We start from the raw sequence: 57,431 nt of genomic DNA, 5'->3' as shown, positions 1-57,431 counted from the left end.
CAGCAGAGATATAGGCCATGGCTTCCGGGTAATTCAGCTTTACTCCGCGCGCCAGGCGGCGCTCGGCCACCAGGCCGGCGGTGAAGATCAGCAGCTTGTCTTTCTCGCGTGGACTCAGATCCATCGTGTTACTCCATTGGGGCGTATGCCTGGCATCGCCGGAATGCGTCGTGGGGTAGGGCGGATGTCGCTTTTTACATCCGCCGTCATGTGCTCCAGATACGGGGTGGGCGTGCTTCACGCCCCAGCAGCGCCGGGCGCAGCAGGCGCCACAACTCGATCAGCCAGGCGCGTGCCTTGAGTGCTTCACTGGCCAGGCAGCGCGCTACAAGCAGGCCTGAAATCTGGCTGAGGTCACCGCGTACACCGTCGATCTTCAGCTCCCGGCAGCGTTCCAGTAAATCACTGTCTACATCGGCGCTGATCAGCAGGGTGGCGAATACCGGCTGGCCGTCGAGGCCGATGGGCGAGTCGAGCAGGCCGTCGTCGCCGCTCACGCGCTGGCGCTCGTGCCAGAGCAGCTTGCCATCGCGGCGGATGTCCAGAGCGGCCTGGAAGTGGCCGCTGGCAAAGCGCTCGGCGGCAGCGGGGCGGCCGAGGGCGACGATGTCCCAGTAGAACAGGCGAGCATCGCCGTGCAGGTCGATCTGCGTGTGCAGTTCGGCCTGGGCACCGGCATAGATGATGGTTTCCTGCGGCAGCCATTCAAGGGTCGCGCCGGGGTCGACGCGCAGGTGCAGATTCTGATGGGCGACGCCCGCGGCGCGATACCACTTGGCTGCGCCTGGACTGGTGAGTTGCACCCAGGTGTTTTCGCCAGCGTGGGCCGAGATATCCAGAACGTCACCACCGGCAATGCCGCCGGGCGGGTGAACGATGATGTGCTGGCACACCTCCGGGCCTTCGGCATACAGGTGCTTCTGCACTCTTAGTGGGCCTAGGTGGCGTCTCTGCACTGGTGTGGTGCGTTCGCCGTGGCGCGCGTAGGCCAGCTCCAGCTCGGCAGGCCAGCTTGGCGTGAACAGGGCGGCGGGCAGATTCATGTTGAGGCAGCGATTCCGCAAGATAGTTGACCGAGTGGGCAAGCAAGAGGCGTGCCCTGAACCAATTCGGTGCGCATTGCGCTGTCTGCGGCGGTGGCCAGTCGCACTGCCGTATCTGGCTCTGCCTTCTCGTACCTGGCCGGCTCTAGAGTGGGGCGTCGATTCGTGCGGAGCGCTCATGTTCACTTTTATCGCCTTTGCCGCCGGGTTGGTGCGCGGCTATAGCGGCTTTGGTTTCGCCATGTTGATGGCGCTCGGACTGATGCTGCGACTGCCGCCTGCGGAAGCGGTGCCGGTGGCGCTGATTCTCGATGTGGCCTGCAGCGTGACGCTGTGGCCGGCGGCGTTGCGCGCCGTGCATGGGCGTGTGCTGGGGCGGCTATTGGTCGGCATGCTGCTGGCGGTGCCGCTGGGCGCCTTGCTGTTACTGTGGCTGTCGGCCCGCATCATGGCGCCGCTGGTGGCGGTGCTTTGTCTGTGCGGGGGCATGCTGGTGTTATGGCGGCCCTCCGTGGCCACGCCGGTGAGCCAGGGCATGGCCTGGTTGGCAGGGCTGGCATCCGGCCTGGCGACCACCGTGGCTTCGGCTGGCGGCCCGCCCTTGATGATCTACCTGTTGCGCAGTGGCCTCGATACACGCCAGTTACGCGGCACGGCGGTGCTGTTCTTCCTCGCCAGCAGTAGCGCTGCGCTGATCGGGTTGGGGCTTGCGGGTGTGCTGAACGGCGCGCTGTGGCGGCTAGCGCTGGAGCTGGCATTGCCGGCGCTGGCCGGTAACCTGCTCGGCCAGTGGCTGCATCCGCGCTGGCAGCCGTTGTCGTTGCGGGTGCTGATCGGAGGGTTGCTGGTGCTGTTGTCGCTGGGCAGCCTGCTGAAGGCGATCCTGTAGGGTGCGCTGCGCGCACCGAGAAGAACCGTAGTTGCGGGATCGCAGCGGTGCGCACGGCGCACCCTACGGGCGGGTTCGGCGTCGATGACCCGCCCTGCGAGGCGCGTCCTTCAATCGCGGTCGATGGCGAAGGGCGACCAGGCCTGGCGGCTCGGCATGATTTCCAGGCGGTTGATGTTGATGTGGTCCGGCAGGGTGGCGACGTAGAAGATCTGCTCGGCGATATCTTCGGCGGTCAGCGGAGTGGTGGTGCCGTACAGCGCGTCGGAGGCAGCCTGATTGCCCTTGGTACGTACCAGGGTGAACTCGGTTTCGGCCATGCCGGGGGCGATGTCGGTGACGCGCACGCCGGTGGATACTAGGTCGCAACGCAGGTTGAAGCTGAACTGTTTGACGAACGCCTTGGTGGCGCCGTACACGTGGCCGCCCGGGTAGGGCCATTCGCCGGCCACCGAGCCGATGTTGATGATGCTGGTGCCCTTGCCGATTTCCAGCAGCTTCGGCAGCACGGCGTGGGTGACGTTGACCAGGCCGGTGACGTTGGTGTCGATCATGGTGTGCCAGTCTTGCAGGGCAACCTTCTGCGCGGCCTCTGGGGCCAGCGCCAGACCTGCGTTGTTGACCAGCACGTCGATACGGTCGAAGGGGGCTTGCAGGCCGTCGACCAGCGCTTTCACCGCGGCGGCATCACGTACGTCGAGCGCAGCGATGTGCACCGGCACCTTGTCCTGCAGTTCGGTCTTCAGCTCTTCCAGGCGCTCCAGGCGTCGGCCGCTGAGTACCAGGGCCCAGCCGGCCTCGGCGAAACGTCGTGCCGTGGCGCGGCCGAAACCGGATGTCGCGCCTGTGATGAATGCCACCTTGCTCATGGATAACCTCGTTTTGCTATCAGGGTTCATGGCCTGCTCCTGCATCCTCTATCGGGCGCAGCTCGAGCAGTCCTTTTGGTGCGGTGCGCCAGTGTAAAACCTTGGCCTAAAGGCCGTGCTCCACAGTTGGCTGCGGATTCATGCGGACAGTTCGAGGAACTTGCGCACGCGTTCGGTTTCCGGGTTGGTGAAGAACTTCTCCGGGGCGGATTTCTCGATCAGCAGGCCCTTTTCCAGGAACACCACCTGATCCGACACCGCACGGGCGAATTCCATTTCGTGGGTGACCACGATCATGGTGTAGCCCTCGCTGGAGAGGTTCTTCATCACCGTCAGCACTTCACCGACCCGCTCCGGGTCGAGTGCCGAGGTCGGCTCGTCGAACAGGATCACTTCCGGGCTCATGGCCAGCGCGCGGGCTATCGCCACGCGCTGCTTCTGCCCACCGGAGAGGGTGTAGGGAAAGGCCTCTGCCTTCTGTTCCATGCCGACTTTTTCCAGCAGCGTCTGGGCGATGGCGCGGGCCTCGTCCTTGCGCATCTTCTTCACCTGCATCGGTGCCTCCATGACGTTCTGCAACACGTTCAGGTGCGGCCACAGGTTGAAGCTCTGGAACACCATGCCGGTACGCGCGCGAATCGCCGCCAGGTCGCGGTTGTTCATGCGCTTGCCCAGGGCGTCGACGCCGATGCGCTGGCCGGCGATATGAATGCTGCCGCGATCCGGCTCTTCGAGCCAGTTGATACAGCGCAGCAGGGTGGATTTGCCCGAGCCGGAGGAGCCCAGCACGCTGACCACCTCGCCCTTGTTTACGGTCAGCGAGATATCGCGTAGCACCTCGACACCGTCGAAGCTCTTGGACAGATTGTCGATCTGTACCGCGGGTACGTCAGGCATGTTCGAAACCTCGTTTGGCGCCGAACCGGCTCGCCCATTTGAGCGCCAGTTCCAGGCAGATGCTGATGAGCCAGTACAGGGCGATGACCACGATGAACGCCTCGCTGGGAATGAAGTAGGTGGCTTGCACCGAATTGGCCGCAGCGGTCAGTTCCTGCACGGTGATGATGGTGAGAAAGGCGGTGTCCTTCAGTGCATAGATCAACTGGTTGCCGAGCAGCGGACGGGTGCGGATCACCAGTTGCGGCAGGATGATCCGCCAGTACAGGCGAGCGGGGCGGAAGCCATGGGCCTTGGCCGCCTCGACCTGGCCGAGCGGCAGCACCAGGCGCGCGCCGCGCAGGATCTCGGCGAAGTAGGCCGCGTGATAGATGGCCAGGGCCACCAGGCCCGCGCCCCAGGCGCTGGGCTTGATGCCAAGCGCCGGCAGCCCGTAGTAGAGCAGGTAGGCCAGTACCAGAAAGGGCAGCATGCGCATCAGGTTGATCGCCCCGCGCAGCAGGGTCGACAGCCAGGTGCGGCCCTCCAGCAGGTAGACGCTGAAACAGCCGATGACGAAGGCTGCCAGCACCGACAGGACGAACAGGATCAGCGTATTGAGTGCGCCGTTGAGGAAGGCGTCGCGCGCCTCCCAGATGATGCTCCATTCGGTCATGGTCGCGTCCTCACATGGCCAGTCGGTTGGCTTTTTTCTCGGCGATGGCCTGCACCTTGAGCAGCACGCCGATGATCAGCATGTACAGCAGGGCAGCGGCGAGAATCGGTGGCAGCGGCTCGTAGGTCACGGCGCTGATGCGATTGGTCACGCGGGTCAGATCGACGATGCCGATTACCGCGATGGCCGGGCTGCTCTTGATCAGGAAGGACATCTCGTTGACCAGGCCGGGCAGGCTGCTGGTGATCATCTGCGGCAGCATGATGCGGCGGAAGAACACGCCGTTGGTCATGCCGCAGGCCAGTGCGGCTTCCTTCTGCTCGCGGGAAAAACTGATGAAGGCTGTGCGCCACACTTCGGCGTTGAAGGCCGCGGTATTCATGGTGAGGGCAAGGATCGCTGCCGTGTTGCGATCCATGGCCAGGCCGAAGGTTGGCGCCGAGAGAAAGATGAACAGCACCAGGGTGACCAGCGGTGTGGCGCGCGCAAGGCTGACGTAGAGCACCAGCGCCTGTTCCACAAAGGGAATGCGCGCCATGCGCAGCAGGGCGATACCCAGACCGATGACGACGCCCAGGGCGATGGCGATCGAGGAGATCCACAGAGTCGTCCAGGCGCCTTCGAGCAGCAATAACCAGGCTTGTCCGTTCATGTCGGGCTCCAGGGAAGGGAATGGGGTGTTGCAAGCAAGGTCAGGGCCAGAGCTGGCCCTGATAGACGGCAGTGCGTTGGCGATGAGCATGTAGGGTGCGCCGTGCGCACCGAGGCGCTGGCACCATTTACGCTGGTGCGCGGCGCACCCTACGTGGTCATGTCAGAGACCTGGCCGCAGCCCGCTGTCACATGCCGGCCAGTTCGTGGAACTGTTCGACCGTGGTGATCGGCTCCTTGGGCATGGCCGGGAAGGCTTCGCCGAACCACTTGGTCTGCAGCTCGGCCAAGCGGCCGCTGTCGCGAACTTCGGTCATGAAGCCGGTGAGGAATTCCAGCAGCTCGGGGCTGTTCTTCGGTACTGGCCAGGCGGCGAAACCGTCGCCGGATACGGCGATGCCCTTGGCGAAGGTGTCGCCACGGGTCTTGACCAGGTCGTTGACCGAAATCAGCGCGTTGATCACGTAGTCCAGGCGGCCGTTGGCCAGGTCAGCGTAGGCCTCCGGGTAGGACGGGTATTCGGTGACCTTGCCGATCTTGCAACCCTCGGCCTCCATCATCTTCTTCAGTTCCGGCAGGCGCGCGAGCAGGGCGCTGCCGGCCTGCAGGCCGACGGTCTTGCCACACAGGCTGGCGATATCGCTGAGACTGTCATCGCCTGCGCGCTTGACGTAGAAGTGCTGCGCCGAGGCGAAGGGCGGGGCGAAGTTGAACACGCGCAGGCGGTCGTCGGTGACCAGGGCGCCGGTGAAGGCCATGTCGTACTGGCCGGACGAAACCGAGGCGAGCAGGCCGGTCCAGGGCAGGATTTCCTGCTTCACGTCGAAGCCCTGAGCCTTGGCGTAGGTTTTCAGGTCTTCGAGCAGCTCCTTGTGGAACCCTTCCGGCTTGCCGTCGACGATAAAGTTGAACGGCGCGTAGTCGTCCTCGGTGGCAACAGTCATCACGCCCTTGGACTTGATGTCGTCAAGGTCGGCGTGGGCGCTCAGCGAGGCGCCGACCAGGCAACTGGCCAGGGCCAGCGTGCGCAGCAGGCCGAAGGGTTTGGAATCGGTTTTCGATGGCTTCATGGGCGTGCTCCAGAGGTGTCGACAAGGGTTGTCCAGGCCGCTCGGCGGCGGTTTGGTTTTCACCTTAGAGACGCCTGACGAGCCGGCGATAGGGGCAGTTCCGGCCTTTGTTCTGGCCAGCGACAGTGGCGCGCTACTTGCTACATCACAGGGTTGTTTGGCTGTTGGAGGGCGCCATGATCGATCACTTTTACCATCTTGATTTCGACCGTCAGCGCGGCCTTCAGGAGCAGCTTCGCGAGTCGCTGGTGTCGGCCATTCTTGGCGGCGGTTTCCCGGCTGACGAGCCACTGCCGTCGTGCCGCAAGCTGTCCCAGCAACTGTCGGTCTCGCGCAACACCGTGGCGCTGGTGTATGAGAGCCTGCTCGACAACGGCTACCTGGTCAGCCGCCCGCGCAGCGGCTATTACCTGCACCCCGATTACTGCGGGCAGACCGATGCCGTATTGCGCATGACGCCGCTGCGAAAACCGGAACCGTCCGATGACAGCAGCGCCGCCACTGCCCCGGATTGGGCCGCGCGCTTTCGCATGCAGCCCAGTTTGAAGCACGGCGTATTGCGCCCGAGCAACTGGAGCCGTTTCACCTACCCCTTCATTTACGGTCAGCCGATCAGCGAACTGTTCCCACTGGAGCGCTGGCGAGAGGTGTCGCGCAAGAACCTCAGCGGTGAGCGCGACCAGCTGTGGCTGGGCGACCGTTTCGACCGTGACGATGAGCAGCTGATCGCGCAGCTACGCACCCGCGTGCTGCCCAAGCGCGGTATCTGGGCGCGTGCCGACGAGATTCTGGTGACCCTCGGTTCGCAGAACGCGCTCTATCTGCTGGCCAGCCTGCTGATGGCGCGCGGTGTGCGCGTTGGCGTGGAGAACCCTGGCTTTCGCGATGCGGCGAGCATCTTCGACATTCACGGCGCCAAGGTGCACCTGCAGGATGTCGACGATCAGGGCCTGGTGGTGGACCGGCGGTTGGATGACTGTCAGTACCTCTACGTGACGCCGGGGCACCAGGTACCCACGGGCGTGGCGATGAGCACGGCGCGGCGCGAACAACTGCTGAGGCAGATTCGTGAGCACGACCAGGTGCTGATCGAGGACGACTACGACGCCGAATTCAACCTCGACAACCACCCGCTGCCGGCGCTGAAGGCCAGCGACAGCAGCGGCCGGGTGATCTATCTGAGCAGCCTGTCCAAGGCCTTCTCGCCGGGGCTGCGGATCGGCTACATGGTGGCCGACGCCGAACTGATCGACGAGCTCCGCGCCCTGCGCCGGCTGATGTATCGCCACCCGCCGTTGAACAACCAGCGCATGCTCGCCGACTTCCTCGCCCAGGGGCATTACGACGCGCACCTGCGGCGCTTTCGCGAAGAACATTGCCGCCGCCGCGAGCTGCTCTACCAGGCGCTGCGCAGTGACCTGAGCGATTGCCAGCCCATGGGCAGCCCAGGTGCCAGCGCCTGCTGGCTGGCCGCGCCGGCGGGCGTCGATACCCAGCACCTGGCCTGGGCGGCGGCGCAGCAGAGCGTGTTGATCGAGTCCGGGGCGCAGTTCTTCCTCGGTGATGGCGAGGCGCCGAAGAATTTCATGCGCCTGGGTTTTCACGCCATCGATGCCGAACGCATTCGGCCGGGCGTGCAGAAACTGGGTGAGGTGTTGGCGGGGTTGTGAAAGACGTTCGCGGCTAAAGCCCCTCCCACAGAGCCATTGGGCATTTGTGGGAGGGGCTTTAGCCGCGACGGTTATCAGCCAAAGCGCGGCGCGAACAGGGCGAACACTTCATCAAAGATCGCCAGCGCCTCGTTTACCTGGGCGGCGCTGACGATGCACGGTGGCACCACATGGATGCGGTTCTCCACCACGAAGCTGAGCAGCCCGCGCGCGGTCAGCGCCGCCTTCATTTCCTGCATCACTGGCGCCGGCATCGGCGTTTTCTTCTGTACGTCGCTGACGAATTCCAGCGCCCAGAACAGGCCGACACCACGCGCTTCACCGATCATCGGGTAGCGCTCGGCCAGTTTCTTCAGGCCCGGGCCGAGCACTTGTGCGCCGATATCGCGGGCATTTTCCACCATGCCTTCCTCGGTCATCGCATCCAGCGTGGCGACGATGGCGGCCATGGCCAGCGGGTGGCCGGAGTAGGTCAGGCCGCCGGGGAAGAAGTGGTTGTCGAAGTGCTCGCAGATCGGCTTGGAAATCATCACTCCACCGGCCGGCACATAGCCGGAGTTGACGCCCTTGGCGAAGACGATCAGGTCCGGCACCACGTCGAAGTGCTCCAGCGCCAGCCAGCTGCCGGTGCGGCCGAAACCGGCCATGACTTCATCGAGGATGAGCATGATGCCGAACTCGTCGGCCAGCTTGCGCACGCCCTGCATGTAGCCTTTCGGCGGTACCAGAATGCCTGCGGTGCCGGGAATGCTCTCCAGCAGGATGGCGGCGATGGCGCCCGGCCCCTCGCACTCGATGACCCGGCGCAGGTGCTGCAGGGCACGCGCGCATTCTTCTTCTTCGTTCGCCGCATTGAACTCGGTGCGGTACAGGTAGGGATTGAAAAAGTGCACATGGCCACGGGCGTATTCGTTGGGCACACGGCGCGGGTCACCGGTGGCGACGATGGCCGCGCCAGTGCTGCCATGGTAGGAGCGGTAGGCGGAGAGGATCTTGTCGCGACCGGTGTACAGGCGCGCCATGCGCATGGCGTTCTCGTTGGCATCGGCCCCGGCGTTGGTGAAGAACACCTTGGAGAAACCGGCCGGCGCGCGGGCGAGGATGCGCTTGGCCGCTTCGCCACGCATCAGGTTGGCGGTGGCCGGGGCGATGGTCACCAGGCTGCCGGCCTGTTCCTGGATGGCGGCAATCACCTTCGGGTGCTGGTGGCCGATGTTGGTGTTGACCAGTTGGCTGCTGAAGTCGAGGTAGCGTTTGCCGTCGTAGTCCCACAGCGTGCAGCCCTCGCCGCCGGCGATCACCAGCGGGTTGAGGGCGCCCTGGGTCGACCAGGAATGGAAGACGTGCTGGCGATCCAGATCGTGGACGTACTGGTTGCTGATCGGTGTGCTCATGATGACCTCGGGCTGGCCGTTGCGGATGGCTGCACCTTAGAAACAAAGCGGTCGTTGGCCGTAGGGCCAGATGCCGGAAGTGGCCGGGTCAGCGCGTCTGGCTCGCTGACGTCGGACAACTGTCCCTAGGCGGCCTGTGTGCACAGGCTAGGCTGGAGGCATACGTTTTCAGGAGTGAAACCATGGCCCACGCATTCGAAATCAACACTGCCCCGGTGGCGTCCACTGAAGGCCTGAACAGCCCCGCGATCGCCCAGGCGCGTATCGACCTGGCCGCCTGCTTTCGCATGGCGGCACGGCTCGGCATGGGCGAAGGCATCTGCAATCATTTTTCCGTGGTGGTGCCGGGGCGGCCGGAGCTGTTTCTGGTCAACCCTTATGGCCTGGCCTTCGCCGAGATCACGGCCTCGTCGCTGTTGATCTGCGATTTCGACGGACGCGTGGTGCTGGGCGAGGGCCGCCCCGAGGCCACGGCGTTCTTTATCCACGCCCAGTTGCATCGTCTCAACCCACGCGCTACGGCAGCCTTCCACACGCACATGCCCAATGCCACGGCACTGTGCATGCTGGAGGGCGAGCCCTTCGTCTGGGCCGGGCAGACGGCGTTGAAGTTCTATGAGCGTCTGGCGGTGGATGAGGATTACCAGGGTCTGGCCCTGAACTACGCCGAGGGCGAGCGCATCGCCCGTGCGGCAGGTGATGCCGATGTGCTGATGCTGAAGAACCATGGCCCGTTGGTGTTGGGACCGAGCATTGCCGAAGCCTGGGACGACCTCTACTACCTGGAGCGCGCCGCCGAGGTGCAGCTCAAGGCCATGGCCAGCGGTCGGCCGTTGAAGGCTGTGGCACCGGCGATTGCCAGTGCCGCCTGCCGGCAGATGTTGCAGGGCAACGCCGAAAGCGCGCACCTGCATCTGGAGAGCGTGAAGCGCCAGTTGCTGCGCGAGGGGGCGGATTTCGCCGAGTAGGACGGCGAAGTCCTGTGGGAGGCGCTTTAGCGGTGACTGAGGCGGTTACCGAATCGCGGCTAAAGCCCCTCCCACAACGAGGATCAGGACGTAGGGTGGATGACGTTTTTTTCATCCACCATTGCGTCGCAGAGTGGTGGACGGATGAAGCGTCGTCCACCCTACGAGGCTGGTCAGATCGCCACCAACCCGCGCACGCCGTCGGCTTCCATGGTTTCACCACGGCCTTGCTGGACGATTTCACCGCGGCTCATCACCAGGTACTGATCGGCCAGCTCGGCGGCAAAGTCGTAGAACTGCTCGACCAGCAGAATGGCCATGTCGCCGCGCTCGGCGAGCTTTTTGATCACCGCGCCAATCTCCTTGATCACCGAGGGTTGGATGCCTTCGGTGGGTTCGTCGAGGATCAGCAGGCGTGGCTTGCTGGCCAGGGCGCGGCCGATGGCCAGCTGTTGCTGCTGACCGCCGGAGAGGTCCCCGCCACGACGGTGTTTCATCTGCAGCAGCACGGGGAACAGCTCGTAGATAAACGCAGGGACTTCCTTGGCTTCTGAGCCGGGGAAGCGAGACAGGCCCATCAGCAGGTTCTCTTCGACGGTCAAACGGCCGAAGATCTCGCGGCCCTGGGGCACGTAGGCGATACCAGCGTGTACGCGTTGGTGCGGTTTGAAAGCGGTGATGGGCTTGCCTTCCCATTGCACGCTACCGTCCTTGGCCGGAATCAGGCCCATCAGGCATTTGAGCAAGGTGGTCTTGCCCACGCCGTTGCGGCCGAGCAGGCAGGTGACCTCGCCGACCTTCACGTCGAACGACAAGCCACGAAGGATGTGGCTGCCGCCGTAATACTGGTGGAGTTGTTGGACTTGCAGCATGGCGTACCTCTCGTGCCCACGCTCTGCGTGGACATGTAGCTGACGACGCTCCGCGTCGCTGGAACGCAGAGCGTTCCTGGAGGGGTTCCCACGCGGAGCGTGGGAACCATCGAATGCGGTGCGCACGGTTGTCAGCGCCCCAGATAAACCTCGATCACCCGCTCGTCGTTCTGTACCTGCTCCAGCGAGCCTTCGGCCAGCACGCTGCCCTGGTGCAGCACGGTGACGTGGTCGGCGATGGAGCCGACGAAGCCCATGTCGTGCTCGACCACCATCAGTGAGTGCTTGCGCGCCAACGACTTGAACAGTTCGGCGGTGAACTCGGTCTCGGCATCGGTCATGCCCGCTACCGGTTCGTCGAGCAGCAGTAGATGCGGCTCCTGCATCAGCAGCATGCCGATTTCGAGGAACTGCTTCTGGCCGTGGGAGAGCAGGCCCGCCGGACGGTTGCGCGAGGCTTCCAGGCGGATGGTGGTCAGCACCTCCTCGATGCGATCCTTCTGCTCGCCACTGAGCCGGGCGCGCAGGCTGGCCCATACCGACTTGTTGGTCTTCTGCGCCAGTTCCAGGTTTTCGAACACCGTCAGTGCTTCGAACACCGTGGGCTTCTGGAACTTGCGGCCGATGCCGGCCTGGGCGATCTGTACTTCGCTCATGCTGGTCAGGTCGTACTGCTCGCCGAAGTAGGCCACGCCGTTGTCCGGGCGGGTCTTGCCGGTGATCACGTCCATCATGGTGGTCTTGCCGGCGCCGTTGGGGCCGATGATGCAGCGCAGCTCACCGACGCCGATGTACAGCGTCAGGTTGGTCAGCGCCTTGAAGCCATCGAAGCTGACGTTGATGTCTTCCAGGGTGAGGATGGTGCCGTGGCGGACGTTGACGCCCTTGCCGACGTTCTTGCCGGTGTCCAGCGCCAGGCCGGTGGGGTCGAAAGCGGCTTCGAGCATGGTTTCAGGTACCGGAGTGGCTTTCATTGATCCTTCTCCTTGCGCAGCAAGCCCACCACGCCACGCGGTAGATACAGGGTGACGACGATGAATAGCGCACCCAGGGCGAACAGCCAGTATTCCGGGAAGGCCACGGTGAACCAGCTCTTCATGCCGTTGACCAGCCCGGCGCCCAGCAGCGGGCCGATTAGCGTGCCGCGACCGCCCAGGGCGACCCATACGGCGGCCTCGATGGACTGCGTCGGCGCCATTTCGCTGGGGTTGATGATGCCCACCTGCGGTACGTACAGCGCGCCGGCCAGGCCGCATAGCACTGCGCTCAAGACCCAGATGAACAGCTTGTAGCCGCGCGGATCGTAGCCGCAGAACATCAGGCGGTTCTCGGCGTCACGCAGGGCGGTGAGCACCCGGCCGAACTTGCTGCGTGCCAGGCGAAAGCCCAGGTACAGGCTGCCCACCAGCAGCACCACGGTGGCGAAGAACAGAGCCGCGCGAGTGCTCTGCGCGGTGATGTCGAAGCCGAGGATGCGGGTGAAGCCGGTAAAGCCGTTGTTGCCGCCGAAGCCGGTTTCGTTGCGGAAGAACAGGAGCATGCCGGCGAAGGTCAGCGCCTGGGTCATGATCGAGAAGTACACACCCTTGATCCGCGAGCGGAAGGCGAAGAAGCCAAACACCAGCGCCAACAGGCCGGGCGCCAGCACCACCAGGCACATGGCCCAGAGGAAGCTGGAGGTGCCGTACCAGTACCAGGGCAGCTCGTTCCAGGCCAGGAAGCTCATAAAGGCCGGCAGCCCGTCACCCGCCGACTGGCGCATCAGATACATGCCCATGGCGTAGCCGCCGAGGGCGAAGAACAGGCCGTGGCCCAGCGACAGCATGCCGGCGTAGCCCCAGACCAGATCCAGCGCCAGGGCAACGATGGCGTAGCAGAGGATCTTGCCCACCAGGGTCAGCGAATAGGCCGAGACGTGCAGGGCATGGTCGGCCGGCAGCAGGTGCAGCAGCGGCATGGCCAGCAGCACGGTCAGCACCAGCAGGCCGATGGCCAGCGAAACCTGCGGGCCGAGCTTGGCGCTGGCGCGGGCCAGCAACGTTTGATTGAGTGGCATGGTCATCAGTCGATCACCCGTCCTTTGAGAGCGAAGAGGCCTTGCGGGCGTTTCTGGATGAACAGAATGATCAGCGCGAGGATGAGGATCTTGCCGAGCACGGCACCGATCTGCGGTTCGAGAAACTTGTTCACCACGCCCAGGCCGAAGGCTGCCAGGACGCTACCGGCCAGTTGGCCGACGCCGCCGAGCACCACCACCAGGAAGGAATCGATGATGTAGCTCTGGCCCAGGTCCGGGCCGACGTTGCCGATCTGGCTGCGGGCCGCGCCGCCGAGGCCGGCGATGCCCGAGCCGAGACCGAAGGCCATCATGTCCACGCGCCCGGTGGGCACGCCGCAGCAGGCGGCCATGTTGCGGTTCTGGGTTACCGCACGCACGTTCAGGCCCAGGCGCGTCTTGTTCAGCAACAACCATGTAAGGGCTACAACAAACAGCGCGAAGCCGATGATGACGATGCGGTTATAGGGCAGCACCAGGTTGGGCAGCACCTGCACGCCGCCGGACAGCCAGGCCGGGTTGGCCACTTCGACGTTCTGCGCACCGAAGGTGACGCGCACCAGCTGAATCAGGATCAGGCTGATGCCCCAGGTGGCCAGCAGGGTTTCCAGCGGGCGGCCGTAGAGGTGGCGGATCACCGTGCGTTCCAGTGCCATGCCGATGCAGGCAGTGACCAGAAAGGCGATGGGCAGCGCGGCCAACGGGTAGAGCGTGAGGTATTCGGGGGCCAGGCGCTGGAAGCTCAGCTGCACCACGTAGGTGGTGTAGGCGCCAAGCATCAGCATTTCGCCGTGGGCCATGTTGATCACCCCGAGCAGGCCGAAGGTGATGGCCAAGCCCAGCGCTGCGAGCAGCAGTATCGAGCCCAGCGACAGGCCGCTGAATGCCTGGCCTAGCAGTTCGCCGATCAGCAGTTTGTTCTTCACCTGGGCCAGGCTCTGCTCGGCAGCGGCGCGCACGGCGGTATCGCTTTCCTCGCCATCGAGCAGGCTTTGCAGGCGGGTGCGCGCCAGCGGGTCGCCGGTCCTGCCCAGACGCTCCACGGCAGCGAGGCGCACGGCAGGGTCGCTGGCCTCCAGATGCAGGTTGGCCAGGGCCAGGGTGATGGCGTCACGCACGTTCTCGTCGGCTTCCATGCTCAGGCGGTTTTCCAGCAGCGGCAGCAGTGTCGGCGGCGTGTTGCGTTGCAGTTGCTTGGCGGCAGCGAGGCGCACGGCGGCATCGTCATCGAGCAACTGATGGCTGGCCACGGCGAAGGTGACCAAGCCGCGCAGGCGGTTGTTCAGGCGCAGTTTGCGTGGCGTGCCATTGGCTTCGGCGTCGCCATCAGCGGCTTGCCAGGTGCCGTCCTGTTCGATGAAGGCACGTTTGTCGGCATCGCTGCCGACGCGGCCCTGCTGCAGGGCTTGCAGCAGTGGCATGCGTTCGGTGCTGGGCGTGGCGGCCCAGTCCTGCAGCAGTTTGGCCTGTTTGCTGGCGTTGGCAGCGACGAAATCGTCGGCCTCGCCAGCCTGCGCCGCCAGCGGCAGCAACAGCAGCAGGCTCAGGAGAATTCGGGTAAGGGCAGTGGGCATAAGGGTGTCCTTGGCATAGCCCGGATGACGTCCGGGGCGAGCTTCCCGGATTGCATCCGGGCTACGGCGACCCTCTCCCCCACCCCTCTCCCGCAAGCGGGAGAGGGGAGACAAGCGGCACTGCAACTCATTGACGAGCTGTGGTTACCGCATGCGGGAGAGGGGCTTTTGCCTTAGTTCGACTTCACCGGGGTATCGGCTTTCTTGTCGTTGCCTTCGATGTACGGGCTCCACGGCTGGGCGCGGATCGGGCCTTCGGTTTCCCAGACCACGGAGAACTGACCGTCATCCTGGATCTCGCCGATCATTACCGGCTTGTGCAGGTGGTGGTTCTTCTCGTCCATCTTCAGGGTGAAGCCGCTCGGCGCCGCGAACTCCTGGCCAGCCATGGCTTCACGCACTTTGTCGACATCAGTGGTGCCGGCTTTCTCGACCGCCTGCGCCCACATGTGGATGCCCACGTAGGTGGCTTCCATCGGGTCGTTGGTCACCACGGTGTCGGCGTTCGGCAGCTTCTTGGCTTTGGCGTAGGCTTTCCAGTCGGCGACGAACTTCTCGTTGACCGGGTTCTCTACGGACTGGAAGTAGTTCCAGGCCGCCAGGTGGCCGACCAGCGGTTTGGTATCGATGCCGCGCAGTTCTTCTTCACCCACGGAGAAGGCCACCACCGGCACTTCGGTGGCTTCCAGGCCCTGGTTGGCCAGTTCTTTGTAGAACGGTACGTTGGAGTCGCCGTTCACAGTGGAAACCACGGCAGTCTTGCCGCCAGCGGAGAACTTCTTGATGTTGGCGACGATGGTTTGATAGTCGCTATGACCGAAGGGGGTGTAGACCTCTTCGATGTCCTTGTCAGCGATGCCCTTGCTGTTGAGGAAGGCACGCAGGATCTTGTTGGTGGTGCGCGGGTAGACGTAGTCGGTGCCGAGCAGGAAGAAACGCTTGGCGGCGCCGCCGTCTTCGCTGAGCAAGTATTCCACCGCCGGGATGGCCTGCTGGTTTGGCGCTGCACCGGTGTAGAACACGTTCGGCGACATCTCTTCGCCTTCGTACTGCACCGGGTAGAACAGCAGGCCGTTGAGCTCTTCATAGACCGGCAGCACGGATTTGCGCGATACCGAGGTCCAGCAGCCGAAGGTCACCGCGACCTTGTCCTGGGTCAGCAGTTGGCGGCCACGCTCGGCGAACAGCGGCCAGTTCGATGCCGGGTCGACCACTACGGCTTCGAGTTGCTTGCCGAGTACACCGCCTTTGGCGTTGATCTCGTCGATGGTCATCAGCGCCATGTCTTTCAGCGAGGTTTCGGAAATGGCCATGGTGCCGGACAGCGAGTGCAGGACGCCGACCTTGATTGTCTCGGCGGCCTGGATGGACCAGGACAGGCCCATGGCGGCGATGGAAGCGGAAAGGGTAAAGGCCTTGATCAGGCTGCGACGTTGCATGGTGCGATCTCCATTCACAAGTGTGAGTAAGTGGACAGCGTTGTTATGGTCATGCGTGAAGGTCATGGCCCGGTTGCTCCGGCATCTGCTCTACGCGCTGACGAGCGCCGTACAGCTTGTGCAAGGTGATCGAATGCACCTCTGCCTTGCTGACCTCTATATGGCCCTTGAGCAATTGCTGTGCCTCTTCTGAGCGACGAGTCAGGATTGCCTCGAGAATTCGCTGATGTTCGGCATAGGTCAGGTCGATGCGTCGGGCCTGAGTGAAATCCAGCCGCCTTAGAATGCGGATCTTCTCGCTGACATCGCGGTGCACGCGGGCCATCTCCTGGTTGCCGGCCGCGTCCAGCAACTGGCAATGGAAGGCTTCATCGAGTCGCGATACAGCGCTGCCGTCTTGCAGTTGCTCGTCCTTTCGCACCATCCAGGTGCGCGCAAGATCCTGCAGTGCAGGCGGATGTTCGTCCGTGGGGCGCTGGCAAAGTCGACGTACGGCGTCGAGTTCAAGGACGATGCGCAGCTCGTACAATTCGTCGAATTGCACGAAGTCCAGCGGGCGAACCTGCCAGCCGCTGCGAAAGTGCACATCGAGAAAACCCTCGCGTTGCAGACGGTGTAGCGCCTGGCGTACCGGCGTGCGGCTGGCCGCCATGCGCGCGGCGACCTCGCCTTCGGAGAAGCGGTCGCCGGGCATTAGGCGGAACTCGAAGATGTCGTCCTTGAGCCTTGCGTAGATACGCTCAGCCAGGCTCTGCGGGCGCTCAGCGGCATGTGGCATGAGTGGGTTCAGGCCTTGGTGCTGGCGATATAGGCGCGCCAGCCACCAAAGCTGGTGATGTCACGCGCGCCATTCAGTGCGTAGGGCTCGCAGATAAAGCCCTTGACCCAGCGTCCGTCGGCCAACTCCAGGTTGCCGATACCGAGCGGTGGCGGGATCTCGGCGACGAACTCGCCGAAGCGCGCCTGCGGTACGTCCCACAGCTCGACGATGATCGCCGCGCCGTCCTCGGTGACCCGTGCCAGGCCCGGCTTGGGCGGCACGGTGCCGGGCAGGGCGTAAAGGCGATAGCTGGAAGTGCTGGTGGTCTGCTCCACCAACACGGCATCGCGACTGGTGAGCTGGAAGTTCAGCGGCATACCGGTGAGGTGTGCGCCGACCACGGCGACACGGATGCAGCCGGGTGCCGGTTTGTCGCTCGTTGCTTGAGCCGGGAGCGGCTTGCCGGTGGCGCCCAGCGGCAGATCGACAGCCTGCTGCCAACGCTGGCCGAAAGCGGCCAGTGCCTGGTCATGCCAGGCCGGGGCGAGCAGGGTGATGCCGGCCGGTAGACCGTCGGCACGCAGCCCTGCCGGCACGGCCAGGGCAGACAGGTCGGCAAGGTTGGTGAAGTTGGTGTAGGTGCCGAACTGGCTGTTGAACAGCACCGGTTCGGCCTCCATCTCGGCCAGGGTGCGGATGGTTGGCGAAGTCGGCACCACCATGGCGTCGAAGCCGGCCAGGGCGTCGTTGATCACGCGGCTCAGCTCGGCGCGAATGTACTCGGCCTTGTAGGCGTCGCAGGCGCTGTACTTGTGGCCGTTTTCGACGATGCCGCGCACCACCGGGTTGATGTGTTCGGGGTTCACGCCTTCCACCGCGACGGTGCGTTCGGCGACCCAGGGGCCGTAGTAAAGCTGCTCGGCCAGTTGCTGGAAGGGCGCGAAATCAATCTCCACCAGCTCGGCGCCCAGTTCGCGCAGTTTGCCCAGTGCCGCCTCATAGACGGCCTGGTTCTGGCTGTCGCCGAAGAACTCGGGGTTGGCCGGCACGGCCAGGCGCGGCTTGGCCGGCATGCCGACCTTGGCGCTGTTCGGGTTATTGCGGCTGTAGGCGTCGGCGGCGTCATAGCCACCGGCGATATTGGCCACGGTCAGGGCGTCGCTGACGGTCAGGGCGAACACCGAGATGCAGTCGATGGTGCGGCAGGCCGGCACCAGGCCGGTATTGGGCAGCCAGCCCTTGGTCGGCTTGAGCCCGACGATATTGTTGAAACCAGCCGGCACTCGGCCCGAACCCGCGGTGTCGGTACCCAGCGAGAAGGGCACCAGACCGCGCGCGACCACGCTGGCCGAACCGGAGCTGGAGCCGCCGCTGACATAAGCCGGGTTGAAGCTGTTAGGCACCGCGCCGTGAGGCGAACGGGTGCCGACCAGGCCGGTGGCGAACTGGTCGAGGTTGGTCTTGCCGATCAGGATGGCGCCGGCGGCGCGCAGGCGCGCGACCACGGTGGCGTCGACTTCGGCGCTGTAGGCGAACTCGGGGCAGGCGGCCGTGGTGGGCCAGCCGGCGGCGTCGATATTGTCCTTGATGGCGAAGGGTACGCCGTACAGCGGCAGCTTGCTCATATCGCCGTCTACACCTTGCAGTGCAGTAGTCAGTGCATCGAGTTGAGCGTCTAGCTGGGCTTCGCTGGTCAGGGCGATCCAGGCGCTGTCATCAGTGCGCAGTTCCAGGCGCAGGGCGTGCAGCAGCTCGGCAGGGGATTGGCCGTCACGGTAGGCCTGTTGCCATTGCGCGAGGGTGAAAGCGATAGGTGCGTTGGACATGCTTCGAGATTCCATCTTGTATCCAAGTTGGAATCGCTAGAGCAATGACGGTGCCAGTTTTGCGCAGGCCTTTATTTTCGGGGATTTCAGGACAGCGGCAGGGGCTTTGGCGAGAGGCGTTGCACCGAGGTGGGGCTGACCTGCAAGCGAATGGTGCAGGCTCTTTGGCGCTGGCGGTGCGCACAGCGCACCCTACGGTATCGAGAGGGGTAGGGTGCGCCGTGCGCACCGAGGGCTCGAAGCTCGGTGTCTTACGGCACCAGGTAGTTCTTCACCCCGGTGAAGATGATCTGCGCGGCCAGGGCGCAGACGAACAGGCCCATCAACCGGCTGACGATCTGCAGGCCCTGGTCGCCGAGCAGGCGCTCGAACTGGTTGGAAAGGTACAGCACCACGCCCACGGTGAGGCTGGCGAGGAAGATCGCCGCCACGGCCACCAGCTTATCGTCCCAGTGTGGCTGGCTGGCGCCCATCAGCAGCAGGGCGCCGATGGTGCCGGGGCCGACGGTCAGGGGGATGGTCAGCGGCACGATGGTTACGTCCTGCTGCACGTTGTCTGTCTGCACCGCCGACTTGCCCTGCGCCATGCCGAGGGCGGAGATGAACAACACCGATCCCGCGCCGATACGGAAGGCGTCGATGGTGATGCCGAACAGGGTGAAGATGTGTTTGCCGAACAGGTACAGCAGCACGCTGGCGATCAGCGTCGCCAGCGCCACTTTCCAGGCCAGGCGCTTGCGCTCCTTGAGGGTGTAGCCGCGGCTGAGGCCGATGAAGCAGGAGAGGACGAAGAAGGGGCTGTAGAGCACCAGCATCTTCAGGTACAGGCTGAACAACTCGGACGCCATGGCGGCAGGCTCGCAGAAAGGCAGTGAAGGTAAAGAAGACTATCAGTGTGGCAGCGCATCACGCTGGCGACGCAGCTCGCGCTCGGCAATCCAGTGCTCGATCAGCTCGCGCAGTTGTGACAGCTCCACTGGCTTGGACATGTGGCCGTCCATGCCGACGGCACGCGCGCGTTCCTTGTGTTCGCTGAGGATATGCGCGGTCAGTGCTACCACCGGTGTACGCGGGCGTTTCTCGCTCTTTTCCCAGGCGCGCAGCTGTTCGGTGGCGGAGAAACCATCGAGCACCGGCATTTCACAGTCCATCAGCACCAGGTCGTAGGGCTGCGCTTTCATCGCGCTGAGGGCTTCCTCGCCGTTGCTGGCAGTGTCCGGCTTGAGGTTGAGCTTACCGAGCATGCCGCGAATCACCTTGGTGGAGATGCTGTTGTCTTCGGCCACCAGAATGCGGAAGTCGGCCGGCACGTTCAGCGGCGTACTGACCGGAGTTGGCGCTGCTTGGGCGGGAGTGTCGTTGGGGCGCTGGGCCAGTTCATCGGCCAGGGTGGTCTTGAGCGTGTAGCCGGCCACCGGCTTGGCCAGGATGCGCTTGATCCCGGCGTTGCGTGCAATCACCTTGCTCGGCGCGTTGCTGATGCCGGTGAGCATGATGATCAGGATGTCGTGGTTGAGGCTCGGATCTTCCTTGATCTTGGCGGCCAGCTGCATGCCGGTCATGCCGGGCATGTCCTGGTCGAGCAGCACCGCATCGAAGTACTCGCGCATGTGCGCCTTGGTGCGCAGCAGGGCCAGAGCCTCCTTGCCGGAGGGCACGGCGCTGACCTGCATGCCCCAGGCGTTGCATTGCTGCATCAGCACCTTGCGGCAGGTGTCGTTGTCGTCCACTACCAGCAGGCGCGCGCCCTGTAGCGGGCTGTCGAGGTCGGCTTCCGGTTGTTCCAGACGGGCGGCGTCCAGCGGCAGGGTCAGCCACAGGGTCGTGCCCTGGTTGCCGCTGCCCTGTATACCGAACTCGCCGCCCATCAGACGCACCAACTGGCGCGCGATGATCAGGCCGAGGCGCCCGCCCAGGCGGGTGGCGGATAGGAAGTCGCGGCTCTGCAGTTCGGCGTTGAGCAGGGCGTCGCGTTCCTCTGGCAGCAGTGGACGACCGCTGTCCTGTACGGCGACGCGCAGACGATGTTGGCCGTCGCTGCTGTCGAGGGCGGCAACCAGCAGGATCTCGCCCTCGTCGGTCTGCTTGAAGGCGTTGTCCAGCAGGCTCAACAGGGCCTGGCGCAGGCGTGTCGGGTCACCGCTGATCACCCGTGGCACCTGTGGCTGGATGAAACTGATCAGCTCCACGCGCTGTTGTTCGGCCTTGGCGCGGAAGATGTCGAGGCAGTCTTCGATCAGCGCGCCGAGGTCGAACTGCACATCGTCCAGTTCGATCTGTCCGGACTCGAGCTTGGAAATGTCGAGGATTTCGTTGATCAGGGTGAGCAGTTCGTTGCCCGAGCTGTGGATGGTCTGCACGTAGTCGCGCTGCTTGGCCGACAACGGTGTGCCCAACAGCAGCTCGGTCATACCCAGCACGCCGTTCATTGGCGTGCGGATTTCATGGCTGATCTTGGCCAGGAACTCGGCCTTGGCTTTCAGCTCGGCACTGCTGGCAGCGAGGGCGGTGCTTTCCTGGAGCGTGTCGCGCTGGATCTGCCGCTGCCGCTCGGTCAGCGACACGCTGAGGATCAGACCGGCCAGGGTGGCAACGCTGAATACGCCCAGCACCAGCCAGCCCGGATTGAGCTGATCGAAGCCGAGCAGCACCGGCACGAAGAAACCAAAGCCCATGTTGAACACCAGCATGCCTAAGGCGATCAGGCGTGCCGGCTGGTAACCGGCGCGCCAGTGCAGGCCGCTCACCAGCAGCAGGTTGATCGCGCTCAGAGCCACCAGCAGGTAGACCAGCGAGCTGTACCAGAACAGACCGGTGACGACGATGCACAGCGCATAGCCCAGGAGCAGTAGAGCATTACCCCGCAGCAGGCGGTTCAGGGGACTGTGCTGTACTGGCGTGCCGTGCATGAAGCTCAGGCCAAAGGCCAGGGCGCTGAAGGCAGCGAACAGGGCAGAGAGGTCGGCGATCAGGGACTGGTTGTAGCCCAGGCTGGGCAGCCATTGGGCGAAGATGCCGAGGTTGGCCGAGGAGCACACGGCGAGGCCGATGTTAACCCCGGCCAGCCAAAGGCCACTGGCGCTGCGGCTGTAGATGAAGCGGATGAGGTTGTACAGGGTCAGCAGCAGCAGGGCGCCGAACAGCATGCCATAGAGGTAGGCGGGCTTTTCCAGGCTGACCAGCTCGGCTTGATCCATGACCTTGAACCAGGTCATCAGCGGGTGGTTGGAGGTCAGGCGGACATAGGCGACGCGGGCCTGGCCGTCATTCGGCAACGGCATCAGGTAGAAGCGCGATGGCAGCGGTCGCGAATCCAACGGCATGGCCTCGCCGGTGTGCAGGTTCTGCTCCAGCTGGCCGTCTCTCAGCAGGTAGTAATCGAGGTACTGCACCCGTGGTGAAAAGATCCACAGCCAGGCGGGTTGCTGCTGCGGTGCGAACTCAGCACGCAGCCAGACAGCGTGATCACTGGGCGGGAAAGTAAAGGACTGTTTGCTGAGGGGTTTGAACTGCTGGCGCTGGGCGCGGACTTCTTCGAGGCCCAGGCGGGCGCTGGCGTCGACCAGATAGGACCAGCTGTGCGTGCCGGTAGGGGCTGCGTTCGCCGTGGCTGTCAGGGCAAGGCCAAGCAACAGCAAGCTGGCGAGTAGTCCGATGGCAATCCTGAGCCGGCGCACGGGCAAAATCCTTCTAAATGAGTGGCCGGATTATAGCCAAGCATTTGCTCGAGCGAATACGGCACAAACAGCGATTTTGCCTTGTTTGTGCCGCATTTTCGCTCAAACGATCAGCTCTCGCCGCGCTCGCGGGCGATGGCCCGATAGCCGATGTCGTTACGATGGAACATGCCATTCCAACGGATCTTCTCGGCCAGGCGGTAGGCCTGCTGCTGGGCATCGGCGACGCTGGCGCCGATGGCAGTGGCGCATAGAACGCGGCCACCGGCGGTGACGATCTGGCCGTCCTTCAGTGCGGTACCGGCGTGGAATACCTTGCCGTCGAGCTTGGCGGCTTCATCCAGGCCTTCGATGACGTCGCCCTTGGCGTAGTCGCCCGGGTAGCCACCGGCAGCCAGTACCACGCCCACGGTCGGACGTGGGTCCCAGGTGGCTTCGACCTTGTCCAGAGCCTTGGCCAGTGCGGCCTCGACCAGCAGCACCAGAGAGCTTTCCAGGCGGCACATGATCGGTTGGGTTTCCGGGTCGCCGAAGCGGCAGTTGAACTCGATGACCTTGGGCTTGCCAGCCTTGTCGATCATCAGACCGGCATAGAGGAAACCGGTGTAGACGTTGCCTTCGCTGGCCATGCCGCGCACGGTCGGGTAGATCACCTCGTCCATCACGCGCTTGTGCACCTCGGCGGTGACCACCGGCGCAGGCGAATACGCGCCCATGCCACCGGTGTTCGGGCCGCTGTCGCCGTCGCCAACGCGCTTGTGGTCCTGGCTGGTGGCCATCGGCAGCACGTTCTCGCCGTCGACCATGACGATAAAGCTGGCTTCTTCGCCGTCGAGGAATTCTTCGATCACCACGCGCGAGCCGGCTTCACCGAAGGCGTTACCGGCGAGCATGTCACGCACCGCGTCTTCGGCTTCCTGCAGGGTCATGGCGACGATCACGCCCTTGCCTGCGGCCAGGCCATCGGCCTTGATCACGATCGGTGCGCCTTTCTCACGCAGGTAAGCCAGCGCCGGCTCGATTTCGGTGAAGTTCTGGTAGTCAGCGGTGGGGATCTGCTGGCGCGCCAGGAAGTCCTTGGTGAAGGCCTTGGAGCCTTCCAGCTGGGCAGCGGCGGCGGTAGGGCCGAAGATGTCCAGCTTACGGCTGCGGAACAGGTCGACCACGCCTTTGACCAGCGGAGCCTCCGGGCCGACGATGGTCAGCTGCACGTTCTTCTCGGCGAAGTCGGCCAGCTGTTCGATGGCCAGCACATCGATGGCGACGTTTTCGCACTTGGCTTCCACCGCAGTGCCGGCGTTGCCCGGGGCGACGAAGACCTTCTCGACGCGCGGATCCTGCGCCACTTTCCAGGCCAGGGCGTGTTCACGACCGCCGCTGCCGATGATCAGTACGTTCATGTCTCTCTCCCGATGGAGGCGGGCCGGTGGCCCGTTCGGTGGATAGGAAAAGCGCTATCCACCCTACAAATTCCGAGGTCGCGATGAAGCCGGTAGATGCTAGGCGCCCCGGGTTTCGACAAGCGGAGTTGCCTATTGGCAATGAGCATTGGCGGAACCCGGGGCAACAACGCAGATAACGGTTTCAGTGCGGCCGATTTAGTGCCTAAAGTGGCGCATGCCGGTGAACACCATGGCAATGCCGGCTTCATCGGCAGCCGCGATCACTTCATTGTCGCGCATCGAACCACCGGGCTGGATCACTGCGGTGATGCCGGCCTTGGCGGCGTTGTCGATACCGTCGCGGAAGGGGAAGAAGGCGTCCGAAGCCATCACCGCGCCCGGTACCGGCAGACCAGCGTGCTCGGCCTTGATCGCGGCGATGCGCGCGGAGTTGACGCGGCTCATCTGGCCGGCGCCGACACCGACGGTCTGGCGGTTCTTGGCGTAGACGATGGCGTTGGATTTGACGAACTTGGCCACTTTCCAGGCGAAGATCAGGTCATGGATTTCCTGCTCGCTCGGGGCGCGCTGGGTGACGATCTTCAGGTCTTCCGCCTTGATCATGCCGATGTCGCGGCTCTGCACCAGCAGGCCACCGTTGACGCGCTTGAAGTCCCAGCCTGCGGCGCGTTCGGCTGGCCACTCGCCGCATTCGAGCAGGCGCACGTTGGCTTTGGCGGCGACTACGGAGCGGGCTTCGGCGCTGATTTTCGGGGCGATGATCACTTCGACGAACTGGCGCTCGACGATGGCCTTGGCGGTTTCGCCATCGAGCTCACGGTTGAAGGCGATGATGCCGCCGAAGGCCGACTCGGTGTCGGTGGCGTAGGCCAGGTCGTAGGCCTTGCGGATGCCGCCTTCGTCTTCCGGTACCACGGCCACGCCGCATGGGTTGGCGTGCTTGACGATGACGCAGGCCGGCTTGACGAAGCTCTTCACGCATTCCAGCGCGGCGTCGGTGTCGGCGACGTTGTTGAACGACAGTTCCTTGCCTTGCAGTTGCACGGCGGTGGAAACGCTGGCTTCGCCCTTCTTCGTCTCGACATAGAACGCCGCGCTCTGGTGCGGGTTCTCGCCGTAACGCATTTCCTGCGCCTTGACGAACTGGCTGTTGAAGGTACGCGGGAAGGCGCCGCGGTCTTCGGTGGACAGGGTGCCAGCCGCCTGGTCGATGGTGCCCAGGTAGTTGGCGATCATGCCGTCATAGGCCGCGGTGTGTTCGAAGGCCTTCAGGGCCAGGTCGAAACGCTGGGCGTAGCTCAGACCGCCGGCCTTGAGGGAGGCGACGATGCCAGCGTAGTCGCCGGTGTTGACCACGATGGCCACGTCTTTGTGGTTCTTCGCCGCCGAACGGACCATGGTCGGGCCGCCGATGTCGATGTTCTCGATGGCGTCGGCCAGGTCGCAATCAGGCTTGGCCACGGTGGCTTCGAAGGGATAGAGGTTTACCGCCACCAGGTCGATCGGCTTGATGCCGTGCTCGTCCATCACTGCGCCGTCCAGGGCGCGACGACCGAGGATGCCGCCGTGAATCTTCGGGTGCAGGGTCTTCACGCGGCCGTCCATCATCTCCGGGAAACCGGTGTAGTCAGCCACTTCCACTGCGGCTACGCCGTTGTCCTTGAGCAGCTTGTAGGTACCACCGGTGGAGAGAATCTCGACACCGAGGGCGGCCAGTTCGCGAGCGAATTCGAGGACGCCAGTCTTGTCGGAAACGCTGATCAGCGCGCGGCGCACGGGCAGAAGGGTGGTCTGGTCGGTCATTTCACTATCCATCAGAGCGGGGATATCAGCAAAAAAGGCGGCTCATGCGGGCCGCCCTTTTCGGGAGTTCGGGGTTACAGCAGATCGTACTGCTTGAGCTTCTTGCGCAGCGTGCCACGGTTCAGGCCGAGCAGCTCGGAAGCCTTGGTCTGGTTACCTTTCACGTGATTCATGACGGTTTCCAGCAGCGGCGCTTCGACTTCGGTGAGCACCAGGTTGTACACGTCGGTGACGTCCGCGCCCTCGAGGTGGGCGAAGTAATTGTGCAGCGCCTTCTCCACGGCGCCGCGCAGGGTCTGACCCTCTTCGCTCGGCGTGTTCAGGTGCTGTTTAAGGCTGGTGTTGTCACTCACGGGTGCAATTCCACTCACTAGGGTCTCTGTCATCAACGTCATGCGGCCACCTCGTTTCCATCGTTATGCCGTTCGCTGAAGAACTCGCGAACGTTGGCGCACTGTGCGTCCGTACTGTCCAGACGGTTGAACTGGGCGCGAAACTCCCTGGCGCCCGGCAGGGTTGCGAGATACCAGCCGACATGCTTGCGGGCGATGCGTACGCCCATCAATTCGCCGTAGAAGGCGTGCAGTGCGGCCAGGTGTTCCAGCAGGATGCGTTCCACTTCGAGCAGGCTCGGTGCCGGCAGGGTTTCGCCGGTACGCAGGTAGTGCTCGATTTCACGGAATATCCATGGCCGCCCCTGGGCGGCACGGCCAATGAGTAGGGCGTCGGCGCCGGTGGCGTCGAGCACGGCCTTGGCTTTTTGTGGGGAGTCGATGTCGCCGTTGGCGAACACCGGAATTGATATTGCCTGCTTGATTGCGGCGATGGTGTCGTACTCGGCTTCGCCGGTATACAGATCGGCGCGGGTACGACCGTGGACGGAAAGCGCAGCAATGCCAGCATCTTCGGCGATCTTCGCTACAGTGATGCCGTTCTTGTTCTGCCGATCCCAGCCAGTGCGAATCTTCAGGGTCACCGGCACGTCCACCGCACCGACTACCGCATCGAGGATTTCACGTACCAAGGGCTCGTCACGCAGCAGCGCGGAGCCGGCGGCCTTGTTGCAGACCTTCTTGGCCGGGCAACCCATGTTGATATCAATGATCTGCGCGCCCAACTCGACGTTCTTGCGCGCCGCGTCGGCCATCATCTGCGGGTCGCCGCCGGCGATCTGTACCGAACGCGGCTCGGGATCACCGGCGTGCATCAAACGCAGGCTGGACTTGCGGCTGTTCCACAGGCGCACATCGCTGGTGACCATCTCCGACACCACCAGGCCAGCGCCGAGACGGCGGCACAGTTGGCGGAACGGACGATCGGTGACGCCGGCCATGGGAGCCAGGATCAACCGATTGGGCAATGTGTAGGGGCCAATACGTGGGGCCGACATGGGGCGTCCCTGCTTGTTGGTGCGCAGTTGAGACAAAGGGCGATCAACACCTGGCCTCCACTGTGTCCTCAGGGGAAACGATGGTGGTTCGGTGCTCGCGAAAGGGTGGGCATGATACCCGCTCTGGATGACCGGATAAAGGTCGTTTTGAACAAATTCTGAACAGCTATGGGCTTATCGCCAGTAGTTAGATAAAGGGCCTGCGACCACGGGTCGCGGCCCCTTCAGGCTACTCGGGGGAATGGAAGCTGAGGCTGTAGTTAACCGCGCGCGTGCCCGGGTCGAGGATGTCCAGGGAGATGTGAATGGGCGTCTGCGGCGGCATTTCGCTCTGCCCGGCCAGCTCGCCAGCAAGGTACTCGCTGGGTTTGAAGCGACGACTGGCGACCAGTTGGCCGCCCAGGTCGGCGAAGCGCATCTCCAGCAGCGGGAAGGGCTGGGCGAAGGAGGCTCGGTTATAGAGGATGGCGTCGACGATCAGCGCGCCGGAGAACTCCGGGTGGCTGCGCACTACCAGGTTGCTGCTGCGAATCTGGCTGATGTCGACTTTCGACGGCAGGCTGCAACCGATGTTCGGGCACAGCTGTTCGAACCAGGGGCGATAACGGTCCTGGCGTGCCAGTTCGTCGAAGTTGTAGGCCGCGTACTGCGCGAGCAGGCCGCCCACCGCCAGCAGATTGAGCAGGCCCCAGCCGAACACGCGACCCCAGGACGTGCCCTGTGGCTGGCGCCAGTCGAGTTGCAAGGGCTCGTCGTCCAGTTCGAACAGGCGCTCCTCGCGCAGGCCCGGCTCGTTACGCGCTACCTTGGGGTCTTCACGTTCCGTGCGCTGGTCTTCGTCTTGTCGCTCCGGCTCGTCCTGCTCGTCATCGAGATCACCCAGGCGCGGCTCGTCGGCTTCGTCGAGGGCGTCGGCGATGGGCTGCTGCTTGCGGGGTGTGGCGGGGGTGAACTCAATGGCGGCTTTGGGCTCCGGTGCAAGTGCGGGCTCTGGCTGTTCCTCGGTAGGCTGCAATTCGAAGCTGTCGCGCTCGCGCTTGACTGGTTCGTCGCGCAGCAGGGCTTCGGCCCAGGCTTCGTCGTGCGCATCTTCGTGTTCATCTGTCGCGCGGCTGCCGAAGTTCTCGGCATAGCGCGGCGCCTGTTCCAGTGCGAGGAACTGTTGTGACAGCTGTTGTTCCTGCTCTTCCAGTCTGGCCAGTTCCTCATCGAGGTCGAGGCTGTCCAGATCAAGATCGTCATGGATCCACAGGGTATCGTCGGCAGGCTTGGTCGCTGGCTGCTTGCTGGTGTCGGGTTGGGCCTTGAGCGGAGCACTTACCACGTTAGCTGCCGCTGCCGCTGGCGCAGGTGTGCTCGCACGCGGGCCGAACAGTTGCTCTGCCGCGTTGAACACGTGCAGGCAGGCGCCGCAGCGTACGGCGCCATGGGCAGCAGCCAGCTGCGCCTGACTGACGCGGAAGCTGGTGCGGCAATTGGGGCACTGGGTGACGTGGCTTTCGCTCATGCGCGGGTCCGGAAAATCCAAGCAGCTAGTCTAACGCAACGACTGCGCGCGGTTCAGTGCTTGACGCCGCTGATGCGCACCCAGCCGTCCTTGCCGGCCGTGGGGTCGAGGTCGAACGCACCTGCGTAGGCGGCGCGGACTTCCTCGGCCTGTTCGGCGAGGATACCCGACAGCGCCAGGCGTCCACCGCCTTTGACCAGCGCGGTGATCTGAGGTGCCAGGGAAACCAGCGGGCCAGCGAGGATGTTGGCGACGACCACGTCGGCGGGTTGTTGCGGCATGTCGGCGGGCAGATAGACCGGGAAGCGGGCAGGGTCGATACCGTTGCGCGAGGCATTGTCGCGCGAAGCTTCCAGGGCCTGCGGGTCGATATCGGTGCCCACTGCCTGCGGTGCGCCGAGCAGCAGGGCAGCGATGGCGAGGATGCCTGAGCCGCAACCGAAGTCGATCACGCTGCAGTTATCGAGCTTCTGACTGTCGAGCCATTCCAGGCACAGTGCGGTGGTCGGGTGAGTGCCGGTGCCGAAGGCCAGGCCCGGATCGAGCAGCAGGTTCACCGCATCCGGTTCCGGGGCGGCGTGCCAGCTCGGTACGATCCACAGGCGCTGGCCAAAGCGCATCGGCTGGAAGCCATCCATCCAGCTGCGCTCCCAGTCCTGATCCTCGATACGCTCGACATGATGCTCCGGCAGTGCGCCACCACACAGCAGTTGCAGGTGGGCAAGCAGCGCGGTTTCGTCGGTGTCGGCTTCGAACAGGGCCAGCAGGTGGGTGTTCGACCACAGCGGCGTGGTGCCCAGGTCCGGCTCGAAGATCGGCTGATCTTCGGCATCCATGAAGGTTACCGACACGGCGCCGACCTCCAGCAGGGCGTCCTCGTAGGTTTCTGCCTGCTCAGGTGTGATGGCGAGACGGACTTGTAACCAGGGCATGAGAAACCTCGAAAGCATGTGGAACGGTTTGGCCGCGCAGCTTACTGGAACGGGCGGGCGGCATGCCAGCGTGGCCGCTGAAACGACAGGGGCTGCCTGAAGGCAGCCCCTGTTATGCAGCGAGTCAGGACTCAGTGCTTGTCCATACCCAGTTTCTTTTCCAGGTAATGGATATTCACGCCACCTTTGACGAAACCCTTGTCGCGGGTCAGGTCGCGGTGCAGTGGCACGTTGGTCTTGATGCCGTCGACCACGATCTCGTCCAGGGCATTGCGCATGCGCGCCATGGCTTCGTCGCGGTCCTTGCCGAAGGTGATCAGCTTGCCGATCAGCGAGTCGTAGTGCGGCGGGACGCTGTAGCCGCTGTACAGGTGCGAGTCAACGCGAACGCCATTACCGCCCGGAGCATGGAAATGCTTGACCTTGCCGGGGCTGGGCATGAAGTTGTCCGGGTCTTCGGCGTTGATCCGGCACTCGACCGAGTGACCGAGGATCTTCACGTCTTCCTGCTTGATCGACAGCGGGTTGCCAGCGGCGATGCTGAGCATCTCCTTGACGATGTCGATGCCAGTGACCATCTCGGTGACGGGGTGCTCCACCTGAACGCGGGTGTTCATCTCGATGAAGTAGAAACGACCGTCTTCATAGAGGAACTCGAAGGTGCCGGCGCCACGGTAGCCGATCTCGACGCAGGCATCGACGCAGCGCTTGAGCACTTCGGCGCGGGCCTTCTCGTCGATCAGCGGGGCCGGAGCCTCTTCGATCACCTTCTGGTGGCGACGCTGCAGCGAGCAGTCACGGTCATACAGGTGAATCGCGTTGCCCTGGCCGTCGGACAGCACCTGGACTTCCACGTGGCGCGGGTTGCCGAGGAATTTTTCCAGATAGACCATCGGGTTGCCGAACGCTGCACCGGCTTCGGTGCGGGTCAGCTTGGCCGATTTGATCAGGTCTTCTTCCTTGTGCACCACGCGCATGCCGCGACCACCGCCGCCACCAGCGGCCTTGATGATCACCGGATAGCCCACTTCACGGGCGATGCGCAGCGCTTCTTCCTCGTCTTCCGGCAGCGGACCGTCGGAGCCGGGAACCACCGGTACGCCGGACTTGATCATGGCGTTCTTGGCCGACACCTTGTCGCCCATCAGACGGATCACGCTGGCGGTCGGGCCGATGAAGGCGAAACCGGAGTTCTCCACCTGTTCGGCGAAGTCGGCGTTCTCGGCGAGGAAACCGTAGCCCGGGTGAATGCCGGTGGCACCAGTCAGCTCGGCGGCGCTGATGATTGCCGGGATGTTCAGGTAGGACTGTGCGCCAGGTGCCGGGCCAATGCAGACGGACTCGTCGGCCAGGCCCAGGTGCATCAGTTCGCGGTCGGCGGTGGAGTGCACGGCCACCGTCTTGATACCCAGCTCCTTGCAGGCGCGCAGGATACGCAGGGCGATTTCGCCACGGTTGGCGATAAGGACTTTTTCCAGCTTCTGCATTGCAGGCTCCCCGTGCATCAAACGATGGTGAACAGGGGTTGGTCGTACTCAACCGGCTGGCCGTTTTCCACCAGGATGGATTCGATCACACCGCTGGCTTCGGCTTCGATGTGGTTCATCATCTTCATTGCTTCGACGATGCAGAGGATGTCGCCTTTCTTCACGGTCTGACCGACTTCGACGAAGTTGGCAGAGGTCGGCGAAGCTGCGCGGTAGAAGGTGCCGACCATCGGCGAGCGAGCAACGGTGCCGTTCAGCTTCGGTGCGGCGGCCGGAGCGGCTTCAGCGCCCGGAGCGGCTGCGGCGACAGGCGCTGCTACCGGAGCTGGTGCTGGTGCGTACATCGGCTGCGGGGCATAGGCTAGTTGTTTGCTGTGACGGCTGATGCGTACGGACTCTTCGCCCTCTTTGATCTCCAGCTCGTCGATACCGGACTCTTCCAGCAGCTCGATCAGTTTCTTGACTTTACGGATATCCATGAATGGTCAACTCCCAGAGGTGAGGTAGGACTTGTCTACCAGGCTACGCGTCAGGCGCGCCCGGTCAGTTGTTCGAGTGCCGCTTCCAGGGCCAGCCGATAACCGCTGGCGCCAAGGCCGCAGATCACCCCTACTGCAACGTCGGAGAAGTAGGAGTGATGGCGGAAAGGTTCACGCTTGTGCACGTTGGACAGGTGCACTTCGATGAATGGGATGCTCACCGCCAGCAATGCGTCACGTAATGCGACGCTTGTATGGGTAAAAGCGGCAGGATTGATCAGGATAAAGTCGATGCCTTCACCCTTTGCGGCGTGAATTCGGTCGATCAGTTCGTATTCGGCATTGCTCTGCAGGTACAGCAGATGATGGCCAGCCTCGCGTGCGCGCTGCTCCAAATCCTGGTTGATTTCGGCGAGGGTGGTGGCGCCATATTTGTCGGGCTCACGGGTGCCCAGCAGATTCAGATTGGGGCCGTGTAGCACCAGTAGGGTGGCCATAGTCGCGTTCCTTGTTATTCGGGCTGCGCAGGACTATGCCGCAGCTGCGCGATGTCAGCAATAGTCGACACGATGCCTGCTGTTTGCGGCAGAAATATGACTATAGCGTTGGTTTCGGTCGTTGCCGGAGCATTTGCAAAGAACGGGCGAGGATCGTGTTGCCAGCGTTCAACGACCTGCCTGGCGGTTGCTGGCCTGATCCAGGCGCCCCGCGAAGGTGGCGGCATTGACTTCACCTACGACACGCAGATCGAGTAATTCGTCACCATTGCCGGCGAACAGCTGGATGGCTGGCGGACCAAACAGCTTGTAACGGTCCAGCAGGGCGCGCTGGGCGGCGTTGCTTTCGGTGATATCGAAGCGGATCAGGCGCCAGCCGGCCAGTTTGCTGCCGACTTCGGCATTGCCGAATACCTCGCGCTCGATGACCTTGCAACTGATGCACCAGTCGGCGTACCAATCCAGCAGCAGCGGTTGACCGGCGGCTTTGGCCTCGGCTAGTGCGGCGTCCAGTTCGGCGGGGCTACTCAGGGTTTGCCAGGCACCGCTCTTGGCGCTGCTCTGGCTGGCGCCGGTCTGCAACTGGCCGAGCGGCTTGAGCGGATCGCTCGCACCCTGCAATGCACCGACCCAGGCGGCCAGCGCGTAAACCAACAGCGCCAGGCCGGCGATCTGGCTGAGCTTCTGCCGATGTGTCTTGGGCCCAAACTCCAGCGCCCCGAGGAACACCGCCACGCCACCAGCCAGCAGCCCCCACAGAGCCAGACTGAGGTTGCCCGGCAGCACGCGTTCGAGCAGCCATACCGAAACGGCCAGCAGCAGTACGCCGAAGGCATTGCGCACCGTGACCATCCAGGTGCCGGTTTTCGGCAGTAGCGCACCACCGCCCACGGCGAACAGCACCAGCGGCGTACCCATACCGAGGCCGAGCGCGAGCAACTTCAGACCGCCACCCAGCGCATCACCACTGGCGCTTATATAAAGTAGGGCGCCGGCCAGTGGCGCCGAGACGCAGGGGCTGACCAGCAGGCTGGAGAGCACGCCGAGCAGGGCTGCATTCAGATGCGAGCCGCCATGGGTCTTGCCGGCCAGACGATCCAGCGGTTCGCTGACGAAACGGGGCAGACGCAGTTCGAACAGGCCGAACATGGCCAGGGCGAATAACGCGAAGAAGGCGGCGAACGGCACCAGTATCCAGGCCGATTGCAGGCGCGCCTGCAGGTTGAGACCGGCACCGAACAGGCCCATCAGCGTGCCGAGAATGGCGAAGCAGGCGGCCATCGGCAGGACATAGGCCAATGACAGGGTCAGGCTGCGTACGCCCCCCAGTTGGCCGCGCAGTACTACCCCGGAAAGAATCGGCAGCATCGGCAGGACGCACGGCGTGAAGGTCAGCGCCAGGCCGCCGAGGAAGAACAATGCCAGCTCTTTCCAGCTCCAGCCGGCTGCCACCGATGCCCCATCGCTGCTGTTGGCAGCAGGCATATCACCGATCTCGATGAACTCTGTCTCCGGCGGGTAGCACAGGCCCTTGTCGGCGCAGCCCTGGTAGCCGACCTGCAGGCGCAGCGGGCGGTTGTCCGGGTTCTCCAGCGGCAGGCGGATATCCAGCACGCCGTAGTACACCTCGACATCGCCGAAGAACTCATCGTGCTTGGCCTCGCCTGCTGGCAATTCGGCGTCGCCGAGCGCCAGATCGGCCGGCTCGACGCTGAAGTTGAGGCGGTGGCGATAAAGGTAATAGCCCTCGGTCGCGACGAAACGTAGCGTCACTGCCTGTGCATCGCTGTTTACCAGGCTGAGCTTGAAGGCTCCGCGCACCGGTAGGAAGTCGCTGCTGTTGTTCAGCGGCGCGCCAAGCGGCGAGGCGGCCGGGCGCTTATCGAAGAGGTTGGCGCTGGCGGGTAGGCTCAGGCAGAGCAGAAGCAGGGGAAGCAGCAGTCGACGCAGTGACATCGGGCGAATATCTCGGCGATAGGTGGCGGCATGATACCGGAAAGCGCCCACCCGCATCGCCGTCGCTGCGCCGGAGCGTCGAATGCCTGGGATGAGCGGAACCTTGGAGACAGCCGGCCTTGTCGAGTTCCCGGGCGGTTGCTGCCTGCGCTGCCATGTCGCAGCTGGCTAGCAGGCCGTTGAAAAGCGTAGGTAGTTTTTCAACAGCCTGCTAGACGCGAAACGCCTGTACGGCGCTATGTAGTTGGCTGCCCAGGTGCAGCAGGCGCTCGCTTTCGTTGCGTCCGCTGGCGATCAGGCCGAGGTTGTCGTCGCCCAGTTGGTGAATGCGTTCACCGTGCTCGCGAATCTCGCTGACCGCATCGCTCTGTTGCGCGGTGGCCGCGGCGATGCGCTCGGCCATGCTGGCGATGGTGCGAATGGCGCTAACGATCTCGTCCAGCGCGCCATCGGCCGCCGCGGCCTTGCCGGCAGTGGCCTCGGCATGTTCGACCTGGGCGCGCATGGCCTGTACCGACTGATGCGCCGCCTGTTGCAGGCGACCGATGACGTCCTGGATTTCCGCCGTGGCGCTGCCGGTGCGCTGCGACAGTGAGCGCACTTCGTCGGCGACCACGGCGAAGCCACGGCCGGCCTCACCGGCACGAGCGGCCTCGATGGCGGCGGTGAGGGCGAGCAGGTTGGTCTGTTCGGCAATACCGCGAATCACCGTGAGCACGCCGCCAATGGTGGCCGTTTCGTCGGCCAGGCGTTCAATGGCCTGGGCGTTGCCCTGAACCTCGGTGACCAGCGCGTGCAACCCCTGCAGGCTCTGGCCGATGACTTGTTGGCCCTGAGCCAGGGCGCGGTCGGCGTCGCGGCTGGCGTCGGCTGTCTGGCTGGCGTCCTGGGCGACCTGGCCGATGGTTGCTTCCAGCTCGCCCAGTGCGTCGCGGATCAGCGCGGTATCGCTGGCCTGGCGTTCGGCGCCGCCGTGCAGGCCGCCGCTGAGGTCGGCCAGGGTGCGGCTTGAGCCAGCAACATGCTCGGCATGGCCGCGGATGCTGGCGACCAGCTCTACCAGATAGCCGCGCAGGTGATTGAGCGAGTCTTCGATATCGCGCAACTCGCGGGTGCGAGAGTGGATGCTGATCGGCGTCGCGAAATCACCGCTAGCCCATTGCGACAGCGCCGGTACCAGGCGTCCGAGCACCTGTGCCAGGCGCCTTTGGATGCGGTCGATAACCAGGGCGATCAGCAGGATCAGGCCGATCATCAGGCCCTGAATCAGCCTTACCTCGCCCTGAATGCGCGCGTACTCACCTTTTACCAGCGGCTCCAGCGCCGCCAGTGCCTGCTGCACCTGGGTCACGCGCTCGGTCGTGGTCACGGCCAGTTGCTGGCGTTGCTCAACCAGCTCGCGGGTACGTTGCAGTTCGCTGGGGTAGCGGCGCACCAGCGTGCCCAGTTCACGTTTCAGGTCGATGCCGCGATCCTGCGCCTGTTGCTCCTGTTGTGCATCATCCAGCCCGAGCAGTGCGGCGAAACCGACGTTGGCGGAGCTGTCGGCCTGTTGCACGCCAAGTAGCGGCAGCTTATCCAGCGTCTCGACCTGCTGGGCAAGGGCCTTGAGTTCACGCTCGACATCGCCGAGCAGTTCACTGCGCCCCTGGCTGATAAAGCGTTCACGGGCGTGAGCGAGCTTAAGCAGGCGCGAGCCCGCGTCCTGCAGCGGCTGGCGATAGTCACCGGCTGCCGGGCCGCTGCCACTGGCTGCGTACTGGTTGAGCTGTTCCAAAGCGGCGAGCATCTCGCGCTCGGCTTGCAGCAGCAGACCCTGCGGATCGCCAGCCAGCTTGCCGGCGGCCAGCAGCTGATTGGCGCTGAAGTCGCGCAGTTGTTCCAGGCTTGGGCGCAGCTCGGCGGTCAGTTGTTGCGGCAGTTGTTCGATAGATTCGTCGAAGGCGTCGATGGCCTGGGTTGCAGCGCTGTGTTGCACGGCGTTGCCGCTGGCCAGGTAGGCCTGAATGTTGTCGGCCACTTCGCGCTGAAACTGCTGGGATAGCGTCAGGTAGCGCTCCATCAGTTGCACCGGCTGCTGCAGTGCGCGCTGCGACCACCACAAGGTTGCCGCCAGGGCGACACAGACGGTGACCAGCAACAGGGTATTGAGGTTGGTAAGCAGCTTGAGGCGCATGACGGGCTCGATCGACAACTGAACGATGCCCGCGAGCGTATTGCGGTTTGGTTACATCCTGATGACGCCGTGAACGGCGTCACGTTCGGCGGCGCTTTATTCGTCGTCGTACAGCTCCACGCGGTTACGACCACCATGTTTGGCCTTGTACAGCGCCTCGTCGGCGCGCTTGGACAGTGCGTTGCCGTCCAGGCCGGGTTGCAGCATGGCGATGCCGCAACTGAAGGTGCAGGACAGGTCCTGCGGCTGGGCTGGGTAATGGATTTCGGCGAAGCGCTGGCGAATTTCCTCCAGTACCTTGAGCGCCGATTGTTCGTCAGTGTCGGGCAGCACCACGGCGAATTCCTCGCCGCCGTAACGGCCGATATGGTCGGTCTTGCGCAGGCGTTGCTTGAGGAACAGCGCCAGGCTCTTGATCACCCGGTCGCCCATGGGGTGGCCGTAGGTGTCGTTGACCTTCTTGAAGTGGTCGATGTCGAGCATGGCGAAGGCCAGCGGTTGCTCTTCGCGGCGTGCGCGGAAGCAGGCGTCGTCGAGCAGTTGCAGGGTGTGAGTGTGGTTGTACAGGCCGGTCAGGCTGTCACGCACCATGCGCGCCTTGAGGTTGCGTGCACGGGCTGCGCGGTTGCGCACGGTGGCGATCAGGTGGCGTGGCTTGATCGGCTTGGTGAGGAAGTCATCGCCGCCCTCGCTCATGGCATCGAGCTGCTTGTCGAGGTCGTCCTCGGCCGACAGATAGATGATCGGCACGCTGACGTAGCGGTCGTTGTGGCGGATCACCTTGGCCAGTTCGGTGCCGTTGCACTCGGGCATGTACATGTCGAGGATGATCAGATCCGGCTGGAACTCGGCCAGCGCATCCATTGCCAGGATAGGCTCGGTAAGGGTGTGGGTGAGGATGCCGGCGCTGTTGAGTACGCGCTCGGTGTGCGTCGCCTGGGCTTTGGAGTCGTCGACGATCAGCACCTTGTACGGGTCGTATTGCGAGGCGTGAGTCAGCACTTCGATGCGTTCGAGCAGGCTCGATGCATCCAGCGAGCCAGTGAAGAACTCCTGGCCGCCGGCGCGTACGGCGGCCAGGCGTGTCGGGGTGTCGGTGTCGCAGTGGCTGAAGAACAGCAGCGGAATCTTCTGCTCCAGGCCTTCCTGCACCGAGCCTGCCAGCTCCAGCCCGGCGCCGGCGAAGTCGACGTCCATGACGATGGCGGCGGGGTGGCGTTCGGTGATGGCGGCGCGGAAAGCACGCTCATCGCTCAGTGCCTGCGCGGCCAGGCCGAAGAACTCCAGTTGCTGGGCCAGGCGCTCGGCGCGTTGGGCGTCCTGCAGGGCGAGATACACCGGTTTGCGCAGCGGTGGCAGGAAGGTTTGCTCGAAGGCGTCGCTATGGCGTAGGCCGGTACGTGAAAGGCGTTGCATGGCCTGATTGAGGCGAGCGATCAGCGTACTGTTGAGACGGCCGCGATTTTCCACGACCTCGTCGAGGCTGGTGCCAATGCTTTGCGCCAGTTGCGCATGCTCGATCTGCTCGAAGCGCTCGGCGTAACGCAGCAGGCGCAGGTTGGCTTCGGTCAGCTCGGCCATGCCGGCGTCGTTCCATTCGCTGCGCTGCAGGCGTTGCCATACTTCCAGCACCTGGCGCGCCTGATGAATCACGCGCTGGGCGAAGTGATGCTTGAGGCGATCGCGACTGGGATCCGGGTGCTCGGTCATGGGCCGACTTCTATAGGTGGTTAAGTCAGTGGTGGCTTGATGCTATCACTTGCTGCGGGCGCTGGCATTGCCGTCGATCAATTGACGGCCGTATTTCTGTCGAATAAGCGACAGAAATGTAGTTTTCCCATACCAGCGGTAAGTTTGCGCCTGCGCCCTGCGTTTTGCAGTGGGCTTGCCTTATAGTGCGGAACAGGTCGCAACCCGTTGGCCAGGTTGTGGTCGAACACTCGAATTCGCTTAAAAAGGGACACTGTCATGCTGGACTGGAAGAATCGCTCGACGAACTCGCAGGGCAGCGCCGATAAGGCCTCAGGGCGCGACCGCAGCGGTGGCAACCTGATCGCTCGATCACTGGGCGGCCTGATCGGTGTCTATCTGCTGATCGCCCTGGTGGTCGGTTGGTACTGGAGTCAGGAGCCGTCTGCGTTTCAGGTGCAGCAGCATGCTCAGAGCGCGGCGCAGCAGGCGCAGCGCCAGATGGTGACCGGTTACACCACGGTGGAAACCCTCAAACAGGTCGCCAGCACGCTGCTCGACAAGCCGGGCGGCTACCTGTCCAACGACCTCGCGCCGCCCGGCCTGTGGCTGGACAACATGCCGAGCTGGGAATACGGCGTACTGGTGCAGGTGCGTGATTTCTCCCGTGCGCTGCGCAAGGATTTCGCCCGCTCGCAGTCGCAGTCGACCGAAGACCCGGACCTGGCCAAGGCCGAGCCGCGTTTCCACTTCGATAACAAGAGCTGGGCATTGCCGGCCTCCGAGTCTGAATACCGCGAGGGCATCAAGTCGCTGGATCGCTACCTGGCTCGTCTGTCTGATACTGGGCAGAAGAATGCGCAGTTCTATGCCCGTGCCGACAACCTCAACAACTGGCTGGGCGATGCCGGCACTCGTCTCGGCTCGCTGTCGCAGCGCCTGTCGGCCAGCGTCGGCCAGGTGCGCCTGAACGAGAACCTGCAGGTGGGCAACGACGCCGAAGAGTCCGGACTGGTAGGGCGAGATGGCGTGTACGAGACGCCGTGGCTGCAGATCGACAACGTGTTCTACGAAGCTCGCGGTCAGGCCTGGGCGCTGGCTCACCTGCTGCGCGCGATCGAGGTCGACTTCGCCGACGTGCTGGCGAAGAAGAACGCCACTGTCAGCGTGCGTCAGATCATTCGTGAGCTGGAAGCAGCGCAAGCCACTCTGTGGAGTCCGATGATCCTCAACGGCAGTGGCTACGGCATCCTCGCCAACCATTCGCTGGTGATGGCCAACTACATCTCCCGTGCCAATGCCGGCATGATCGATCTGCGTCAACTGCTGAGCCAGGGTTGATGGTCGCGATTTCGGCAGCGGAAGCGGCGCATCGCGTCGCTTCCGATCAGGAGCGGGTGGCCTGGGTCGATGAGCATGATCAGCCACTGGGTGGTGTTTCCCGGGCCGAGCTACGCGAGCAGCGCCTGATCGGACGCGGCACCTACATCCTGTTGTTCAATTCGGCTGGGCTGCTGTGCGTGCACCGGCGCACCCTGAGCAAGGCGCTGTATCCCGGCTATTGGGACGTAGCGGCCGGCGGCATGGTGCTCGAAGGTGAGGACTACCGGCTTTCTGCCGAGCGTGAGCTGGCCGAAGAGCTGGGTATCGTCGATGCCGAGCTGATCGAGCATGCGCACTTTCTTTACGACGCCCCGGAAAGCCGCCTGTGGTGCATGGCCTATTCGGCGGTGTCCGATGCGCCACTGCTGCTGCAGCCGGAGGAAGTGCTGGAGGCACGCTTCATCAGCATCGAGCAGGCGCTGGAGGAAACTCAACGCCTACCTTACTGCCCGGACTCGTTGGCGGCGTTGGAGCGCTATATGAACAGGCCGCTTGCGGCCTTCCGATGACCCTCTCCCATTTATGGGAGAGGGTGCCCGAAGGGCGGGAGAGGGTGGTTGTGTTAGCTCCTGCGCGTAGGGTGCGCTGTGCGCACCGAAGCGCCGTCTCAGATCTAAAGGTGGTGCGCACGGCGCACCCTACGGCGTCGTTGATTCCGAGCGCTCCGTGCACGATGACGAACAGCGTCGCCAAAGTACCGAACAATGACGCAAATTTGGTCTTAGCAAGCCCGGTCTTTGCCGTTAAACTGCGCGGCCTTTTCGGCGGACGTCTGTCCGCCTGCGCTGCCCCTGCCTGAGTGGGGCTTCGCGGCTGAATCCGTTCAGCCAGTCGCTATCCTGACCCCTACGAGGACAAGCCGGTGGTCAAGAAAGCCTCTTCATTCTCCACCTTGAGCGGTCTCGTCTATTCCACCGATGGTGGTCGCCATTGCCCGGATTGCAACCAGGCGGTGGATGCCTGCATCTGCAAACAGACGCGCATTCCCGATGGCGACGGTATTGCCCGTGTGCGCCGGGAAACCAAGGGCCGTGGCGGCAAGACCGTCACCACCGTCAGTGGTGTGCCGTTGGCCGAAGAGCCGCTCAAGGAGCTGGCCAGCGCGCTGAAGAAGCGATGTGGCACCGGCGGCGCGCTCAAGGATGGGGTGATCGAGATCCAGGGTGATCACGTCGAGCTGTTGTTGGCCGAGCTGAGTAAGCGCGGGTTTACTGCGAAGAAATCCGGCGGCTGATAAGCCCTTTTCTAAACTTCGATGACGCTACTACGGTCAACCGCCGAGCAAACGTCATCTTGCTTTCATCATTTCTAAACTGGCCGCCAGCAAGGTCAGGCTTTTCTCATGGGAGAACCCGATGTCCGCACGACGCACCCGCAAAGACGACGGCAGCCAATGGACCGTAGCCGATAGCCGCAGTGTCTACGGCATTCGCCACTGGGGCGCCGGCTATTTCTCGATCAACGACGCCGGGCGCATCGAAGTGCGTCCCAACGGGCCGGACAGCCAACCCATCGACTTGTATCAGCAGGTCGACGAGCTGCGTCAGAGCGGCCTGTCGTTGCCGCTGCTGGTGCGCTTCCCGGACATTCTGCAGGACCGTGTACGGCGCCTGACCGGTGCCTTCGACGCCAGTATTGAGCGCCTGGAATACCAGAGCCGCTACACCGCGTTGTATCCGATCAAGGTCAACCAGCAGGAAGCGGTGATCGAGAATATCATCGCCACGCAGAATGTCTCCATCGGCCTCGAAGCCGGCTCCAAGCCCGAGCTGCTGGCGGTGCTGGCGCTGGCGCCGAAGGGCGGCACCATCGTCTGCAACGGCTACAAGGACCGCGAGTTCATCCGTCTGGCGCTGATGGGGCAGAAGCTCGGCCACAACGTGTTCATCGTCATCGAGAAAGAGTCGGAAGTCGCCCTGGTGATCGAAGAGGCGGCCGAGCTCAAGGTCGCGCCGCAGATTGGCCTGCGCGTGCGCCTGTCCTCGCTGGCATCCTCCAAGTGGGCCGATACCGGTGGTGAGAAGTCCAAGTTCGGCCTGTCTGCGGCGCAGATCCTTTCGGTGGTCGAGCGTTTCCGCGCGGCCGGGCTGGACCAGGGCATCCGCCTGCTGCACTTTCATATGGGCTCGCAGATCGCCAACATCGCCGATTACCGCAAGGGCTTCCGCGAGGCCATCCGCTACTACGGCGAGCTACGTGCCATGGGCCTGCCGGTCGATCACATCGACGTCGGTGGCGGCCTCGGTGTGGACTACGACGGCACCCACTCGCGTAACGCCAGCTCGATCAACTACGACATGCAGGACTACGCCGATGCCGTGGTCGACATGCTCAAGGAGTTCTGCGACCGCCAGGAAATCCCCCATCCGCACATCTTCTCCGAGAGCGGTCGGGCGATGACTGCGCACCACGCCGTGCTGCTGGTGCAGGTGACCGACGTCGAGCGTCACAACGACAAGGTGCCGGAGATCGACGCCAGCGTCGAACAGCCGGAAATCCTCCAGGTGCTGATCGAACTGCTCGACGACAGCGACCCGGAAATGGTCGCCGAAACCTACTGGCGCGCCACCCACTACATCGAGGAAGTGGCGGCTCAATATTCGTCCGGTAAGCTTAGCCTGGCGCAGAAGGCGCTGGCCGAGCAGTGCTACTTCGCCATCTGCCGCCGCCTGCACAACCAGCTCAAGGCCCGTCAGCGCTCGCACCGCGCGGTGCTCGACGAGCTCAACGACAAGCTCGCCGACAAGTACATCTGCAACTTCTCGGTATTCCAGAGCCTTCCGGACACCTGGGCCATCGGCCAGATCCTGCCGATCCTGCCGCTGTCGCGCCTGGACGAGGAGCCGCTGCGCCGCGCGGTGCTGCAGGACCTGACCTGTGACTCCGACGGCAAGATCCGTCAGTACGTCGACGAGCAGTCCATCGAGACCAGCCTGCCGGTGCACGAGCTGCGTGAAGGCGAGGATTACGTGCTGGGCATCTTCCTGGTGGGCGCCTACCAGGAAATCCTCGGTGACATGCACAACCTGTTCGGCGACACCGATTCGGTGAATATCTACCAGGCCGCCGATGGCAGCGTGGTGCACGCCGGCATCGAGACCCATGACACCATCGAGGACATGCTGCGCTACGTGCACCTGTCGCCCGAGGAGCTGATGACCCACTACCGCGACAAGGTCGCCAGCGCCAAGATCAGTGCCCGTGAGCGCACGCAGTTCCTCGATGCGCTGCGCCTGGGCCTGACCCGCTCGTCCTACCTGGCGTCCTGATCCTCAGCTGATTGCCGTCGCCAATCGTCGAGTCAGGTGCAATGCCTGCTCGGCGCTGGCGATATTGGTGAAGCCCAGCAGCAGCCCGCTGCCACACGGTTGCTGGCGTGCCCACTGCGACAACGCCATTACAGCCAGCCCCGCGCCTTGTGCGCCGGCCGCCAGGTCGACGTCATTTTCTGATTCGTCGAGCCGCGCCAGCAGGTGAATGCCGCCGGCCTGCAACTCCACCTGCAAACGCGAACCGAATACCGCCTCCAGCGCCGCAGCCAGAAAGCCTCGACGCTGCGCATAGAGCGCGCGCATGCGTTTGAGGTGACGGGCGAAGTGGCCCTGATCGAGAAAGTCTGCGGTGATGGCCTGCGCCAGTGCGGGGCAGCCATGATCGAAGGTGCGCGCGCAGGCGGCGAAGCGTTCCACTTGCGCCGGCGGCACCACCAGGTAGGCAAGGCGCACGCCGGGGAACAGCACCTTGCTGAAGGTGCCGCAGTACAGCACGCGACCGTGGTGATCGAGGCTTTTCAGCGCCGGTAGCGGTCGTCCGACGTAGCGGTATTCGCTGTCGTAATCGTCCTCGACGATCCAGGCCTGGCTGGCTCGAGCCCATTCCAACAGCGCCAGGCGCCGTGGAAGACTCAGGGACACGCCGAGCGGGCTCTGGTGTGAAGGCGTGACCAGTGCACAACGGGCATCGGTAGCGAGCCTGCGTCCTTCGTCCACGCATAGGCCCTGGTCATCCACCGGCACTGGAATCAGCTGTAGATCGGCACCTTCGAGCGCCTCGCGCGCCTTGAAATAACCCGGGTCTTCGAACCAGCAGGAATCGCCCGTCTGCAGCAGTGCGTGACGAATCAGCAGCAGTGCGCCGCGATAGCCGGCTGTGATGAACACCTGCTGCGGCTCGCAGGTGATCCCGCGTGATACGCCCAGGTAGCGCACCAGGCTGCGGCGCAAGGCGAGCAGGCCCTGTGGGGCGGGGTAGTCGAGGTCGGCACAGGTCAGCTGACGCAGATGACGGGCACCGAGACGACTCCACAGCTTGCGCGGGAAGGCGTCCAGCGCCGGCAGGCCGAGCTGGAAGGGTAAAACATCGGGTGTTCGCCCCTCGCCAGGACGTGACGATTGCTGGGGCATGGCGGCAACGGCCGCACCGTCTGGCGCGTGGGGTAGTTGTGGCGAAACCACGGTACCCGCCGGACCGCGCGGCAGCAGATAACCCTCACCGATCAGCAATTGATAGGCCGCCTCCACCGTGCCGCGCGCCAGATTCAGCTCGCTGGCTAGCGCGCGTACCGACGGCACGCGCTCACCGGGTTGCAGGCGGCCTTCGCCAATGGCTTCGCGCAGGCGCCGGTAGAGCTGCAGATAGATCGGCGTGGCCTGATCGCGCTCGGGCGCGAGGCGAATGCTGTGCATGCTCATGTCCTAGTCGATTGTTAAGGTCTTGGCTCTATCGACTATGCCATGTTCTACCTAGAGTGACGGCATCTTCGTTGGAGAACCTCCATGACCACTGCCACTGACTGCCGTTACGACTGGCTCGCCGCCCCGGACGAGTTACGCGCCTGCTTCCCCCTGATGCGTGTTCTACGCCCGCACCTGAACGACGCCGATGATTTCCTTCAGCGCCTGCAACGTCAGGCCGAGCAAGGTTATCGCCTGCTGGCGGCGCAGGTCGGTGATGAGGTGCTGGGCCTGGCCGGCTGCCGCTTGCAGGAGAACCTGCTGCATGGGCGCTTCTTCTATGTTGATGACCTGATCACCCGTGAGGACCTGCGCAGCCAGGGCATTGGTGATCGACTGCTGGTCGAGGCGCGTACAGAAGCATTGCGCCTCGGCTGCGCCAACCTCGTATTGGATACCGCATTGGGTAACGCACGCGGGCAGCGTTTCTACTACCGTCAGGGCTTGCTGGGTATTGGCATGCATTTTCGTCAGGAGCTTTGAGATGCAGCGAATTCTGTTGTTGGAGTGCGGCCCTTATGGGCAGCAGAGTCGTGGTAGTCGCCTGGCTCAGGAGTTGGTCGAGCGTTTGCGTCAGCGTCATCCCGCTGTGCAGGTACTGGAGCGTGACCTGGCCCGCGAGCCCTTGCCGGCGCTGACGGCGGACTATGCCGGAGCGCTGGTGGCGCTAGCGCCGAACGATGATCCGGCGCTGGATATCTCCGAGCGCCTGATCCAGGAGCTGGAAAACAGCGATTGCCTGGTGATCGCTACACCAATGCACAATTTCACGGTGCCGGCCGCGCTCAAGCTGTGGATCGACTACGTGCTGCGCATCGGTCGCAGTTTTGCCGCCACCGAGGCTGGCAAGGTTGGGCTGCTGGCGGATCGACCGACCTTCGTTGTGGTCAGTTCGGGTGGCTACTACCGTGGCGAGCTGGCTCGCCAGCCGGATTTTCTCACCGCCTACCTGCGCCATGTGCTGAGCACTATTGGCATTCACGATCTGGAGTTCATTCACCTGCAAGGACTGGTGCGGGGGCAGGAGCATGCCGAAACGATGCTGGCGCAGGCGCGCGAGCAACTGGCTTTTAACCTCCATCTCGCGCCTCAAGGAGAAGCGTCATGAGCGCATTGCGTCAGCCCTATTACGAATTATCCGCCGAGGCGATGCAGGGCCTGCTTGCCACCAAGGCGGCGCTGGAGCGTGGCCCGCTGGGCAAGGCGCTGGTTGAGTTGCTCTACCTGCGTGTATCGCAGGTCAACGGCTGCGCCTATTGCCTGGAGAAACACAGTGAGTCGCTGCGTGAGGAGGGTGTGCCACAGATCAAGCTGGACAGCCTGGCAGGGTGGCGTGTGAGTCGTCATTTCGACGCGCGGGAGAAGGCGGCACTGGCCTGGGCCGAATCGCTGAGCGAGATCGCCAGCAGCCACGCCGGCGATGATGATTACCGGCCGTTGGAGGCGCACTTTTCGCCCCGGGAAATCTCCGATCTGACCATCGCCGTCGCCCTGATGAGCGGGTTGAACCGGTTGGCCATCGGCATGCGTCTTTGAGCGCTAACCCGTTGCGATCACGCCATAGCCGCGCGCCATCAGCGCGGCTAGCAATGGAATGAACAGCAGCGCCAAGAGTTCCAGGCGAATGCTCCAGGTCACCAGGCGAAGCTGCCGAGCGCTTGGCTCGGGTACCTGGCCAGCTTTCACGGCGCTACGCCATTTGATGAATACCAGCGTGGGCAGGATCGATAGCAGGCCGACAAGGACGAAAAGCCCGACCTTGGCATGGAACAGGCTGTTGCCCATGTAGTAGGCGGCGCCCTTGCCGAACCACAGCACGCGGGCAACACCGGTGGCCAGCACCAGAACGGCGCAGATGCCATAGGCCAGGTCGGTGATCATCAGACTGCGCGCACGGGACAGATCCAGCGGCGTCTTGAACAGCACGTGCTCGATGCTGAGCAAGGCGAACAGGGCGAAGATCGACAGGTAGTGCAGATAGGCGACGAGCGCGGCAGCCATACGTACTTCCTCTCAATGGGGGCAGGGCGCGAACTCGGTGCGATTGCGGCCGCCGTGCTTGGCCCGGTAGAGCGCCTGATCGGCACGCTTGAGCGCATCCGCGCTGCTCTCGTCGGGGCCCTGCAGGGCACAGCCGAGGCTGGCGGTCTGCTGCAGTTGGGCCTGCTCCAGCTGCATGGGCTGGCTGGCGATGGCCAGGCGGATGCGCTCGGCAATCTGCAGCAGTTCCTGCTCATCGTGCACCCGGGTGAGGATGACGAATTCCTCACCGCCATTGCGGGTCACTACATCCTGCGGACGCACCGCACCGCTCATGCGCCGTGCACTCTCCCACAGCACGTGGTCGCCGCCATCGTGGCCATGGGTATCGTTGACCCGCTTGAAATGATCCAGGTCGCAATAGATCAGGCCCAGGCGTAGCTGGCTACGCTCGGCCGCAGCCTGCTCCAGCGGCAGAAAGTGCAGCAGCCCGGCGCGGTTCCAGAGTTGCGTCAGTGGGTCGAGCATGCCCTTGCGCTGTTCGCGGCTGAGGGCGTCACGCAAATCATCGAGCTGCAGCGAGTTCTGCTGCAGTTGCAGGTAGCCTTCGGTCAAGTAGGCCAGGTCGCGCAATTGGGATTTCTCTCGCTCGCTCAGTTGGCGTGCTTCAGGGTCGGCCAAACACAGGGTGCCCAGCGGGATGCCCTCTGCGTCGTGCAGCGGCCAGCCGGCGTAGAAGCGCGCGCCAGGATTGCGTAAGGCCAGCTCGGTACCGGCAAAGCGCACGTCGACGTGGCTATCCTCGATAAACAGGGGCTCGTCCTGCATCACGGCGTGGGAACAGTAGGATAGGCTACGTGGTGTTTCCGACAGGTCCAGGCCTTGGCGGCTCTTGAACCACTGGCGGTCACGGTCGACCAGGGTGACCAGCGCCGTTCTGACGCCGAACAGGTCGTGCGCCAGGCGAGTCAGTGTGTCCAGATAAGGGTCGGCAGGGGTGTCGAGTAGTTCCAAGCGATCGAGCGCCTGTTGGCGCAGGGTCTCGTTAACGGGACTCGGGGTATCGAGCATGGGGCGATCTCTCCTTAAGCAGGGGAAGGGAACCACAGGTCGCGACGGCTCAGTTGCCAAGCATAGACAGCCAACACCAGACTGCGCAGCCCCATGAATGCCAGAAATGCCAACCACAGCCCGTGGTTGCCCAGGCTTTGCAGCCACCAGGCCAGCGGCAACGCCAGGGCCAGCGCGATGAGCATGGCGTCGCGCATCTCACGGGCGCGCGTAGCGCCTATGAACAGACCGTCGAGCAGGTAACTCCACACCGCCAGCAGCGGCAGCACGGCCAGGTACGGCAGGAAGGTCAGCGCCAGTTCACGTACTTCGGCGATGTTGGTGAGCATGCCGACGAACCAGTGGCCGCCAAACAGGAAGAACAGCGCGAAAGCGGCACTGGCCAGCAGCGACCAAGTTCCGGCCACCAGCAGCGAACGGCGCAGCGCATCGCGGTCACGCGCGCCCAGCGCATGGCCGCAAAGGGCCTCGACGGCATGTGCCAGGCCGTCGAGGGCGTAGGCGGTCAGCGTCAGTCCATTGAGCAGCAGTGCGTTGGCCGCCACCGTGGCATCGCCCAGGCGCGTGCCTTTCACGGTGATCAGAAAAAACACCAATTGCAGTGCCAGGGTGCGGATGAAGATATCGCGGTTGACTGCCAGCAATGGGCGCCAGTTGCTCCAGCGTTTCAGCGCGCTGCTGTCGAGGCGGCCGGGATAGCGTGCCAGCGCGCTGCGGGCCAGCCACAGGCCGAGCAGGGCGCCGCTCCATTCGGCGATCACCGAGGCCCAGGCCGCACCGGCCACGCCCCATTGGAGACCGAGCACGAATAGCAGGTCGAGTGCCACGTTGATCAGGTTGGCAGTCATCAGAATGGCCAGCGGGCCTCGCGCGCTCTGCGTGCCCAGCAGCCAGCCGATCAGGGCATAGGTCGCCAGGCTGGCGGGCAGGCCGAACAGGCGAATCTGAAAGTACTGGCGCGCCAACTGATCCAGCTCGGCGGAGGGTTGCATCAGGCTCAGCGCCGCACCGCTCAACGGCAGTGCGAGCAGGCCCAGCAGCAAGGCCATGAACACGCCCAGCCCGAGCCCCTGCACCAGCACCTGGCGCAGGGCGCTGCCGTCCTCGCGACCTGCGGCCTGGGCCGCGAAGCCGGTACTGCCCATGCGCAGAAAACCCATCGCCCAGGTCAGCAGGGTATAGAGGCTGCCGCCTACCGCTACGGCCGCCAACTGGTGGGCATGCGGCAAGTGGCCGACCACGGCGGTATCGACCAGCGCCACCATGGGCACTGACAGGTTGGAGAGAATCATCGGGGCGGCCAGGGCCCAGACCTTTCTCTGGGTCGGCGCGTGGCGCCAGGCTTCGAACAGGGTGTACATGGGGGCTTCCGTTCCAGCAAAGCGCCGATTATAGGCACAGGGTGGACTGTGCGCAGCTTGGCGGATTTCGTCGCTTCGCCTCGTCGGCGCTGTAGCCGCTCGGCTATAGTATCGGCCTTCGCGCCCCCACTCTCCGGAGCCCGCAATGCCGAACAAAGGACTGCTTCTGGCCTTGGTGCTGAGCCTGCTCAGCGCTTGTGATTCTTCTGAACCCCCTGCCACGGTGACCCCCGCCGCTCCTGCTGCGCAGCAGCCGCAGGCGCCCAAACCAGCAGTCGATCGCGACGCGCTGGCCAAGCGCTATGCCGGACGCGAGCTGGAAGTGGTCGACGTTTCCGAGGTGCAGCTCGACGGCGCCAGTGCACTGTCGGTGACCTTCTCCATCCCATTGGACCCCGACCAGCCCTTTGCCGAACGCTTGCATCTGGTCGACAGCACTGCCGGCAAGGTCGACGGCGCCTGGGAGCTGACCGACAACCTCAGCGAGCTGCGCCTGCGCCACCTGGAGCCGCAGCGCAAGCTGGTGCTGACCATCGATGCCGGCCTGAAATCGATCAATGGCGGCAAGCTCGCCAAAGAGCAGGTCAGCCGCATCGAAACCCGCGATCTGCAGGCCAGCGTCGGTTTCGCCAGCCGTGGCTCGCTGCTGCCGACCCGACTGGCCGAAGGCCTGCCGGTGATCGCGCTGAACGTCGACAAGGTCAACGTCGAATTCTTCCGCATCAAGCCCGAGGCGCTGCCGCGCTTCCTGTCCCGCTGGGGCCGGGCCAGCAATCTGGATACCTGGGAGGCGCGCGAACTGCTGCCGATGGCCGATCTGGTCTATGGCGGACGCTTCGACCTCAATCCGGCGCGCAATACCCGTGAAACCTTGCTGCTGCCCATCGCCGGCCTGGAGCCGTTCAAGCAGCCGGGCGTGTACCTGGCAGTGATGCGTGAGGCCGGCAGCTACAGCTATTCGCAGCCGGCGACGCTGTTCTCCCTGAGTGATATCGGCTTGTCCGCGCATCGTTATCGCGACCGTCTCGACGTGTTCACCCAGGCGCTCGAAGGTGGCAAGGCGCAGTCCGGCGTGCAGCTCGAGCTGCTCGATGGTGAAGGCGCGCTGCTGGCTGAAGGCAAGACCGATTCGGCTGGCCATGCACAGCTGCCCTTGCCGGAAAAGGCTCAGGTGCTGGTGGCCAAGCAGGACGAGCAGACCAGCCTGCTGCGCCTGAACACACCGGCGCTGGACCTGGCCGAATTCGACATCACCGGGCCCAAGGCACATGCCCTGCAATTCTTCGTGTTCGGCCCGCGCGATCTGTATCGCCCTGGCGAAACCGTGCTGCTCAATGGCCTGCTGCGTGACGCCGACGGCAGCCCGGTCAAGGCTCAGCCGGTCAGCGTCGAGGTGCGTCGCCCGGATGAGCAGATCAGCCGCAAGTTCGTCTGGAATGCCGGTGATGACGGTCTCTATCAGTATCAGCTGCCACTCGCCGAAGAGGCCCCGACAGGCCGCTGGCAACTGTTGCTCGACCTGGGTGACGGCAACCCGCAGCTCTACGAATTCCTCGTCGAGGACTTCCTGCCCGAGCGCATGGCCCTGGAGCTCAAGGGCCAGGAGCAGCCTTACGCGCCGAGCGACAGTGCCGAGTTCGCGGTGACTGGCCGCTACCTCTACGGTGCCCCGGCCGCTGGCAACCGCCTGACCGGGCAACTCTACGTGCGTCCGCTGCGTGAGGCGGTGGCGAGCTTGCCGGGCTATCAGTTCGGCGACATCACCGAGGCCGACCTGAGCCAGGACCAGGAGCTCGACGAGCAGAATCTGGATGACCAGGGCCGCGCCATGCTGCGCCCGGAAAATCGCTGGAGCGACGCCAAGTCGCCGCTGCGCCTGATCCTCCAGGCCAGCCTGCAAGAGTCCGGTGGTCGCCCGATCACCCGCCGCATCATCCAGCCGGTATGGCCGGCCGAGCGTTTGCCGGGCCTGCGTGGGCTGTTCGACGGCGAGGAAGTCGACGCCGACAGCCTGGCCGAGTTCGAAATCCTCGTGGCCGACGCCGCCGGCAACAAGCTGGCGGCCGACAACCTCAACGTGCGCCTGGTGCGTGAGCGCCGCGATTACTTCTGGAGCTTCTCCGACGGTGAGGGCTGGCGTCACAACTACAACGAGAAATTCCTCACCCTCAGCGACGAGCCGCTGAAGATCGCTGCCGGTGGGACTGCCAAGGTCAGCTTCCCGGTGGAGTGGGGCCCATACCGGGTCGAGGTTGTGGACAGCCAGACCGGCCTGGTCAGCAGCCTGCGTTTCTGGGCCGGCTACCGCTGGCAGGACAACGCCGACGGTGGCGCAGTGCGCCCGGACCAGGTCAAACTGGCGCTGGACAAGCCTGCCTACGCCGCGGGCGAGGTGGCCAAGATCACCGTCACCCCGCCGGCTGCCGGCAATGGCTACCTGCTGGTCGAGTCCAGCGAGGGGCCGCTGTGGTGGCAGGAAATCAGCGTGCCGGCCGAGGGTAAGACCTTCGAGCTGCCCATCGACAAGAAATGGGCGCGTCATGACCTCTATCTCAGTGCTTTGGTGGTTCGTCCCGGCGAGCGCAAGGCGCAGGTCACGCCCAAGCGTGCCGTCGGCTTGCTGCACCTGCCGCTGGAGCGCGCTCCGCGCAAGCTGGCAGTCAGCCTGGAAGCACCGGAAAAAATGCGTCCCAAGCAGCCGCTGAAGGTCAAGGTCAGCGCACGCAATGCCGACGGCAGCATCCCTGACAAAGTGCATGTGCTGGTTGCTGCGGTCGACGTGGGCATCCTCAATATCACCAGTTACGCCACCCCCGATCCTTTCGCCAATTTCTTCGGGCGCAAGGCCTATGGCGCTGACCAGCTGGACATCTATGGCCAACTGATCGAAGCGCAGGGGCGTGTCGCCAGCCTGGCCTTCGGCGGTGACGCCGGCCTCGCCGCCGGTGGCAAACGTCCGGATACCAGTGTGCTGATCGTCGCCCTGCAGAGCGATGCGCTGAAGCTTAACGACAAGGGCGAGGGCGAAGTCAGTCTGGATATCCCCGACTTCAACGGTGAGCTGCGCCTGATGGCGCAGGCCTGGACCGACGAGCGCTTCGGCATGGCCGAGGCCAAGACAGTGGTGGCCGCGCCGCTGATCGCCGAACTGTCGATGCCGCGCTTCCTTGCCGGTGGTGACGAAACCACCCTGGCGCTGGATCTGACCAACCTGTCTGGCAGCGAGCAGAAGCTCGACGTGCAACTGGGCGTGGAGGGCCAACTGCGCCTGCTCGGCAAGGGTGAGTCGCCGATCAGCCTGAAGGATGGTCAGCGCACTACCTTGCGCATTCCGGTGCGCGCCGAAGGTGGCCTGGGCCAGGGCCGTATCCATGTCGAGGTGCAGGGCCTGGCTCTGCCGAGCGAGGACCTGGCTGACTTCAGCCGCGAGTGGACACTGGGCATTCGTCCGGCGTATCCGGCGCAGTTGCAGCACTTCCGTGCGGTACTGGGGGGGGGCGAGCCGTGGAGCATGCCGGCGGGCATCCTCAATCAGTTCGAACCTGCCGGGCTGGAGGCCGTGTTGGCACTGTCGAGCCGTCCGCCGCTGAATCTCGGTGAGCAGATCCGCGCGCTCAAGGCTTACCCCTATGGCTGCCTGGAGCAGACCACCAGCGGCCTGTATCCGTCGCTCTACGCTGACGCCGCGAGCCTCAAGCGTCTCGGCCTGGAAGGCGAGCCGGACGAGCAGCGGCGCAAGAGCATCGAGCTGGGGATCGAACGCCTGCTCGGCATGCAGCGTCACAGTGGCGGCTTCGGCCTGTGGAGCGCCGAGAGCGAAGAGGAATACTGGCTTACCGCCTACGTCACCGACTTCCTCCTGCGTGCTCGCGAGCAGGGCTTCGGCGTACCGCCAGAGGCACTGAAGAAGGCCAATGACCGCCTGCTGCGCTACCTGCAGCAGAGCAGCCTGATCGAAGCCAGCTATAGCCAGGACTTCGCCCACACCCGCTTCGCCGTGCAGGCCTACGCCGGCTACGTGTTGGCGCGCAGCCAACAGGCGCCGCTGGGTGCGCTGCGCAGCCTGTTCGACCGTCGCAACGACGCCCGCTCTGGTTTGCCGCTGGTGCAACTGGCCGCCGCATTGAAGCTGATGGGCGATGTACCGCGCGCCGAGCAGGCGTTGAATCAGGGCTTGATCCAACAACGCGATGGCGAACGCTGGATGGCTGACTATGGCAGCCCGCTACGTGATCAGGCGCTGATTCTCGCCCTGCTGGAAGAGCATGATCTGGCTGCCGGTCAGCGCGAGCAGCGCCTGTTCAACCTGGCGGATGAGCTGGCCGGTCAGCGCTGGCTGTCGACCCAGGAGCGCAACTCGCTGTTCCTCGCCGGTCGCGGCATTCTCGGCAAACCCGAGCAGACCTGGAGCGCCAAGCTGGCCAGCGGCGCCTTCCAGTTCGACCTGAGCAACCAGCAGCCCGGCATCAAGCTGGAGCGTGCGGAGCTGGCCGAACCGCTGAGCGTGAGCAACGCCGGCAGCGCCACGCTGTATCAGCAGCTGACCCTGTCCGGTTACCCGACCCAGGCGCCGCGCGCCGGTGGCGAGAACCTCAGCATCGAGCGCGAATACCTCGGCATGGATGGCCGTCCGCTCGATTTGCAGCGCCTGGACAGCGGCGAGCTGGTGCTGGTGCACTTGGCCGTGCGCGCCAAGCAGCGTGTGCCGGACGCCCTGGTCGTCGACCTGCTGCCGGCCGGCCTGGAGCTGGAGAACCAGAACCTGGCGCAAAGCGCGGCGAGCCTCGACGACGCCGGCAGCAACGTCAAGGAATGGCGCCGCTCCATGCAGAACGCGCGGATCAAACACCAGGAATATCGCGGCGACCGCTACGTGGCCGCCGTGGATGTGGAGGAGTACGGCACCACCCATCTGCTCTACCTGGCCCGTGCGGTGACGCCGGGCAGCTACCGCGTACCGCCACCGCAGGTGGAGTCCATGTACCGGCCGAGCTGGCAGGCGCTGGGTAGTGCGCCGGATAGTCTGGTGGTGAGGGGGCGCTAAAAGCGATCCCGGATTCATTTGGGCTACAGTCTGCGTAGCCTGGGTGAATCCGGGAGCTTGTACTGACCATGCCATTCAAACGCTGGCGGCGTTGGCTGCTGATCCTCCTGCTCCCCCTGACCCTGCTCTGGCTAGCCGACCAACTCTTCCCACTACCCCTGCCCGAGGATGATCTGGCGCGGGTGGTGCTGGCCGAGGACGGCACGCCGTTGTGGCGCTTCGCTGACCGTGATGGCGTATGGCGCTACCCGGTGACGCCCGAAGAGGTCTCGCCCTATTACCTGGAAGCGCTGCTGACCTACGAGGACCGCTGGTTTCGCCAGCACCCTGGGGTCAATCCGCTGGCGCTGGGGCGCGCGGCCTGGCAGAACCTCACCGGCGGGCGCGTGGTGTCCGGCGGCAGTACGCTGTCGATGCAGGTGGCGCGGCTGCTCGATCCGCATGGACGTGACCTGCCCGGCAAGCTCAAGCAGCTGTGGCGCACGGTGCAGCTGGAATGGCACCTGTCCAAGGACGAAATCCTCACCCTGTACCTGAACCGCGCGCCTTTCGGCGGCACCCTCGAGGGCGTGGCGGCGGCCAGCTGGAGTTACCTGGGCAAGCCGCCGAGCCAACTGACCCGTGCCGATGCCGCGTTGCTCGCGGTGCTGCCGCAGGCGCCCAGCCGCTTGCGTCCGGACCGCCATCCTGAGCGCGCCCAGGCCGCACGTGACAAGGTGCTGCGGCGCCTGGGCGAGTTTCAGGTGTGGCCCCAGTCCCAGGTAGACGAAGCGCTGGAGGAACCAGTGTTTCTCGCGCCGCGCCGTGAGCCAAGCCTCGCGCCCTTGCTGGCGCGGCGCCTGAACCGTGCCGGCAGCCCGCCGCTGATTCGCACCACTCTCGATGCCGGCTTGCAGCTGCGCCTGGAAGATCTGCTGCTGGGCTGGCGCGCGCGCCTGCCAGAGCGCACCTCGGCGGCGATTCTGGTGGTCGAGCACGAAAGCATGGCGGTGCGTGCCTACCTTGGATCGGTGGATATCGCTGATACCTCGCGCTTCGGTCATGTCGACATGGTTCGCGCCCTGCGCTCGCCGGGCTCGACGCTGAAGCCCTTTCTCTACGGTATGGCCCTTGATGCCGGGCTGATTCATTCCGAGTCGCTGCTGCAGGATGTGCCCCGGCACTATGGCGACTATCGGCCCGGCAACTTCGCCGCCGGCTTCATCGGTCCGGTATCGGCCAGCGAGGCGCTGGCCACCTCGCTCAATTTGCCGGCCGTGCAGTTGCTTGAAACCTACGGGCCGAAACGCTTTGCCGGTGAGCTGCGCAGTGCCGGTGTGCCGATTCGCCTGCCTGCGCTGGCTGAGCCGAATCTGGCACTGATCCTCGGGGGCGGCGGTTCGCGCCTGGAGTCGCTGGTGGCAGGCTACAGCGCCTTCGCGCGCGGTGGTATGGCGGCCAAGCCGCGCCTGCAGCCGAGTGATGAACTGCGCGAGCGACGCCTGCTGTCGCCCGGCTCGGCCTGGATCATCAGGCGCATTCTCAGCGGTCAGGCGCGCCCTGATCGTGACCCGCGTGCCTACCTGGCGCAGCGCCCGACCCTGGCGTGGAAAACCGGCACCAGCTACGGCTTTCGCGATGCCTGGGCCATCGGCGTCGGCCCGCGTCACCTGATCGGTATCTGGATCGGTCGCCCGGACGGCACGCCGGTGCCTGGCCAGTTCGGACTGGCCTCCGCCGCGCCGCTGTTGCTGCAGGTTCACGATCTGCTGGTCAACCGCGACAGCCAGCGCGGTATCGCCACACCGCCTGATCCACAACCTGCCGAAGTGGGCGTGGCGGCCATCTGCTGGCCGCTGGGGCAGCCAATGAGCAGGGACGACCCCAACTGCCGGCGCCTGCGTTTCGCCTGGACGCTCGAAGGAACCACGCCACCCACGCTGCTGGCAGCCGATCAGCCACTGGGGAGCGGGTTGCGCGAGCGCTATTGGGTCAATGCCCAAGGCCTGCGCATCGGTTCAGGTTGTGCCGGGGCCGAAGCGCGTGAACTGGCCTTGTGGCCGGCACCGCTGGAGCCCTGGCTGCCGCGCAGGGAGCGGCGTGCTGCGCGCTTGCCACATATCGATCCAAGCTGCCCGCCACCACAGAGCAGTCAGGTGTCACCGTTGTCCATCGTCGGTGTGCGCAATGGCGATCGCTTGCGTCGGCCGCAAGGCAGTCACGAAACGCTAAGGCTCAATCTTTCGGCCCTGGGCGGCAGCGGCCGGCGCTGGTGGTTCCTCGATGGCCAACCTATTGGGGAGAGCACTCAGGATGCTCCCTTCAACCACGCGTTCGCCAGTGGCCGGCATCAACTGAGCGTGCTCGACGAAGGCGGCCAGACCGCTCGTCTGGAATTCAGCGTCGGGCCCTGAGGGCAATTGGCTACCGCTCTGCAGGCGCCGGCAGCTCTGGGCTGAGGGCCTGATCATGGCTACGAATGATCCTGGCTGGAGGTAATAAAGCTTGGCCGTGAGCCGCCGATATGAAATCTGGCGGTAACCTAATTGCAATTTGTGTACATTTTTGTATCCAATTGCCTGGCCAAACTCCACACCACCACCAGGAGAAGCCTACATGCGCCTCTGGCAACGCAGTATTCAGTGGCAATTGATCCTCAGCATGGGCGCCGCCCTGCTGGCCAGCATTCTGATCGTCGTCGGCATCTACTCGGCGGTAGTCAATCGCCTGACAGAGCGCTACCTGATCGAAGAAGCGCTGCCAGCGCGGGTGCTGGCTATCCGTAACGATCTGGAGCGGGTGCTGACTGCGCCGATTACCGCCAACGCCTCGATTGCCGAGAACAGCCTGGTGCAGGACTGGCTGGCCGCTGGTGAGGATGCGGCCCGGCGTGATGAGTTCGCGCGCTACCTTGAGGGCGTGCGCGCCCAGCAGAACGCCATGACCACTTCCATCGTCGCCCTGACCAGTGGCAACTACACCACCGGTGAAGGGCTGATGCGCACCCTCGACCGCAGCCAGGCGGAGAACCAGTGGTTCTACCGCCTGGTCGACAGCGACCGTGACCGGGTGCTGGAAATCGACATCGACAAGACGACTCGGTTGCCCACGCTGTTCATCAACCAACGCATCAAGCAGGGCGGCAAGACCCTTGGTGTGGCGGGGCTCGGCTACAACCTGGCGGACATGTCGAAGATGATCAGCGAGTTCCGTTTCGGCGAGCGCGGCCAGGTGTTTCTCATCGACAGCCAGGGCAACGTCAAGGTGCATCCGCGTTCGGAGCTGAGCGGCACTGGCAAGCTCGGCGAGCTCTTCGGCGCCGATGCCAGCCGTCAGGTGCTTGTGGGCGATAGCCGGGCAGTACGTTTCGAGCGCGATGGCGAGACCTTTCTCGCCGTGGCGCAGAAATTCGCCAGTATCGACTGGCTGCTGGTCAGCGAAGTGCCCGAGGCTGAAGTCTATGCCGAGGCGCGCCAGGCGCTGCTGATGACCAGCCTGATTGGCGTCGCCGTGGCGCTGTTGTTCCTTGGCCTGGTAGTGCTGCTGGCTCGCGGTCTGGTGCGACCGATCCGTCAGGTGACTCAGGCACTGGTGGAAATCGGTGGCGGCGGTGGTGACCTGACGCGCCGTCTGGATGAATCGCGAGCCGATGAATTGGGCGACCTGGCGCGAGGCTTCAACCGTTTTCTCGCCAGTCAACGCGACCTGATCGGCGATGTGCTGGCCACCAGTGAGCGGCTACGTACGGCGGTCGTTCAGGTAGCGCGGGTGGTGGAAAACACCGCAGGGCGCGCCGGCCAACAGCAGGAAATGACCGATATGGTGGCCACAGCCGTGCACGAGATGGGCCTGACCGTGCAGGAGATCGCGCGTAACGCCAGCAACGCCGCTCAGTCCTCGCGCAGTGCGCGCGAAGAGGCGCAAACGGCGCGCCAGGTCGTGGGCCAGTCCATCGCCCACATAGAACGCATGTCTGCCGATATTGGCAGTGCGGCCGGAGCGGTGACCGAGCTGGCCGAGCAGGTTGCTTCCATCGACCAGGTGCTGGCAGTGATTCGCGGTATCTCCGAGCAGACCAACCTGCTGGCGCTCAACGCGGCCATCGAGGCCGCACGCGCCGGGGAGATGGGCCGCGGGGGGGCCGGGGGGGGCGGGGGGGGGGGGCCGCGGGGCCCCCGGGGCCCCCCCGCGCCGGGCGCGGGGGCCCGCCAGGTGGGAGGGCGGGGAGCCGGGGGGGGGGCGGGCGGGGGC

At 64.3% G+C, this 57,431-nt stretch carries 45 protein-coding genes and 2 pseudogenes (1 of these 47 cut by a window edge); 14 read left to right on the top strand and 33 right to left on the bottom strand.

Features of this window, described 5'->3' with window-relative positions:
- A protein-coding gene (gene ureA / locus EGJ86_RS00270) for an urease subunit gamma (protein WP_017678731.1) crosses the window boundary here: on the bottom strand, window positions 1-124 show its 5' portion. The gene continues 179 nt to the left of window position 1, outside the view; only the first 124 of its 303 coding nucleotides appear in the window; it begins with the start codon at window positions 122-124; its stop codon lies beyond the left edge, outside the window.
- Window positions 125-206: 82 nt separating this feature from the next.
- A complete protein-coding gene (locus EGJ86_RS00265) occupies window positions 207-1,043 on the bottom strand; it encodes an urease accessory protein UreD (protein ID WP_125833506.1) in 837 nt (278 codons plus the stop codon).
- A 178-nt stretch (window positions 1,044-1,221) separates the two neighbouring features.
- On the opposite strand from EGJ86_RS00265, the gene EGJ86_RS00260 reads away from it, so the two are divergent.
- Window positions 1,222-1,932, top strand: a complete 711-nt coding sequence (locus tag EGJ86_RS00260; protein WP_125833505.1) for a sulfite exporter TauE/SafE family protein — start codon at window positions 1,222-1,224, stop codon at window positions 1,930-1,932.
- A gap of 110 nt (window positions 1,933-2,042) precedes the next feature.
- On the opposite strand, the gene EGJ86_RS00255 is transcribed toward EGJ86_RS00260, so the two are convergent.
- From EGJ86_RS00255 to EGJ86_RS00235, 5 genes are all read right to left on the bottom strand, one after another.
- A complete protein-coding gene (locus EGJ86_RS00255; protein ID WP_125833504.1) occupies window positions 2,043-2,801 on the bottom strand; it encodes an SDR family NAD(P)-dependent oxidoreductase in 759 nt (252 codons plus the stop codon).
- Between the two features lie 138 nt (window positions 2,802-2,939).
- Complete coding sequence (locus EGJ86_RS00250; RefSeq protein WP_125833503.1) at window positions 2,940-3,698, bottom strand: amino acid ABC transporter ATP-binding protein; 759 nt, start codon at window positions 3,696-3,698, stop codon at window positions 2,940-2,942.
- Window positions 3,691-4,353, bottom strand: a complete 663-nt coding sequence (locus tag EGJ86_RS00245) for an amino acid ABC transporter permease (protein WP_125833502.1) — start codon at window positions 4,351-4,353, stop codon at window positions 3,691-3,693. Before EGJ86_RS00245 ends, EGJ86_RS00250 begins: the two co-directional genes overlap by 8 nt.
- A 10-nt stretch (window positions 4,354-4,363) precedes the next feature.
- Window positions 4,364-5,005 carry an amino acid ABC transporter permease gene (locus EGJ86_RS00240; protein WP_106732567.1) on the bottom strand — a complete coding sequence of 214 codons (642 nt, stop codon included), beginning with the start codon at window positions 5,003-5,005 and terminating at the stop codon, window positions 4,364-4,366.
- 187 nt (window positions 5,006-5,192) lie between these two features.
- Window positions 5,193-6,074, bottom strand: coding sequence for a transporter substrate-binding domain-containing protein (locus tag EGJ86_RS00235; RefSeq protein WP_125833501.1), 882 nt, complete (start codon window positions 6,072-6,074; stop codon window positions 5,193-5,195).
- A gap of 176 nt (window positions 6,075-6,250) precedes the next feature.
- Here EGJ86_RS00235 and EGJ86_RS00230 point away from each other — a divergent pair, with 176 nt between their 5' ends.
- Window positions 6,251-7,744, top strand: coding sequence for a PLP-dependent aminotransferase family protein (locus EGJ86_RS00230; protein ID WP_125833500.1), 1,494 nt, complete (start codon window positions 6,251-6,253; stop codon window positions 7,742-7,744).
- 74 nt (window positions 7,745-7,818) lie between these two features.
- Here the strand turns inward: EGJ86_RS00230 and EGJ86_RS00225 are convergent, their stop codons facing one another.
- Window positions 7,819-9,138 (bottom strand): aspartate aminotransferase family protein, encoded by a 1,320-nt coding sequence (locus EGJ86_RS00225; protein WP_125833499.1) that lies wholly within the window; start codon window positions 9,136-9,138, stop codon window positions 7,819-7,821.
- Window positions 9,139-9,320: 182 nt separating this feature from the next.
- Between EGJ86_RS00225 and EGJ86_RS00220 the strand changes: the two genes are divergently transcribed.
- Window positions 9,321-10,106 (top strand): aldolase, encoded by a 786-nt coding sequence (locus EGJ86_RS00220; RefSeq protein WP_125833498.1) that lies wholly within the window; start codon window positions 9,321-9,323, stop codon window positions 10,104-10,106.
- A gap of 173 nt (window positions 10,107-10,279) precedes the next feature.
- Here the strand turns inward: EGJ86_RS00220 and urtE are convergent, their stop codons facing one another.
- The 21 genes from urtE to EGJ86_RS00115 all read right to left on the bottom strand — a co-directional run bounded on the left by urtE (window position 10,280) and on the right by EGJ86_RS00115 (window position 37,650).
- Entirely contained in the window at window positions 10,280-10,978 is a 699-nt protein-coding gene (gene urtE, locus EGJ86_RS00215) for an urea ABC transporter ATP-binding subunit UrtE (protein WP_125833497.1), read from the bottom strand.
- 131 nt (window positions 10,979-11,109) lie between these two features.
- Window positions 11,110-11,952, bottom strand: a complete 843-nt coding sequence (gene urtD / locus EGJ86_RS00210; protein WP_106732571.1) for an urea ABC transporter ATP-binding protein UrtD — start codon at window positions 11,950-11,952, stop codon at window positions 11,110-11,112.
- The gene (urtC, locus tag EGJ86_RS00205; RefSeq protein ID WP_125833496.1) at window positions 11,949-13,040 is read right to left on the bottom strand and encodes an urea ABC transporter permease subunit UrtC; all 1,092 of its coding nucleotides are present in this window, start codon (window positions 13,038-13,040) and stop codon (window positions 11,949-11,951) included. Before urtC ends, urtD begins: the two co-directional genes overlap by 4 nt.
- Complete coding sequence (gene urtB, locus EGJ86_RS00200) at window positions 13,040-14,608, bottom strand: urea ABC transporter permease subunit UrtB (RefSeq protein WP_125833495.1); 1,569 nt, start codon at window positions 14,606-14,608, stop codon at window positions 13,040-13,042. The genes urtC and urtB overlap by 1 nt, the downstream gene beginning before the upstream one ends.
- 173 nt (window positions 14,609-14,781) lie before the next feature.
- Entirely contained in the window at window positions 14,782-16,047 is a 1,266-nt protein-coding gene (gene urtA / locus EGJ86_RS00195; protein WP_059390392.1) for an urea ABC transporter substrate-binding protein, read from the bottom strand.
- 49 nt (window positions 16,048-16,096) lie between these two features.
- Window positions 16,097-16,825 carry a GntR family transcriptional regulator gene (locus tag EGJ86_RS00190; RefSeq protein WP_125833494.1) on the bottom strand — a complete coding sequence of 243 codons (729 nt, stop codon included), beginning with the start codon at window positions 16,823-16,825 and terminating at the stop codon, window positions 16,097-16,099.
- 8 nt (window positions 16,826-16,833) lie between these two features.
- Entirely contained in the window at window positions 16,834-18,633 is a 1,800-nt protein-coding gene (gene atzF, locus EGJ86_RS00185) for an allophanate hydrolase (protein ID WP_177432719.1), read from the bottom strand.
- Between the two features lie 251 nt (window positions 18,634-18,884).
- Window positions 18,885-19,481 (bottom strand): MarC family protein, encoded by a 597-nt coding sequence (locus EGJ86_RS00180; RefSeq protein ID WP_074936284.1) that lies wholly within the window; start codon window positions 19,479-19,481, stop codon window positions 18,885-18,887.
- Window positions 19,482-19,523: 42 nt separating this feature from the next.
- Window positions 19,524-22,310 carry a hybrid sensor histidine kinase/response regulator gene (locus tag EGJ86_RS00175; RefSeq protein WP_125833492.1) on the bottom strand — a complete coding sequence of 929 codons (2,787 nt, stop codon included), beginning with the start codon at window positions 22,308-22,310 and terminating at the stop codon, window positions 19,524-19,526.
- Window positions 22,311-22,420: 110 nt separating this feature from the next.
- Window positions 22,421-23,710 carry a phosphoribosylamine--glycine ligase gene (gene purD / locus EGJ86_RS00170; RefSeq protein ID WP_125833491.1) on the bottom strand — a complete coding sequence of 430 codons (1,290 nt, stop codon included), beginning with the start codon at window positions 23,708-23,710 and terminating at the stop codon, window positions 22,421-22,423.
- Between the two features lie 198 nt (window positions 23,711-23,908).
- Window positions 23,909-25,516, bottom strand: a complete 1,608-nt coding sequence (purH, locus tag EGJ86_RS00165) for a bifunctional phosphoribosylaminoimidazolecarboxamide formyltransferase/IMP cyclohydrolase (protein ID WP_125833490.1) — start codon at window positions 25,514-25,516, stop codon at window positions 23,909-23,911.
- Between the two features lie 74 nt (window positions 25,517-25,590).
- Window positions 25,591-25,911: a DNA-binding transcriptional regulator Fis gene (gene fis, locus EGJ86_RS00160; protein WP_003242613.1), complete on the bottom strand. Its 321-nt coding sequence runs from the start codon at window positions 25,909-25,911 to the stop codon at window positions 25,591-25,593.
- A complete protein-coding gene (gene dusB, locus EGJ86_RS00155) occupies window positions 25,908-26,906 on the bottom strand; it encodes a tRNA dihydrouridine synthase DusB (protein ID WP_125833489.1) in 999 nt (332 codons plus the stop codon). The genes fis and dusB overlap by 4 nt, the downstream gene beginning before the upstream one ends.
- A gap of 229 nt (window positions 26,907-27,135) precedes the next feature.
- A complete protein-coding gene (locus EGJ86_RS00150) occupies window positions 27,136-28,413 on the bottom strand; it encodes a DUF3426 domain-containing protein (RefSeq protein WP_125833488.1) in 1,278 nt (425 codons plus the stop codon).
- A 53-nt stretch (window positions 28,414-28,466) separates the two neighbouring features.
- Window positions 28,467-29,345 carry a 50S ribosomal protein L11 methyltransferase gene (gene prmA, locus EGJ86_RS00145; protein WP_125833487.1) on the bottom strand — a complete coding sequence of 293 codons (879 nt, stop codon included), beginning with the start codon at window positions 29,343-29,345 and terminating at the stop codon, window positions 28,467-28,469.
- A 131-nt stretch (window positions 29,346-29,476) separates the two neighbouring features.
- The gene (gene accC / locus EGJ86_RS00140; protein ID WP_099522632.1) at window positions 29,477-30,832 is read right to left on the bottom strand and encodes an acetyl-CoA carboxylase biotin carboxylase subunit; all 1,356 of its coding nucleotides are present in this window, start codon (window positions 30,830-30,832) and stop codon (window positions 29,477-29,479) included.
- A gap of 17 nt (window positions 30,833-30,849) precedes the next feature.
- Complete coding sequence (gene accB, locus EGJ86_RS00135) at window positions 30,850-31,311, bottom strand: acetyl-CoA carboxylase biotin carboxyl carrier protein (RefSeq protein WP_125833486.1); 462 nt, start codon at window positions 31,309-31,311, stop codon at window positions 30,850-30,852.
- Window positions 31,312-31,361: 50 nt separating this feature from the next.
- On the bottom strand, window positions 31,362-31,808 hold the full coding sequence (gene aroQ / locus EGJ86_RS00130; RefSeq protein ID WP_125833485.1) for a type II 3-dehydroquinate dehydratase: 447 nt from the start codon (window positions 31,806-31,808) through the stop codon (window positions 31,362-31,364).
- Window positions 31,809-31,976: 168 nt separating this feature from the next.
- Entirely contained in the window at window positions 31,977-33,764 is a 1,788-nt protein-coding gene (gene dsbD, locus EGJ86_RS00125) for a protein-disulfide reductase DsbD (RefSeq protein ID WP_125833484.1), read from the bottom strand.
- 211 nt (window positions 33,765-33,975) lie between these two features.
- The gene (locus EGJ86_RS25510) at window positions 33,976-35,019 is read right to left on the bottom strand and encodes a methyl-accepting chemotaxis protein (RefSeq protein ID WP_372237950.1); all 1,044 of its coding nucleotides are present in this window, start codon (window positions 35,017-35,019) and stop codon (window positions 33,976-33,978) included.
- A 1,017-nt stretch (window positions 35,020-36,036) separates the two neighbouring features.
- Window positions 36,037-37,650, bottom strand: a complete 1,614-nt coding sequence (locus EGJ86_RS00115; protein ID WP_125833482.1) for a PleD family two-component system response regulator — start codon at window positions 37,648-37,650, stop codon at window positions 36,037-36,039.
- 258 nt (window positions 37,651-37,908) lie between these two features.
- Between EGJ86_RS00115 and EGJ86_RS00110 the strand changes: the two genes are divergently transcribed.
- The 4 genes from EGJ86_RS00110 to speA all read left to right on the top strand — a co-directional run bounded on the left by EGJ86_RS00110 (window position 37,909) and on the right by speA (window position 42,281).
- Window positions 37,909-38,970, top strand: coding sequence for a DUF2333 family protein (locus EGJ86_RS00110; RefSeq protein WP_099522627.1), 1,062 nt, complete (start codon window positions 37,909-37,911; stop codon window positions 38,968-38,970).
- Entirely contained in the window at window positions 38,970-39,521 is a 552-nt protein-coding gene (locus EGJ86_RS00105) for an NUDIX hydrolase (protein ID WP_125833481.1), read from the top strand. The genes EGJ86_RS00110 and EGJ86_RS00105 overlap by 1 nt, the downstream gene beginning before the upstream one ends.
- Window positions 39,522-39,874: 353 nt before the next feature.
- On the top strand, window positions 39,875-40,246 hold the full coding sequence (locus tag EGJ86_RS00100; RefSeq protein ID WP_125833480.1) for a translation initiation factor Sui1: 372 nt from the start codon (window positions 39,875-39,877) through the stop codon (window positions 40,244-40,246).
- A 121-nt stretch (window positions 40,247-40,367) separates the two neighbouring features.
- Complete coding sequence (gene speA / locus EGJ86_RS00095) at window positions 40,368-42,281, top strand: arginine decarboxylase (RefSeq protein ID WP_099522624.1); 1,914 nt, start codon at window positions 40,368-40,370, stop codon at window positions 42,279-42,281.
- A gap of 3 nt (window positions 42,282-42,284) precedes the next feature.
- On the opposite strand, the gene EGJ86_RS00090 is transcribed toward speA, so the two are convergent.
- Complete coding sequence (locus EGJ86_RS00090) at window positions 42,285-43,697, bottom strand: PLP-dependent aminotransferase family protein (protein WP_125833479.1); 1,413 nt, start codon at window positions 43,695-43,697, stop codon at window positions 42,285-42,287.
- A 90-nt stretch (window positions 43,698-43,787) separates the two neighbouring features.
- Here EGJ86_RS00090 and EGJ86_RS00085 point away from each other — a divergent pair, with 90 nt between their 5' ends.
- From EGJ86_RS00085 to EGJ86_RS00075, 3 genes are read left to right on the top strand one after another with little or no spacing between them, the layout of a single operon-like run.
- The gene (locus tag EGJ86_RS00085) at window positions 43,788-44,228 is read left to right on the top strand and encodes a GNAT family N-acetyltransferase (RefSeq protein ID WP_125833478.1); all 441 of its coding nucleotides are present in this window, start codon (window positions 43,788-43,790) and stop codon (window positions 44,226-44,228) included.
- Window position 44,229: 1 nt separating this feature from the next.
- Window positions 44,230-44,853, top strand: coding sequence for an FMN-dependent NADH-azoreductase (locus EGJ86_RS00080; protein ID WP_099522622.1), 624 nt, complete (start codon window positions 44,230-44,232; stop codon window positions 44,851-44,853).
- Window positions 44,850-45,281: a carboxymuconolactone decarboxylase family protein gene (locus EGJ86_RS00075; protein ID WP_099522621.1), complete on the top strand. Its 432-nt coding sequence runs from the start codon at window positions 44,850-44,852 to the stop codon at window positions 45,279-45,281. Before EGJ86_RS00080 ends, EGJ86_RS00075 begins: the two co-directional genes overlap by 4 nt.
- A 3-nt stretch (window positions 45,282-45,284) precedes the next feature.
- On the opposite strand, the gene EGJ86_RS00070 is transcribed toward EGJ86_RS00075, so the two are convergent.
- From EGJ86_RS00070 to EGJ86_RS00060, 3 genes are read right to left on the bottom strand one after another with little or no spacing between them, the layout of a single operon-like run.
- On the bottom strand, window positions 45,285-45,746 hold the full coding sequence (locus EGJ86_RS00070) for a DUF2214 family protein (protein WP_125833477.1): 462 nt from the start codon (window positions 45,744-45,746) through the stop codon (window positions 45,285-45,287).
- 12 nt (window positions 45,747-45,758) lie between these two features.
- On the bottom strand, window positions 45,759-46,796 hold the full coding sequence (locus EGJ86_RS00065; protein ID WP_125833476.1) for a diguanylate cyclase: 1,038 nt from the start codon (window positions 46,794-46,796) through the stop codon (window positions 45,759-45,761).
- A 14-nt stretch (window positions 46,797-46,810) separates the two neighbouring features.
- Window positions 46,811-48,157, bottom strand: coding sequence for an MATE family efflux transporter (locus tag EGJ86_RS00060; protein WP_125833475.1), 1,347 nt, complete (start codon window positions 48,155-48,157; stop codon window positions 46,811-46,813).
- A gap of 145 nt (window positions 48,158-48,302) precedes the next feature.
- Here EGJ86_RS00060 and EGJ86_RS00055 point away from each other — a divergent pair, with 145 nt between their 5' ends.
- From EGJ86_RS00055 to EGJ86_RS25505, 4 genes and pseudogenes are all read left to right on the top strand, one after another.
- A complete protein-coding gene (locus EGJ86_RS00055; RefSeq protein ID WP_125833474.1) occupies window positions 48,303-53,201 on the top strand; it encodes an alpha-2-macroglobulin in 4,899 nt (1,632 codons plus the stop codon).
- A gap of 68 nt (window positions 53,202-53,269) precedes the next feature.
- Window positions 53,270-55,594, top strand: coding sequence for a peptidoglycan glycosyltransferase PbpC (gene pbpC / locus EGJ86_RS00050; protein ID WP_125833473.1), 2,325 nt, complete (start codon window positions 53,270-53,272; stop codon window positions 55,592-55,594).
- Window positions 55,595-55,796: 202 nt separating this feature from the next.
- A pseudogene (locus EGJ86_RS00045) lies at window positions 55,797-56,864 on the top strand (cache domain-containing protein); the annotation flags it as partial.
- Window positions 56,865-56,990: 126 nt separating this feature from the next.
- Window positions 56,991-57,323: pseudogene (locus EGJ86_RS25505) on the top strand (methyl-accepting chemotaxis protein); the annotation flags it as partial.
- Window positions 57,324-57,431: the final 108 nt, after the last annotated feature.

Origin of the sequence: Pseudomonas sp. o96-267 (assembly GCF_003935465.1) — a bacterium.
Lineage (GTDB): Bacteria > Pseudomonadota > Gammaproteobacteria > Pseudomonadales > Pseudomonadaceae > Aquipseudomonas > Aquipseudomonas sediminis.
The sequence above is the reverse complement of the archived record's forward strand: the minus strand, read 5'-3'. Positions and strand labels throughout refer to the sequence as shown.

Bases quoted from the DNA above. Each gene is read 5' to 3' on its own strand.
- EGJ86_RS00085 (WP_125833478.1), top strand. From the start codon at position 43,788: ATGACCACTGCCACTGACTGCCGTTACGACTGGCTCGCCGCCCCGGAC.
- EGJ86_RS25510 (WP_372237950.1), bottom strand. From the start codon at position 35,019: ATGATCGGCCTGATCCTGCTGATCGCCCTGGTTATCGACCGCATCCAA.
- dusB (WP_125833489.1), bottom strand. From the start codon at position 26,906: ATGTCGGCCCCACGTATTGGCCCCTACACATTGCCCAATCGGTTGATC.
- purD (WP_125833491.1), bottom strand. From the start codon at position 23,710: ATGAACGTACTGATCATCGGCAGCGGCGGTCGTGAACACGCCCTGGCC.
- urtB (WP_125833495.1), bottom strand. From the start codon at position 14,608: ATGCCCACTGCCCTTACCCGAATTCTCCTGAGCCTGCTGCTGTTGCTG.
- EGJ86_RS00230 (WP_125833500.1), top strand. From the start codon at position 6,251: ATGATCGATCACTTTTACCATCTTGATTTCGACCGTCAGCGCGGCCTT.
- pbpC (WP_125833473.1), top strand. From the start codon at position 53,270: ATGCCATTCAAACGCTGGCGGCGTTGGCTGCTGATCCTCCTGCTCCCC.
- EGJ86_RS00240 (WP_106732567.1), bottom strand. From the start codon at position 5,005: ATGAACGGACAAGCCTGGTTATTGCTGCTCGAAGGCGCCTGGACGACT.
- EGJ86_RS00070 (WP_125833477.1), bottom strand. From the start codon at position 45,746: ATGGCTGCCGCGCTCGTCGCCTATCTGCACTACCTGTCGATCTTCGCC.
- urtC (WP_125833496.1), bottom strand. From the start codon at position 13,040: ATGACCATGCCACTCAATCAAACGTTGCTGGCCCGCGCCAGCGCCAAG.
- EGJ86_RS00080 (WP_099522622.1), top strand. From the start codon at position 44,230: ATGCAGCGAATTCTGTTGTTGGAGTGCGGCCCTTATGGGCAGCAGAGT.
- urtD (WP_106732571.1), bottom strand. From the start codon at position 11,952: ATGAAAGCCACTCCGGTACCTGAAACCATGCTCGAAGCCGCTTTCGAC.
- speA (WP_099522624.1), top strand. From the start codon at position 40,368: ATGTCCGCACGACGCACCCGCAAAGACGACGGCAGCCAATGGACCGTA.
- EGJ86_RS00065 (WP_125833476.1), bottom strand. From the start codon at position 46,796: ATGCTCGATACCCCGAGTCCCGTTAACGAGACCCTGCGCCAACAGGCG.
- EGJ86_RS00055 (WP_125833474.1), top strand. From the start codon at position 48,303: ATGCCGAACAAAGGACTGCTTCTGGCCTTGGTGCTGAGCCTGCTCAGC.
- urtE (WP_125833497.1), bottom strand. From the start codon at position 10,978: ATGCTGCAAGTCCAACAACTCCACCAGTATTACGGCGGCAGCCACATC.
- EGJ86_RS00180 (WP_074936284.1), bottom strand. From the start codon at position 19,481: ATGGCGTCCGAGTTGTTCAGCCTGTACCTGAAGATGCTGGTGCTCTAC.
- EGJ86_RS00190 (WP_125833494.1), bottom strand. From the start codon at position 16,825: ATGCCACATGCCGCTGAGCGCCCGCAGAGCCTGGCTGAGCGTATCTAC.
- fis (WP_003242613.1), bottom strand. From the start codon at position 25,911: ATGACGTTGATGACAGAGACCCTAGTGAGTGGAATTGCACCCGTGAGT.
- EGJ86_RS00105 (WP_125833481.1), top strand. From the start codon at position 38,970: ATGGTCGCGATTTCGGCAGCGGAAGCGGCGCATCGCGTCGCTTCCGAT.
- EGJ86_RS00255 (WP_125833504.1), bottom strand. From the start codon at position 2,801: ATGAGCAAGGTGGCATTCATCACAGGCGCGACATCCGGTTTCGGCCGC.
- EGJ86_RS00075 (WP_099522621.1), top strand. From the start codon at position 44,850: ATGAGCGCATTGCGTCAGCCCTATTACGAATTATCCGCCGAGGCGATG.
- prmA (WP_125833487.1), bottom strand. From the start codon at position 29,345: ATGCCCTGGTTACAAGTCCGTCTCGCCATCACACCTGAGCAGGCAGAA.
- EGJ86_RS00110 (WP_099522627.1), top strand. From the start codon at position 37,909: ATGCTGGACTGGAAGAATCGCTCGACGAACTCGCAGGGCAGCGCCGAT.
- EGJ86_RS00225 (WP_125833499.1), bottom strand. From the start codon at position 9,138: ATGAGCACACCGATCAGCAACCAGTACGTCCACGATCTGGATCGCCAG.
- EGJ86_RS00250 (WP_125833503.1), bottom strand. From the start codon at position 3,698: ATGCCTGACGTACCCGCGGTACAGATCGACAATCTGTCCAAGAGCTTC.
- EGJ86_RS00150 (WP_125833488.1), bottom strand. From the start codon at position 28,413: ATGAGCGAAAGCCACGTCACCCAGTGCCCCAATTGCCGCACCAGCTTC.
- accC (WP_099522632.1), bottom strand. From the start codon at position 30,832: ATGCAGAAGCTGGAAAAAGTCCTTATCGCCAACCGTGGCGAAATCGCC.
- EGJ86_RS00220 (WP_125833498.1), top strand. From the start codon at position 9,321: ATGGCCCACGCATTCGAAATCAACACTGCCCCGGTGGCGTCCACTGAA.
- EGJ86_RS00245 (WP_125833502.1), bottom strand. From the start codon at position 4,353: ATGACCGAATGGAGCATCATCTGGGAGGCGCGCGACGCCTTCCTCAAC.
- dsbD (WP_125833484.1), bottom strand. From the start codon at position 33,764: ATGTCACTGCGTCGACTGCTGCTTCCCCTGCTTCTGCTCTGCCTGAGC.
- EGJ86_RS00115 (WP_125833482.1), bottom strand. From the start codon at position 37,650: ATGACCGAGCACCCGGATCCCAGTCGCGATCGCCTCAAGCATCACTTC.
- atzF (WP_177432719.1), bottom strand. From the start codon at position 18,633: ATGTCCAACGCACCTATCGCTTTCACCCTCGCGCAATGGCAACAGGCC.
- EGJ86_RS00235 (WP_125833501.1), bottom strand. From the start codon at position 6,074: ATGAAGCCATCGAAAACCGATTCCAAACCCTTCGGCCTGCTGCGCACG.
- EGJ86_RS00090 (WP_125833479.1), bottom strand. From the start codon at position 43,697: ATGCACAGCATTCGCCTCGCGCCCGAGCGCGATCAGGCCACGCCGATC.
- purH (WP_125833490.1), bottom strand. From the start codon at position 25,516: ATGACCGACCAGACCACCCTTCTGCCCGTGCGCCGCGCGCTGATCAGC.
- EGJ86_RS00060 (WP_125833475.1), bottom strand. From the start codon at position 48,157: ATGTACACCCTGTTCGAAGCCTGGCGCCACGCGCCGACCCAGAGAAAG.
- urtA (WP_059390392.1), bottom strand. From the start codon at position 16,047: ATGCAACGTCGCAGCCTGATCAAGGCCTTTACCCTTTCCGCTTCCATC.
- EGJ86_RS00265 (WP_125833506.1), bottom strand. From the start codon at position 1,043: ATGAATCTGCCCGCCGCCCTGTTCACGCCAAGCTGGCCTGCCGAGCTG.
- aroQ (WP_125833485.1), bottom strand. From the start codon at position 31,808: ATGGCCACCCTACTGGTGCTACACGGCCCCAATCTGAATCTGCTGGGC.
- EGJ86_RS00260 (WP_125833505.1), top strand. From the start codon at position 1,222: ATGTTCACTTTTATCGCCTTTGCCGCCGGGTTGGTGCGCGGCTATAGC.
- accB (WP_125833486.1), bottom strand. From the start codon at position 31,311: ATGGATATCCGTAAAGTCAAGAAACTGATCGAGCTGCTGGAAGAGTCC.